At 61.1% G+C, this 57537-nt stretch carries 50 protein-coding genes (2 of these 50 only partly in view); 23 read left to right on the top strand and 27 right to left on the bottom strand.

Annotated elements, in window-relative coordinates; genetic code table 11:
• The 6 genes in view from GOX53_RS01795 to GOX53_RS01820 are tightly spaced (at most 3 nt apart) and all read left to right on the top strand, a layout consistent with a single transcriptional unit that may run on beyond the window.
• Positions 1–382, top strand: partial view of an IlvD/Edd family dehydratase gene (locus tag GOX53_RS01795; RefSeq protein ID WP_171173268.1) — the final stretch only. 1331 nt of this gene lie to the left of the window's left edge; 382 of the gene's 1713 nt are visible here — the last part of the coding sequence; its start codon lies off the left edge, out of view; the stop codon is at positions 380–382.
• Complete coding sequence (locus GOX53_RS01800; protein ID WP_171173269.1) at positions 382–1149, top strand: SDR family NAD(P)-dependent oxidoreductase; 768 nt, start codon at positions 382–384, stop codon at positions 1147–1149. The genes GOX53_RS01795 and GOX53_RS01800 overlap by 1 nt, the downstream gene beginning before the upstream one ends.
• Before the next feature lie 3 nt (positions 1150–1152).
• Positions 1153–2046, top strand: coding sequence for a 2-dehydro-3-deoxygalactonokinase (locus GOX53_RS01805; protein ID WP_171173270.1), 894 nt, complete (start codon positions 1153–1155; stop codon positions 2044–2046).
• 3 nt (positions 2047–2049) lie between these two features.
• A complete protein-coding gene (locus GOX53_RS01810) occupies positions 2050–2655 on the top strand; it encodes a 2-dehydro-3-deoxy-6-phosphogalactonate aldolase (protein WP_171173271.1) in 606 nt (201 codons plus the stop codon).
• Positions 2652–3512: an SMP-30/gluconolactonase/LRE family protein gene (locus GOX53_RS01815; protein WP_171173272.1), complete on the top strand. Its 861-nt coding sequence runs from the start codon at positions 2652–2654 to the stop codon at positions 3510–3512. The genes GOX53_RS01810 and GOX53_RS01815 overlap by 4 nt, the downstream gene beginning before the upstream one ends.
• Positions 3509–5431 carry a beta-galactosidase gene (locus GOX53_RS01820; RefSeq protein WP_171173273.1) on the top strand — a complete coding sequence of 641 codons (1923 nt, stop codon included), beginning with the start codon at positions 3509–3511 and terminating at the stop codon, positions 5429–5431. The genes GOX53_RS01815 and GOX53_RS01820 overlap by 4 nt, the downstream gene beginning before the upstream one ends.
• Positions 5432–5480: 49 nt before the next feature.
• Here GOX53_RS01820 and GOX53_RS01825 read toward each other — a convergent pair whose 3' ends face one another.
• Together GOX53_RS01825 and GOX53_RS01830 are read right to left on the bottom strand one after the other, a co-directional pair.
• Positions 5481–6794, bottom strand: a complete 1314-nt coding sequence (locus tag GOX53_RS01825) for a hypothetical protein (RefSeq protein ID WP_171173274.1) — start codon at positions 6792–6794, stop codon at positions 5481–5483.
• Positions 6794–8416: an AMP-binding protein gene (locus tag GOX53_RS01830; protein ID WP_171173275.1), complete on the bottom strand. Its 1623-nt coding sequence runs from the start codon at positions 8414–8416 to the stop codon at positions 6794–6796. Before GOX53_RS01830 ends, GOX53_RS01825 begins: the two co-directional genes overlap by 1 nt.
• Positions 8417–8567: 151 nt before the next feature.
• Here GOX53_RS01830 and GOX53_RS01835 point away from each other — a divergent pair, with 151 nt between their 5' ends.
• On the top strand, positions 8568–9371 hold the full coding sequence (locus GOX53_RS01835; protein WP_171173276.1) for a DUF6502 family protein: 804 nt from the start codon (positions 8568–8570) through the stop codon (positions 9369–9371).
• On the top strand, positions 9368–10270 hold the full coding sequence (locus GOX53_RS01840; protein ID WP_171173277.1) for a DUF5666 domain-containing protein: 903 nt from the start codon (positions 9368–9370) through the stop codon (positions 10268–10270). The genes GOX53_RS01835 and GOX53_RS01840 overlap by 4 nt, the downstream gene beginning before the upstream one ends.
• 111 nt (positions 10271–10381) lie before the next feature.
• Here the strand turns inward: GOX53_RS01840 and GOX53_RS01845 are convergent, their stop codons facing one another.
• Genes GOX53_RS01845 through GOX53_RS01855 form a run of 3 tightly spaced genes read right to left on the bottom strand, consistent with a single transcriptional unit; the run spans position 10382 to position 13612 of the window.
• On the bottom strand, positions 10382–10822 hold the full coding sequence (locus GOX53_RS01845; protein ID WP_171173278.1) for an Hsp20/alpha crystallin family protein: 441 nt from the start codon (positions 10820–10822) through the stop codon (positions 10382–10384).
• A gap of 3 nt (positions 10823–10825) precedes the next feature.
• Positions 10826–12478, bottom strand: coding sequence for a BCCT family transporter (locus GOX53_RS01850; protein ID WP_171173279.1), 1653 nt, complete (start codon positions 12476–12478; stop codon positions 10826–10828).
• Between the two features lie 21 nt (positions 12479–12499).
• Positions 12500–13612, bottom strand: coding sequence for an extracellular solute-binding protein (locus tag GOX53_RS01855; protein ID WP_171173280.1), 1113 nt, complete (start codon positions 13610–13612; stop codon positions 12500–12502).
• Between the two features lie 269 nt (positions 13613–13881).
• On the opposite strand from GOX53_RS01855, the gene GOX53_RS01860 reads away from it, so the two are divergent.
• Positions 13882–14880 (top strand): LacI family DNA-binding transcriptional regulator, encoded by a 999-nt coding sequence (locus GOX53_RS01860; RefSeq protein WP_171173281.1) that lies wholly within the window; start codon positions 13882–13884, stop codon positions 14878–14880.
• Positions 14881–14887: 7 nt separating this feature from the next.
• Here GOX53_RS01860 and GOX53_RS01865 read toward each other — a convergent pair whose 3' ends face one another.
• From GOX53_RS01865 to GOX53_RS01875, 3 genes are read right to left on the bottom strand one after another with little or no spacing between them, the layout of a single operon-like run.
• Entirely contained in the window at positions 14888–16045 is a 1158-nt protein-coding gene (locus GOX53_RS01865; protein WP_171173282.1) for a Gfo/Idh/MocA family protein, read from the bottom strand.
• A gap of 12 nt (positions 16046–16057) precedes the next feature.
• Complete coding sequence (locus GOX53_RS01870; RefSeq protein WP_171173283.1) at positions 16058–16951, bottom strand: TIM barrel protein; 894 nt, start codon at positions 16949–16951, stop codon at positions 16058–16060.
• Positions 16952–16993: 42 nt separating this feature from the next.
• Positions 16994–18097 (bottom strand): Gfo/Idh/MocA family protein, encoded by a 1104-nt coding sequence (locus GOX53_RS01875; protein WP_171173284.1) that lies wholly within the window; start codon positions 18095–18097, stop codon positions 16994–16996.
• A 121-nt stretch (positions 18098–18218) separates the two neighbouring features.
• On the opposite strand from GOX53_RS01875, the gene iolD reads away from it, so the two are divergent.
• The 4 genes from iolD to GOX53_RS01895 are packed head-to-tail and all read left to right on the top strand — an operon-like array spanning position 18219 to position 22748.
• Positions 18219–20084, top strand: a complete 1866-nt coding sequence (iolD, locus tag GOX53_RS01880; RefSeq protein ID WP_171173285.1) for a 3D-(3,5/4)-trihydroxycyclohexane-1,2-dione acylhydrolase (decyclizing) — start codon at positions 18219–18221, stop codon at positions 20082–20084.
• Positions 20084–21064, top strand: coding sequence for a 5-dehydro-2-deoxygluconokinase (iolC, locus tag GOX53_RS01885; RefSeq protein WP_171173286.1), 981 nt, complete (start codon positions 20084–20086; stop codon positions 21062–21064). The genes iolD and iolC overlap by 1 nt, the downstream gene beginning before the upstream one ends.
• A 14-nt stretch (positions 21065–21078) precedes the next feature.
• A complete protein-coding gene (locus GOX53_RS01890; protein ID WP_171173287.1) occupies positions 21079–21921 on the top strand; it encodes a 5-deoxy-glucuronate isomerase in 843 nt (280 codons plus the stop codon).
• Positions 21918–22748: a class II fructose-bisphosphate aldolase gene (locus GOX53_RS01895; protein ID WP_171173288.1), complete on the top strand. Its 831-nt coding sequence runs from the start codon at positions 21918–21920 to the stop codon at positions 22746–22748. Before GOX53_RS01890 ends, GOX53_RS01895 begins: the two co-directional genes overlap by 4 nt.
• Before the next feature lie 3 nt (positions 22749–22751).
• Here GOX53_RS01895 and GOX53_RS01900 read toward each other — a convergent pair whose 3' ends face one another.
• From GOX53_RS01900 to GOX53_RS01910, 3 genes are all read right to left on the bottom strand, one after another.
• Positions 22752–23423, bottom strand: coding sequence for a hypothetical protein (locus tag GOX53_RS01900; RefSeq protein ID WP_171173289.1), 672 nt, complete (start codon positions 23421–23423; stop codon positions 22752–22754).
• Entirely contained in the window at positions 23424–24824 is a 1401-nt protein-coding gene (locus tag GOX53_RS01905) for a selenium-binding protein SBP56-related protein (protein WP_171173290.1), read from the bottom strand. It abuts the gene before it with no gap.
• Positions 24825–24902: 78 nt separating this feature from the next.
• Positions 24903–25661 (bottom strand): IclR family transcriptional regulator, encoded by a 759-nt coding sequence (locus GOX53_RS01910; RefSeq protein ID WP_171173291.1) that lies wholly within the window; start codon positions 25659–25661, stop codon positions 24903–24905.
• A 276-nt stretch (positions 25662–25937) separates the two neighbouring features.
• Here GOX53_RS01910 and nhaC point away from each other — a divergent pair, with 276 nt between their 5' ends.
• The 3 genes from nhaC (at position 25938) to GOX53_RS01925 (ending at position 29670) form a co-directional block, all read left to right on the top strand.
• A complete protein-coding gene (nhaC, locus tag GOX53_RS01915) occupies positions 25938–27410 on the top strand; it encodes a Na+/H+ antiporter NhaC (protein ID WP_171173292.1) in 1473 nt (490 codons plus the stop codon).
• Between the two features lie 79 nt (positions 27411–27489).
• Positions 27490–28521, top strand: coding sequence for a GlxA family transcriptional regulator (locus tag GOX53_RS01920; RefSeq protein WP_171173293.1), 1032 nt, complete (start codon positions 27490–27492; stop codon positions 28519–28521).
• A 186-nt stretch (positions 28522–28707) separates the two neighbouring features.
• Positions 28708–29670 carry a LysR family transcriptional regulator gene (locus tag GOX53_RS01925; RefSeq protein WP_171173294.1) on the top strand — a complete coding sequence of 321 codons (963 nt, stop codon included), beginning with the start codon at positions 28708–28710 and terminating at the stop codon, positions 29668–29670.
• Positions 29671–29677: 7 nt separating this feature from the next.
• On the opposite strand, the gene GOX53_RS01930 is transcribed toward GOX53_RS01925, so the two are convergent.
• The gene (locus tag GOX53_RS01930) at positions 29678–31204 is read right to left on the bottom strand and encodes a trimethylamine methyltransferase family protein (RefSeq protein WP_171173295.1); all 1527 of its coding nucleotides are present in this window, start codon (positions 31202–31204) and stop codon (positions 29678–29680) included.
• Positions 31205–31389: 185 nt separating this feature from the next.
• Between GOX53_RS01930 and GOX53_RS01935 the strand changes: the two genes are divergently transcribed.
• Positions 31390–33825: an FAD-dependent oxidoreductase gene (locus GOX53_RS01935; protein WP_171173296.1), complete on the top strand. Its 2436-nt coding sequence runs from the start codon at positions 31390–31392 to the stop codon at positions 33823–33825.
• A gap of 33 nt (positions 33826–33858) precedes the next feature.
• Positions 33859–35148 (top strand): histidinol dehydrogenase, encoded by a 1290-nt coding sequence (gene hisD, locus GOX53_RS01940; RefSeq protein ID WP_171173297.1) that lies wholly within the window; start codon positions 33859–33861, stop codon positions 35146–35148.
• Positions 35149–35197: 49 nt separating this feature from the next.
• Here hisD and GOX53_RS01945 read toward each other — a convergent pair whose 3' ends face one another.
• The 3 genes from GOX53_RS01945 to GOX53_RS01955 all read right to left on the bottom strand — a co-directional run bounded on the left by GOX53_RS01945 (position 35198) and on the right by GOX53_RS01955 (position 38376).
• Positions 35198–36466 carry an ABC transporter permease subunit gene (locus GOX53_RS01945; protein ID WP_171173298.1) on the bottom strand — a complete coding sequence of 423 codons (1269 nt, stop codon included), beginning with the start codon at positions 36464–36466 and terminating at the stop codon, positions 35198–35200.
• Positions 36463–37269: a taurine ABC transporter ATP-binding protein gene (locus GOX53_RS01950; protein ID WP_171173299.1), complete on the bottom strand. Its 807-nt coding sequence runs from the start codon at positions 37267–37269 to the stop codon at positions 36463–36465. Before GOX53_RS01950 ends, GOX53_RS01945 begins: the two co-directional genes overlap by 4 nt.
• A gap of 105 nt (positions 37270–37374) precedes the next feature.
• Positions 37375–38376 (bottom strand): ABC transporter substrate-binding protein, encoded by a 1002-nt coding sequence (locus GOX53_RS01955; protein ID WP_171173300.1) that lies wholly within the window; start codon positions 38374–38376, stop codon positions 37375–37377.
• Between the two features lie 273 nt (positions 38377–38649).
• Between GOX53_RS01955 and GOX53_RS01960 the strand changes: the two genes are divergently transcribed.
• Both GOX53_RS01960 and GOX53_RS01965 read left to right on the top strand, forming a co-directional pair.
• Complete coding sequence (locus GOX53_RS01960) at positions 38650–39438, top strand: IclR family transcriptional regulator (protein WP_171173301.1); 789 nt, start codon at positions 38650–38652, stop codon at positions 39436–39438.
• Between the two features lie 48 nt (positions 39439–39486).
• Positions 39487–40794, top strand: coding sequence for an FAD-binding oxidoreductase (locus tag GOX53_RS01965; RefSeq protein WP_171173302.1), 1308 nt, complete (start codon positions 39487–39489; stop codon positions 40792–40794).
• Positions 40795–40891: 97 nt separating this feature from the next.
• Here the strand turns inward: GOX53_RS01965 and GOX53_RS01970 are convergent, their stop codons facing one another.
• The 6 genes from GOX53_RS01970 to GOX53_RS01995 form a co-directional block, all read right to left on the bottom strand.
• Positions 40892–42511 carry an ABC transporter ATP-binding protein gene (locus tag GOX53_RS01970; RefSeq protein WP_171173303.1) on the bottom strand — a complete coding sequence of 540 codons (1620 nt, stop codon included), beginning with the start codon at positions 42509–42511 and terminating at the stop codon, positions 40892–40894.
• A gap of 13 nt (positions 42512–42524) precedes the next feature.
• Entirely contained in the window at positions 42525–43655 is a 1131-nt protein-coding gene (locus GOX53_RS01975) for an ABC transporter permease (RefSeq protein ID WP_171173304.1), read from the bottom strand.
• Positions 43648–44565, bottom strand: a complete 918-nt coding sequence (oppB, locus tag GOX53_RS01980) for an oligopeptide ABC transporter permease OppB (protein ID WP_171173305.1) — start codon at positions 44563–44565, stop codon at positions 43648–43650. The genes GOX53_RS01975 and oppB overlap by 8 nt, the downstream gene beginning before the upstream one ends.
• 67 nt (positions 44566–44632) lie before the next feature.
• Positions 44633–46219 (bottom strand): peptide ABC transporter substrate-binding protein, encoded by a 1587-nt coding sequence (locus GOX53_RS01985; RefSeq protein ID WP_171173306.1) that lies wholly within the window; start codon positions 46217–46219, stop codon positions 44633–44635.
• Between the two features lie 268 nt (positions 46220–46487).
• The gene (locus GOX53_RS01990; RefSeq protein ID WP_171173307.1) at positions 46488–47516 is read right to left on the bottom strand and encodes an aromatic ring-hydroxylating dioxygenase subunit alpha; all 1029 of its coding nucleotides are present in this window, start codon (positions 47514–47516) and stop codon (positions 46488–46490) included.
• Positions 47517–47612: 96 nt separating this feature from the next.
• Positions 47613–48575 (bottom strand): LysR substrate-binding domain-containing protein, encoded by a 963-nt coding sequence (locus GOX53_RS01995; RefSeq protein WP_254446420.1) that lies wholly within the window; start codon positions 48573–48575, stop codon positions 47613–47615.
• Positions 48576–48642: 67 nt separating this feature from the next.
• On the opposite strand from GOX53_RS01995, the gene GOX53_RS02000 reads away from it, so the two are divergent.
• The 3 genes from GOX53_RS02000 to GOX53_RS02010 all read left to right on the top strand — a co-directional run bounded on the left by GOX53_RS02000 (position 48643) and on the right by GOX53_RS02010 (position 51167).
• Positions 48643–49731, top strand: a complete 1089-nt coding sequence (locus GOX53_RS02000) for a hypothetical protein (protein WP_171173308.1) — start codon at positions 48643–48645, stop codon at positions 49729–49731.
• Between the two features lie 162 nt (positions 49732–49893).
• Positions 49894–50847: a fatty acid desaturase family protein gene (locus tag GOX53_RS02005; protein ID WP_171173309.1), complete on the top strand. Its 954-nt coding sequence runs from the start codon at positions 49894–49896 to the stop codon at positions 50845–50847.
• A complete protein-coding gene (locus tag GOX53_RS02010; RefSeq protein ID WP_217351625.1) occupies positions 50844–51167 on the top strand; it encodes a non-heme iron oxygenase ferredoxin subunit in 324 nt (107 codons plus the stop codon). The genes GOX53_RS02005 and GOX53_RS02010 overlap by 4 nt, the downstream gene beginning before the upstream one ends.
• A 15-nt stretch (positions 51168–51182) precedes the next feature.
• On the opposite strand, the gene GOX53_RS02015 is transcribed toward GOX53_RS02010, so the two are convergent.
• The 6 genes from GOX53_RS02015 to GOX53_RS02040 all read right to left on the bottom strand — a co-directional run.
• The gene (locus tag GOX53_RS02015; RefSeq protein WP_171173310.1) at positions 51183–52112 is read right to left on the bottom strand and encodes an AEC family transporter; all 930 of its coding nucleotides are present in this window, start codon (positions 52110–52112) and stop codon (positions 51183–51185) included.
• A gap of 168 nt (positions 52113–52280) precedes the next feature.
• Complete coding sequence (locus GOX53_RS02020; RefSeq protein WP_171173311.1) at positions 52281–52676, bottom strand: RidA family protein; 396 nt, start codon at positions 52674–52676, stop codon at positions 52281–52283.
• Positions 52677–52690: 14 nt separating this feature from the next.
• Complete coding sequence (locus tag GOX53_RS02025) at positions 52691–53188, bottom strand: sarcosine oxidase subunit gamma (protein ID WP_171173312.1); 498 nt, start codon at positions 53186–53188, stop codon at positions 52691–52693.
• 1 nt (position 53189) lies between these two features.
• A complete protein-coding gene (locus GOX53_RS02030; protein ID WP_171173313.1) occupies positions 53190–56105 on the bottom strand; it encodes a sarcosine oxidase subunit alpha family protein in 2916 nt (971 codons plus the stop codon).
• The gene (locus GOX53_RS02035) at positions 56095–56352 is read right to left on the bottom strand and encodes a sarcosine oxidase subunit delta (RefSeq protein ID WP_171173314.1); all 258 of its coding nucleotides are present in this window, start codon (positions 56350–56352) and stop codon (positions 56095–56097) included. The genes GOX53_RS02030 and GOX53_RS02035 overlap by 11 nt, the downstream gene beginning before the upstream one ends.
• A 12-nt stretch (positions 56353–56364) precedes the next feature.
• Positions 56365–57537, bottom strand: partial view of an FAD-dependent oxidoreductase gene (locus tag GOX53_RS02040; RefSeq protein ID WP_171173315.1) — the 3' portion only. 78 nt of this gene lie beyond the right edge of the window; only the last 1173 of its 1251 coding nucleotides appear in the window; its start codon lies off the right edge, out of view; the stop codon is at positions 56365–56367.

The following is a 57537-nucleotide window of genomic DNA, read 5'->3' on the forward strand; positions in this document are numbered from 1 at the left end:
GGTCGGCAACATGCCGATCCCGAGGCGGCTGGTGAAGGAAGGCGTGCGGGACATGATCCGCATCTCGGACGCGCGCATGTCGGGCACTGCCTTCGGCACCGTGATCCTGCATGTCAGCCCCGAAGCTCAGGCCGGCGGCCCGCTGGCGCTGGTCAAGACCGGCGACCGCATCCGCGTCTCGGCCAGTCAGGGCGTACTGGAACTGCTGGTGGACGAGGCCGAGCTTGAGGTCCGCCGCGCCGCGTGGCAACCGGATCCGCCGCACTACACACGCGGCTATGCCAAGCTTTATGTCGACCACGTGCTGCAGGCGGATCAGGGGGCCGATCTGGACTTCCTCACCGGCAAGGACACGCGGCTGGTCACACGGGAGAGCCACTGATGGAACAGATCGCAACCTTCCCGGACCTGAACGGGGCCTCGATCTATATCACCGGCGGCGGCTCGGGCGTCGGCGCATCACTTACGGATGGGTTCATGGCCCAAGGCGCCAATGTTGGTTTTATCGGGCGTTCCGATGCAAGTGCCTTCGTGGCGGAGATGGAGGCCAAGCACGGACGCGCCCCGCTGTTTATGCAAGGCGACATCACCGACACCGATCAACTGCGCGCCACGATGATGCAAGCCGCCGAGGCGCACGGGCCGCTCAAGGTGCTGGTCAACAACGCCGCCAACGACCAACGGCATACACTGGAGGAGGCAACGCCCGACTTCTGGGACTGGATGCAGGCGGTCAACCTCAAGGCCTATTTCTTCGCCTGTCAGGAGGCCGCCCGGCAGATGGCTGAGAATGGCGGCTCGATCATCAATTTCAGCTCGATCAGCTACATGATGGGCAATGCGGGTTACCCGGCCTACACCACCGCAAATGCGGGCATCACCGGCATGACCCGGTCGCTCGCCCGTGAGCTGGGCCCGCAGAACATCCGCGTGAACGCGCTGGCGCCGGGCTGGGTTTTGACGCAAAAGCAGCTCGACCAATGGGCGACGCCCGAGGACCTTGCCGCGCATCTCGGGCGGCAATGCCTCAAGGAACATCTGGCGCCCGAGGACATGATTGCGCCGACCCTGTTTCTGGCCTCCGAAGCCAGCCGCATGATGACCGGGCAATGCATGGTGGTCGATGGTGGCGTTGTGACGACAGGATAAGGGATGAGCGTGAACGCGGAATGGATTGCGGTAGATTGGGGCACGTCCTGCCTGCGGGCCTGGGCGATGCGGGGCGAAACTGCCGTGGCCGAAGCTGTATCCGGGAACGGCATGTCCCGATTGGGTCGCGACGGGTTCGAGCCAGCCTTGCTGGAGCTTGTCGGTGACTGGATCGGCGATGGCCCCGTTGACGTGATCGCCTGTGGCATGGTGGGTGCCCGGCAGGGTTGGGTCGAGGCGCCGTACAGTGCCGTACCCGCCGCGCCGCTTCCAGTGCCGCCGGTGCGAGTGCCGGACACAGGTCCGCGCTTGCGGGCGTATGTCGTGCCCGGCCTCAAACAGGTCAAACCGGCGGACGTGATGCGTGGGGAAGAGACCCAGATCGCCGGGTTGCTCGCCCTAAACCAGAACTGGGACGGGGTGATCTGTCTGCCCGGCACTCACACCAAATGGGCGCAGATCAGCGCAGGTGAGGTGGTAAGCTTCCGCACCTTCATGACCGGTGAGCTGTTCGAGCTGCTGGGAAGCCAGTCGGTTCTGCGCCACTCGGTTGGCGATGGTTGGGATGCGGATGCTTTTGTCGAGAGTGTGGATGACATGCTGTCGAAACCCGAAAATCTTGCATCCCGCCTCTTTGGTCTGCGTGCGCAGGATCTGCTTGAGGGGCAGGATCCCAACTTGGCGCGCGCGCGCTTGTCCGGGCTCTTGATCGGTGCTGAACTTGCGGCTGCACGGCCCTATTGGCTGGGCCAGCAACTGGCCGTGATCGGTGCGCCTGGTATTGCCGAGACCTACGCCACTGCGTTGCGACAACAGGGGGCATTTGTCACTCTGGCCGACGCGCAGGACATGACGCTCGCCGGGCTGTCCGCGGCCCGCAATCTGCTGGAGAGCTGAGATATGAGCCGACCTATCATTGCCATTTTACGCGGCCTGCGCCCGGACGAGGCCGTGCCGATGGCCGAGGCGCTGATCGCCGCCGGGATCGACCGGATCGAGGTGCCGCTGAATTCGCCCGAGCCGTTGCAGAGCATCGCCGCCATGGCACAGACCTGTGGCGACCGCGCCCTGATCGGCGCCGGAACGGTTCTGACCGTTAACGAGGTCGAGGCTGTGGCCGAAGCAGGCGGCAAGCTGATCGTCTCCCCAAGTTGCGACACCGATGTCATCGCGCGCAGCCGGGCGCTGGGGCTGGAAAGCTGGCCGGGGGTATTCACCCCGACCGAGGCTTTTGCGGCGCTCAAGGCGGGCGCCTCGGGCCTGAAACTGTTTCCCGGCGCGGTGGCAGGGACATCGGGCCTGTCCGCCCTGCGCGCCGTGCTGCCAAAGGGCACGCAGGTTTACGCCGTGGGAGGTGCGGGGCCGGAGAATTTCGGTGAGTGGATCGCGGCCAGCGCGGATGGGTTCGGTATCGGGTCGGCGCTCTACAAGCCGGGTATGTCGGTGTCCGAGGTGGCCACTCAGGCCGCAAGGATCGTGGCGGCATATGACGAGGCGACCGCATGACCACGGTTTTCGACGACCGCGCCTGTGAGTTGGGCGAGGGGCCTCTGTGGCATCCCGAGCGGCAGCAGCTGTTCTGGTTCGACATCATGGGCAAACAACTCTTGACCCGGAGGGGCGACCAGCAGGAAAGCTGGACCTTTGGTGAGCATGTCTCGGCCGCGGGCTGGGTGGATCACGACAGGCTGCTGATCGCCTCGGAAACCGGGCTGTGGCGGTTTGATATCGCCGACGGCTCGCGCGAGTTGGTTGTGGCGCTTGAGGCCGACAATCCTGTGATCCGCTCGAATGATGGGCGTGCCGATCCATGGGGCGGGTTCTGGATCGGCACCATGGGCAAGAACGCCGAAAAGGCGGCGGGTGCCATCTATCGCTATTACCGGGGAGAGTTACGGCAGCTAGTGCCGGGTATCACCATCTCCAATGCGATCTGTTTCGCGCCCGACCGGTCCTGCGCCTACTACACGGACACCACAACGCGCCGCATCATGCGATGGGCGTTGGAGGCCGAAACCGGCTGGCCTGTGAGTGAGGCTGAGACGTTCCTCGACCTGAACGATGCTGGATTGAACCCGGACGGCGCGGTTGTGGATGCCGAAGGCAGTGTTTGGGTTGCGCAATGGGGTGCAAGCCGCATTGCCGCATATACACCAGACGGGCAGTTTCTTCGGGCATGTGAGTTTCCGGCGCAGCACACGTCCTGCCCCGCCTTTGGTGGGCCGGACCTGTCGACGCTCTATTGCACGACGGCAAGAGAGGGGCTGGATGCGCAGGCATTGGAGGCTGAACCGCGCAATGGCATGACCTTTGCCAGCGAACGAGCGGGCAAGGGTCAGGCGGAGCACAGGGTCATTCTATGAAACCGGAACTGGGTGTCTGTTACTACCCCGAGCACTGGCCCGAGGCCCGCTGGGCCGAAGACGCGCGGCTGATGATCGAGACCGGCCTGCGCTGGGTTAGGATCGGCGAGTTCGCGTGGAGCCGGATGGAGCCCGTGCCTGGCGAGTTGCAGCTGGACTGGCTGGATCGGTCCATCGAGACGCTGGGCGCGGCGGGGCTGAAGGTGGTGCTGGGTACACCCACCGCAACGCCACCGCGCTGGATGCTGGATCGTCACCCAGACATGCTTGCGGCGGATGCAGATGACCGCCCGCGCAAGTTCGGCTCGCGGCGGCATTATTGCTTCAGCCATCAGGGATACCGCGAGGAATGTGCACGGATCGTGGACATTCTGGGCGCGCGCTATGGGGCCAGCCCCCATGTGACCGCGTGGCAGGTCGATAATGAATATGGCTGTCACGACACGACCGTTAGCTACTCCGACGCGGCGGCTACGGCCTTCCGGCTCTGGCTGGCGGATCGCTACGGCTCGGTAGAGAAACTGAACGAGGCCTGGGGCAATGTGTTCTGGTCCATGGAGTATCAGTCCTTCGACCAGATCGACCCGCCGAACCTAACGGTGACCGAGGCGAACCCGGCCCATGTGCTGGCCTTCCGTCGGTTCAGTTCGGATCAGGTGGTGGCGTTCAATCGGGTGCAGACGGATGTGCTGGGTCGGCATACCGAGGCGCCATTGATCCACAACTATATGGGCCGTGTTCTCGACTTTGATCATTTCGAGGTCGGGGCGGATCTGGATATTGCCAGCTGGGACAGCTACCCGATCGGGTTTCTCTCGGACCGACTCGAGGCAGAGGATGCGCACAAGCAGGCGTTCCTGCAACAGGGCGATCCGGACATGCAGGCTTTTCACCATGATCTCTACCGCGCCGTGGGGCGCGGGCGCTGGTGGGTGATGGAGCAACAGCCGGGCCCGGTGAACTGGGCGCCGCACAACCCGGCTCCGCTACCGGGCATGGTGCGGCTGTGGTCGCTCGAGGCGGTGGCGCATGGGGCCGAGGTGGTCAGCTATTTCCGCTGGCGGCAGGCACCGTTCGGGCAAGAGCAGATGCATGCCGGGTTGTTGCAGCCAGACGGGCGGTTCGCGCCGGGGCTGGCCGAGGCGCAGGAGGTCGCTGCGGTTCTGGAGCAACTGCCGGATCTGGCAACGGCCAGGGCGCAGGTGGCGATCCTGTTCGATTACCCGTCCGACTGGGCGTGGGCAACGCAACCGCAAGGGGCGGGGTTCGACTATTTCCGGCTGGTCTTCTCGGCCTACCGCGCCCTGCGCCGTGCGGGACTGTCGGTGGATATCCTGCCCAGCTCTTGTCGGGATTTCGAAGGCTATTCCCTGATCCTCGCCCCAGGTCTGGCTGAACTCGACAATTCGTTGGCGCAGGCGCTCAAGGATACATCCGGCCTTACGGTCATAGGACCCCGTAGCGGTGCAATCACCTCCGAGTTCAGCATCCCAGACGCGGGCCGTCCGGGCATTGAAGAGTTCGACTGCCATGTGGATCTGATGGAAAGCCTGCCGCCCGCAGTCGCCAGGCCGGTGGTCGGAGGTGGCACGGTGCGGCATTGGTACGAGCGGGTGTCAGGTTCGGCGGAAGTTCCGTTCCGGTTCGAGGATGGTGCGCCGATGGCACTGGCAAAGCCGGGCCTGTGGTATCTCGCCGGATTTCCGGACGATGCCCTGTGGGACCGGATCGTGGCAGAGGCGGCAGAGCAGATGGGATTGACGGTGACCCGACTGCCCGAGGGTCTGCGCCGAAGGTCTCTGGGCGATCATTCCTTCGTGTTCAACTACGCCAACAGCACCGTTGAGTGGGAGGGGCACAGCTACGCACCTTGCGAAGTGGCCATCTGGCACAAGGGGCAAAGGCTGAACCTAAGCTAAAATGCAGGAGCGGGTCGTATCGATCCGCTCCCACAGTGGTCAAACGGCTCTAGCTGTCCCAGATCGCGCCATAAGCCGGAATGCCGAGGCTTTCCATGTCATGCACGACCTTGCGCGTCAGCTTCTGGTTCGAGATCACGATCACCGCCTCGGCGTCGCTTTCACGCACCGCCTGCAAGGCCAGTGCCGACAGGTTGGGCTTGCCCTGCGCGTCAGTGTCCCAAATCAGGGGGGCTTCGGTATGCGCCTCGATCTCATCCACCAGCGCGTCACCATAAGTCTTGCGGGGAGCCCGGGTGGACCAGATCAGCCGATTGGGCACATCGCCCGCCAGCAGATGCGGCAGGATCGGACCTATACCCGAGCCAGTGCCGACATAGACCACCTTGCGGAACAGCACCTCGATCCGTGCCACGCCTGACGTGGTGATTCCCTTGACCCAGACCTTGTCCGGAGGATTGTCGATGAAGTGCCCCGTCCAGTCCCCTGCGCGGCTGATAGCCAGACGATAGCCAGGCCGGTCCGGGGACGGGATGTTGGCAAAGGAATGATACTCGCCAAAGGGGGTGTGGCTGATCGCGTTCGAACTGCCGGGAAAGGGCGTGTCGCCATAGTCAAACCGCGCCAGCACGGCGTGGTTTGAGGGTTTCGCGATTTCCACATCCACCCGTTTCAGCGTCAGCCAAGGCGAGACGATGGACAGGGTAATCAGGCACAACATCCAGAAGGCCGGGGTCTGCATCAACTCTCCGCCCGTATCGCGCGTGATTGAGACAGTCTGCGCCCAGAACAACCCCAGCACCGTCCAACCGACAAAGCGGTGGATCTTTTCGAACGTGTTGTGGAACCGCGCCCGGATGGGCCCGAGCGCCGAGACGATCATGAGCGTCATCAGCACCACCATCACCACACTCAAACCCAGCGTCAGGTCCGAGGGCAGCGCGGCACCCGCCGCCCGGTTCGCCATCATCGCAAACAGCAGGAACCCGAACCAGACTGTTCCGGCAACCGTGCCGCCGGAATGCAGCCCGCCGAAATGGAACACCTTGCCCGCGCCCCAGCGTATCCATAGCGGCCATGAGACCGGCACCCGGGTCGCCAGCCAGAAGAGCGCGTTCACCACCCGTTGCTGCCGGATCAGGATACCCATGCTGAGATTGATCAGCGCCATGTCCGCGATGGCACCCAGCGCATAGCCGTCCGCCGTGAACCAGCGCCCGTTGCGCAGGCCCAGGACAAACACGGTCAGGTTCACCATCGCCACCAGGAAGGCCAGACGGCGATACTCCATGAAAGCGGGATGCCGGGTGACCCGCCGCCAGTTGAGGGGGCGGGTTTCGAGATTGGTCGTCTGCGCGGTCATCAGTTCAGCTCCACGCCTTGCGCCGCGATATGGTCTTGCGCCAGTTTCAGCAACAACCGCTTGTCCAGCTTGCCGCGCGGGGTGCGGGGCAAGGCGTCCATCGGCAGCACCACCGTGGGGCTGCAATAATAAGGCAGCCGGTTCGCCACCGATTGCGCCGCCCGTTTCGGGCAGGCGGTCGCGGGCGAGATGAAGCTCACCAGATTACGGTTGTCATATTTCAGCGTGACCGCCTGTTGGCAGCATTCAGACATCTCGAGCGCGTTCGTCACACCATCCAGCTCGACGCGGAAACCGCGCACTTTCACCAGATCGTCCACGCGCCCGAAATGCTCCAACTCGCCGTTCTCGGTCCAGCGGCCCAGATCGCGGGTGCGGAACATCATGTGGTCGGGGCAGAACGGGTCTGGCTTGTAGCGCTCGCCGGTCAACTCGGGGTTCGCCAGATATCCGGCGGTGACACAATCGCCCCCCGCCCACATCTCGCCCTTATGGCCGATGGGCAGCGGGCGCAGGTTCTCGTCCAGAATGTAGACGGTGTTGTTGGGCGTCGGGCGCCCGATCGACAGCACCGGCTTGTCCGGAAAATGCGGCTCGGCGGTGTTGATGATTGTGGTCTCGGTCGGCCCGCACGAGTTGTAGAAAGTGCAGAAACTGCCCCACAAATCGGCCAGCGGACGGGGGCAGGGCTCACCCGCGACGGCAGCCACCTTGACTTGCTGGCAGCGGCTGGCATCCAGCGAGTTCAGGATCGAGGGCGTCGCGATCAGCACATCGACCTGCTCAGCCGTTTCCTGAATCGACTTGCCGCGAATGACCAGCGTGGCGCCGTTGCTGAGGGCGCCCAGAGTCTCCCATGCGGCCATGTCGAAAGCGATGGACAGGATCTGACCCACCCGCATCCCGGGCCGCATTCCGAGATCGCCCGGTGCGGTCAACAGGATGTTGCAGAGGTTCTTGTGCGTGACCTGCACGCCGTTCGGCACGCCGGTGGTGCCGGAGGTGAACAGGATCATCGCCAGATCGTCGGGCTGCGCGGCGAATTTCTCGCGTGGCGGGGCGTCATCATTCAGCGCAGGATCGAACATGACGGTGTCGATGGTGACGAGGCTCTGATCGCTGGCCACGGGCACCTGATCAGACAGTTCCTGCAGCGATAGGATGACCCGTGCGCCGGTCACCCTGGCGATGTGGCGCAAGGTGTCTTTGGGCGCCACTCCGACATGCTGGGGTACATAGGCCGCACCAACCCGTATTGTGGCAACGATGCCAACCAGCATGGGAAGTGAGCGGTGAAGATACAGGCACACGGCGTCGCCGCGCTGCACGCCATGTGCACGCAACACCGAGGCTACGCGGTTTGCTGCGGCATCAAGCTCGGCATAGGTCAACGTGCACCTGTTGTGCTCGGCCGCGATCGCTTCTGGCTGGGTCTTTGCCTGATGATCGATGGCTTCAACGATTGTCGGGAACCTGGGGGCCTGTTCGATCCCCCAGCCAAAGGCGAGGAACCGGTCCCGGTCCGCGACGCTGAGATGAGCCAGCGGGTCAGAGGTCAGTTGCGAGCGAGTGAGGTCAATGTTTGAAAAGGCTGATGTAAAGCCTGAGGCAAGATCTTGCATGATGGGCTCCTGAAAAATAATCAAGCGTGAACACGCTAATGGGAAAAAATCCCATTTCATGTTCACAATGGATCAACTTCCCATCACAGACCTGTTCAGTGCGGAAATATGCCGATACTGCTATGCGGAATTTCGCCGAAAGCTCAAATGCATGAACGATATTCCCGAGGATCCGTTTGCCACGACGCTGGCCGATTTGCTTGAACCCTTGGCACAGGCGATGGTTGCGCGGGGAGTGACCGTTCAGGCGGCGACCGAGGCGCTGAAACAAGCCTTGGTGAATGCGGCCATGCATGTCGAGGGCAGCGACACCACCGACAGCCGGATCAGCCTGCGTACCGGATTGCACCGTAAGGACGTCAAGCGACTGCGTCAGGATGGGGAAAAAGCACCCTCCGTCAGATCGGCAAACGCGGTTGCCATGACTGTCAGCTATTGGGCCACGGCCCCCGAGTACCAGGATGCAGATGGCACACCCCTGGATTTACCGCGAGAAGGTGATGTCGGGATATACGACATCATCCGCAGGACTCGGGCCGATATGGCGCCTGGAACTGTCCTTGCCACGATGCTGGACCAAGAGGTCGTTGAGGCGCTGGACAACAACAGGTTTCGCCTACAAACCCGGGCTTTCCTGCCAGATGCCGGCGGGGAGGCCCTTGTTGCGGCTTATCAGGCGACTTTGTCCGCGCATCTTGCGGCTGCCACTCACAATCTGCTCGCGCCCAAGGGCGCCACAAGACATTTCGACAGGGTGGTCAGATACTCTCATCTGTCGCCGGAAGCCGTGGATCTATTGTCGGCGGCCGCAGCGGAGAAGGCGCAGATTTTGCTTGAGGAGATCAACGCTTTGGCGCGGGAGCTTCAGGAACGCGACGCGGGTAGTGACCATACCGGTCGCTTTGCGTTTGGAGGATATGTCTTGCCCACACCGGATACGGAGGATGGCGAATGAACCCGGTGGCACGCATAGCGGTCTGGCTGTTCGTTTTTGCCTTTGGTGCATTGGCCGCGGCGGCGCAGGAAGGTGAGGAACGCGAGGGTGGTATCATCGGTACCGGCATCGTGGGGACGGTCACCGAGATCGGCAGCATCTACGTGAATGGTCAGCACATCATGTTCGATCCTGACTTGGTGGTCAGTGACTCGCTGGACGTTGTCACCGCTGGAGACCTGAGGCCCGGTCATACGGTGGCCGTTATTGCCCAGCCGGAAGACGAAATCTGGCGGGCGACCTATATTCGTCAGGTCCTTCCGTTGGTCGGGCCGGTCGATGAAATTGAGGGTCAGCACATGACGATCCTTGGCACCGAAATTCGGGCTGCAGGCCGGATCGAAAGCGTGTCTGTGGGTGACTGGATCGCGGTCAGTGGCCTTTGGCACGATGACGATGTTCGTGCCACCAAACTGTCAGCGGTTCCCGAAGACAAGCGGCAGGCTCAGATCAGCGGCACATTTCTTGGCCGGGACAACCAGGGGCGGGTGGTGATCGGCAATACCGCTGTGTTCGGAATGGACCTCTTGCACCTCGCACCTGGGGACGTTGTCCGCGCCACTGGCGTCGTTGCGCCGGGCGGCATACAGGCCTTACGGTTTGAGACCGGGCTGTTCACGCAACCGGTCCGGATCATGCAGGTCGAGGGCTATCTGTCCGTGCCGCTGCCGGACGGGCTCTATACGATCCTGGGCAGCGGCCTTGTTGCATATACGCGGCGCCCCGGGATGATCAGTACCTCACAAAAGGTGGTTCAGTGCGGCGCGGGCGGCGCCCTGGGTGAGGTGCCGGGTGAGGCATTGCAGGACAGCGAAACCCGACAGGCGGCCGAAAAGCTGAATTGCGGCTTCCGGGACTGAACCCGGACAGCCTCAATAGTTCAGCAGTAACGTAGAAATAGACCAAGTGGCGGCGTGACAACGCCCCGCAACCGATAGGTCCTTTGGTTGTGATGTGCGCCTTGGCCCCTCTCAGCCGATCTCGATCTCGACGGCTTCGGCCTGGTCCTCGGACGGTTTTGAAATCGTCAGTTCGAGAATGCCGTCATTGTAGTCAGCCGAGATCGTGGACGGATCGACACTTCGGCCCAGATCGACACCGCGCACGTAACGCCCGACGCGGCGTTCGTGCATGATCCAGTGGCCGTCATCCCGTTGCAGCCCCTTGGCCTCGGCGCTGATCGAGAGAGTGCCGTCACTGTATTTGACATGGATGTCCTCTTTCCGGACGCCAGGCAAATCCATCAGCAGGATATAGGCGCTTGGCGTTTCATAGACGTCAACCGCCGGGACACGCGGATTGCGTGCCGGTCCCTCGGGCGCGTCTTCGCCGAAGACCCGTTCCAACACGTTTTCATGACGGTTCTCCGACAGGATTACCGTACCGAAAGGGGACGCAATACGTTGTGCCATGAGTTACTCTCCCGGTGTTGGTTTGGTTGACGAAATCGGAATTCGCACATCCGTCGGATCTTCCAGTTCGGCAGATGGGTAGTCTTCCTTGAGCCACTTGATCAAGGACATCACCATCAAGGTCAGCACCACCATCAGGGGCAGAGCCACCACGACTGACGCCGCCTGCAGAGCGCTGAGACTGTCCTTGCCGCCCGCGAACATCAGGGACAAAGATACCGCAGCCAGGGCAATCGCCCAGAAGAACCGATGCCAACGGGCAGGTTCAACCGCCTCGCCGGAGTCCTCGGTCGCCACGGTTGCCAGCGTATAGGCCGAACTATCCAGCGTGGTGGCTCCGAAGATGAAGGCCAGCACGACGAACACGATCAGCAGCGGAATGGCAAACGGGATGGATCGCCCGCCCAACTCCATGATTGTGGCCACGATGGCCTCGGGGGCCAGCCCGTCGGACACCATCTGGCTGAGGTCCAGCGTGCCTTCAAGTTGGAAGAACATCGAGCTGTTTCCGAGAACCGCGAAGAAGATCCAGCACCCCAGCGAACCGCCAAGGATTTCCACCGCGATCAGTTCCCGGATCGTCCGCCCGCGCGAGATGCGGGCGACGAACAGGCCCATGAAGGGTGCATAGGCGATCCACCAGGCCCAGTAGAAAATGGTCCACCATTCCGGGAAGGTACCTCCGGCGTCGACGTAGGATTTGCCGTCATTTGCCGCCTCGATGAACTTTTGACCCTTGTTGATCGGGTCGACGTAGAAACTCATCTCGACAAAGTTCTGGACCAGAAGACCGATGGAGTTTGTGAACGTGTCCAACATAAAGATGGTTGGGCCGAACAGGAACGAAAAGCCCAGCACGAACAGGATCAGCCACAGGTTGATGTCGGACAGAACCTTGATGCCTTTCTCCAACCCGGAATAGACCGAGAACCCGAAGATTGCGGACCAGATCGCGATCACAATCAGATCCAGCGTGAAATTGCGCTCAACGCCAAACAGCTCGGCCAGACCCGCCGACAGCATGGGTGTCCCCAGACCCAGCGACGTGCCCACACCGCCGATCAGACCGAACATGAACAACACGTCGATCATTTTGCCGACCGTGCCATTGGCATGTTTGCTTCCGATAACCCCTTCGCAGGCAGCAGACAGCCTCAGGATCGAACGACCCTTGTTCCAGTAGAGATACGCCAGCGGCAGCGTTGGGATGCAGTAGACGGCCCAAGCGGTGAACCCCCAGTGAAACAGGCCATACATCGCGGCCCACTCGGTGGCGGTCTGTGATTTGGGCTCGATACCAAAAGGTGGTCCCGAGTAGTAATAGGCCCATTCGATGGTGCCCCAGTACATCACGCTGGCGCCGATCCCGGCGCAAAACAACATCGCGACCCAACTGGGCAGCGAAAACTCGGGCCGCGCGTCAGGCCCGCCGAAACGGACTTTGCCGAACCGTCCCAGAGCGAAGTAAACCAGAATGCCGAACGCACCGATAGTGAACCATAGATAAGCCCAGCCCAGTGTCTTGGTTGACCACGACAGTGCCTTGCCCAAAACGGCCTTGCCATCGGCTGGAAACATCACCAGCGGGGCGGAAAAGCACACGATAACGACGAGCGCCGTGTAGAAGATGACTTTGTCAATCTTTGGTCCTTGCATCTCTTCCTCCGGGTTCGTGCTTCAGAAACGGCCAGCCTGAGCGCCCTCTTGCCCGAAGTCGGGCGAGGCGAAGGCTTCAAACCGCGGACGAATCTTGCCGATGTTCTGCGCCCACCATTGCGAGTCGTAGCGTAGGGCATTGGTCATGTTTGCTTCGCTTGTGGGCAAAAGCGGCTCCATTTCGGGCGACACTTTCGCAGCCGATGATTTCCGCGCCGGACCATACGAGATGAAGGTTGTCCATTCTGCCAGTTTGTCGGTGCTGGTGGCGTAGCGGACAAAGTCCAGCGCCGCCGGCAGATTGCGCGATCCTTTGGGGATGGCGAACAGGTCGTATTCCCAGACCTGCCCGTCCCAGACGATACGGATATCGCGCCGATCTTCGGTGATCGGACGGAATAGCCGTCCGTTCCACGCCATGCTCATCGACACGGCATCCTCCCCAAGCAGCTGCGCAGGTTGCGGCCCACGTTCCCACCACACAATGTCCGAGTGAATCCCGGCCAGCTTGTCAAAGGCGCGGTCCAGTCCCTGCGACGTGCCCAGTTGCGCATAGACGTCGCTGGCGGCGACGCCATCGGCCATCAGCGCCCATTCCAGAATGCCGCGTGGATCGCGGCGGATGCCGCGCTTGCCGGGAAAGGCCTCGACATCGAAGAAGTCGGCAATCGTCGTTGGCTCCGTAGCAAACTCATCGCCGTTGTAGGCGTAGACCGTAGACCAGATCAGATTTCCCACACCACATTCGTGCAAAGCGCCGCTCCGAAAATCCTCCGCCGCCGGCGTACCGTCCCCGCCCGGTGGCAGGCTGTCCAGATCAAACGTCTCAAGCAGGCCCTCGTCGCAGGCCTGAATGAGGTCGGAATACTCCATGTCAATCACGTCCCAGGTGACATTCGCGGAATCGACCTGGCGACGGATTTCCTCGATCCCACCATTGTATTCTTCCATGGTGGCGTAAGAGCCGGTTTCCTTTTCCCACGGTCTGAGCAGCGCCAACATTTGCGCGCGGGCGGCACTGCCGCCGAAATTCACCAGTGTCAGATCGGAATGTGCCTGAACCTGAAACGGTGCGAGGCAAAGGAGGGTGGCTGCCGTCAGCCGAGCCAAACCTTGTGCTACTGTTGGGGTCAATGCAGCCTCCTGTATCATGAGATGCCAACGGAGATTTCGTAATCTTGCAACTTGATAACGATTCAAGCAATAAGATCACAAATTATTTGTCTCTCACGAAATTATTTTGCCTCACAGCGGATCGCCGCCAATTCGCGAAGCCGGCACTCATGGGTCACTGCCGCCGCGTGCTGAGTGAAATCGGTTGCAGCGTCATTGCAAATTTCACCTGCACTTGCCGCCGATCTTGGGTAAAAGCCATGTATGTCGGTATGATGTTGAGGTATTGAATGGCGGTGACCCTCAAGGATGTTGCACAGCGCGCTGGCGTGTCGCGCTCGGCTGTGTCACGGGCGTTCACCGATGGCGCCTCGGTGTCTGAAAAGATGCGCAAAAAGGTGGAAAAGGCCGCGGCTGAACTCGGGTACAGCCCCAACGCCTTGGCTTCGAGTTTGACGACAGGCCGGACCAAGCTGATCGGACTTGTCTCCAACAACTTCCACAATCCGGTGTTTCTTGAGGTCTTCGACCTGTTCACACGAGGCCTTCAGGAAAAAGGCTTGCGGCCCTTGCTGGTCAACCTGACCGACGAAACAGATCCTGAAAACTCGGTCCGTATGCTGCGGCAATACTCCGTGGACGGTGTTGTTGTTGCCTCGTCAACCTTGTCTCCAGGATTTGCCGAAGCGTTTCGCGAGGCGGGTGTGCCGGTTGTGCATTCCTTTGGCCGTCAGACCAGTACGCCCGGCGTGCATGTTGTCGGCATTGACAACATCGAATGCGGGCGGATGGCCGCACGCGAACTGGTCGCGCGCGGATATCGCAGTGTTGCATTCCTTGGTGGGCCAAAGACCGCAACCTCGACGCAAGATCGTCACGAAGGTTTCATGGCCGAACTCAAGAAGCACCCGGATATCCGGGTCGGTCAGAGCTTTGCCAGTGCTTATTCCTTTGAAGCAGGCCGCCACGAGATGCAGCGTTTGTTGCAGGGCGAACTTGCCGAGGGGTATTTCTGCGGCGACGACGTGTTGTCCATTGGCGTCCTGAGCGCGTTGCAGGACGCGGGCCGCAAAGTGCCGCAGGATGTCGGGATTATCGGGCTGAACGACATGGAAATGGCCGGTTGGCAGAACATCAACCTGACCACGATCCGGCAGCCCATCCCCGAAATCATTCTGGCCTCGCTTGAGTTGATGGAGGCGATGCTCAGCAATCCGGACCGTCACCCGGAAGCGCGGATTTTCCCCTGCACGATTGTCGAGCGGGGCACGCTGCGGCCCCGCCCATAAGCGTCGCCTACCGGAACATCGGCGGGCGCGCATCCACCCAGGCGCCTTCACCCCTGCCGGATTCCGCGACGGCATAGACCGCGGCCATCGACCGCAGCCCATCCGCCGCGCGCGGATACAAGTCTGCCGCCGGGTCGATCGCGCGGCCCTCTTTTTCGGCCCGCAAGGCTTCGGCCAGATCGCTGTAGATATTAGCAAAGGCCAGCGGCATCCCTTCGGCATGGCCGATGGTGACGCGGGTGGTGCGGTCGGCCTCGGGCGACAGACCCGCCTCGCCGCGCTCGATCACCCGCAGACGGCCATTGAGTGGCATCCAGTAGAGCTGGTTTGGCTGCTCTTGCGCCCAGCGAAGCCCGCCTTTCTCGCCAAAGACCTGAAGGGTCAGCCCGTGCTGGCGGCCAATGGCCACCGATGACGTCCAGAGACGACCAACGGCGCCACCGTCCATGCGGAAATTCACCATCGCGTCGTCTTCGAGCACGCGGCTGGAGATGCAGGAGACGGTATCCGCGGACAGGCGCGCGATCTCTTGCCCGGTCACGAACGAGGCCATGTGCAGCGCGTGAATACCGCAATCGGCGAACTGGGCAGACACGCCAGCCTGCGCTGGATCATAGCGCCAACGCACCCGGGGATTGTCGGCGTCGGCAGCATCGGCGTGGTGACCATGGGCAAATTCCGCGACAACCAGCCGGATAGTGCCCAAGTCGCCACGTGCAACCATCGCCTTCATGTGCCGCACCAGCGAATAGCCCGAATACCCGTAGTTCACCGCACAGATCTTGCCGGTGGCGTGGCTGATCCTGACGATCTCTTCCGCCTCATCGACGGTCATGGTCATCGGTTTTTCGCAAAGAACATGAAAGCCGTTCTCCATGAACGCCTTGGTGATCTCGAAATGCGTGGCATTTGGGGTGGCTACGGTAACCAGATCGATCCTGTCCTCGCGATCCTTTTCCCCCTCCAGCATCTCGCGCCAATCGCCGTAGGAGCGGTCGGCGGCCAGCCCCAGGGTCTGGCCATAGGCGCGCCCGGCCTCGGGCCGGTGGTCCAACGCACCGGCGGCGAACTCGAAATGCCCGTCGAGCCCCGCGCCTAGACGATGGGCCGGGCCGATCTGGCTGCCTTCTCCGCCACCGATCATGCCCCATTTCAGTTTTGCCATGGCTGTAACTCCTTACGCAAAGCCGATGGATTCAAGATATTCGCGGTTTGCCCGCGCGTCGTCCATTGGGCGCACATCCAGCGTCGGGTCGCAATCCTGCTCGACCGTGCACCAACCCGAGAAACCGGCCTCGGTTAACACTTGGTGGACTGCGGGAAAGTCCACATCGCCGTCGCCGAGGTTGCAAAAGATTCCTTGTCCGCAAGCCTCGTAGAAATCCGTGCGGTTGGCTACCACGTTGACCTTAACTTTCGGGTTTATATCTTTGAAATGCATGTAGGAAATGCGATCGATATGCCGCTTCATGAAGGCCACTGGATCGAAACCGGCATAGGAGTGATGACCGGTGTCGAAACAGATCTTCAGGATCTTTTTGTCCACTTCATCCAGCAGGCGCTCAAGCTCGGGCTCGAAATCCATGAAACCGGCGGCATGGGCGTGAATGCCCACCGTCAGGCCATATTCTTCGGCACCGATGCGGGCACTTTCCGCGATGCGGTCGCGATAGGCGGTCCATTCGGCCTTGTCCATCTGCTTGGCCTCGGAGGCGCGCCCGGCGGTTGCGGCCCGGCGGGGCGAGATCGAGTCGATCAGCACCAGATGCTGCGCCCCGTGCGCCGCCAGCGCCTTGCAAGTGCGCACCGTGCCGTCCAGCACGTCGTCCCACTGATCCGGATCGTGAAAGGGGCGGAAAACCACGCCGCCGATCAGTTCCAGATCATGCTCGGCCAGCCCGTCGGCCAGCACTGCCGGGTCCTCGGGCATAAAGCCGACCGGGCCCAGCTCGATCCCCGTGTACCCGGCCTCGGCACATTCTTTCAGAACGGTTTGCCAAGTCGGGTTGCGGGGATCGTCTGCAAATTCCACACCCCAAGAACAGGGCGCGTTGCCAATGCGGATTGTCATCTGTTCAAACCTCTTATCCGGAGGGGTTGCTTTTCAGAAGGGTCAGGAGGCCACGACGTCGAGCCAGCTTTTCGAGTTGGACGAGGCAATGGCGGTTTCAACGATGCGGACAACCTCCAGCCCGTCCCTGAAAGTGGGCCAGACCGGGGTTCTGGTTTCGAGGGCGCGCAGGAAATCGCGCGCCTCGATGATGATCTGGTCCTGATAGCCGGTGCCGTGGCCCGGGCCCTGACAGAACGGCAGGTAATCGGGGTGCGCGGGGCCAGTCAGGATCTTGCGAAAGCCCCGCTCGGCTTCGGGACCCTCGGCACGATAGAGCCAGATGGCGTTCTGATCCTCCTGATCGAAGCGGATCGCGCCCTTGGTTCCGGTGATCTCGTAGGCGTAACCCATCTTACGGCCCGTCGCGATCCGGCTGGCGTGCAACTGGCCCATCGCGCCATTTGCAAAGCGGCACATCATCTGTACCTGATCGTCATTAGTAACGGTGCCGCCGGGGCGTTTGGTGTGAACGGTTTCGATCTCGGCCACCAACCGGTCGATAGGGCCGATCAGGGCCAGTGCGGCATTGAAGATATGCGGCGCCAGATCTCCAATCGTACCGTTGGCCTGCCCCTCGGTACGCCAAGTCGCGGGGGCCTTGGGGTCGGAATAGAAATCCTCGGTGTGTTCGCCGCGAAACCAGGTGACATCACCGATCTCGCCCTCGGCGATCAGCTTGCGGGCATACTGGCTAGCCGGAGTGCGGATGTAATTGTAGGCGACCATGTTCACCGCTCCGCTTGCCTCGGCTGCGTCAACCATGGCCTGCGCATCGGCTAGCGATGTGCCCATCGGTTTTTCGCACAGGACCGGTTTTTCCCGGGCAAAGGCAGCTTCGGCAATCTCGCGATGGGTGGATTGGGGAGAGGCGATCACGATGGCCTCGACCGCAGGGTCTTCGACCAGTGCCCGCCAGTCATCTGTCGCCCGGGCAAAGCCATAGGCCACGCGATAGCGTTCGGCAGAGGCCGTATTCGTGGCGCACACCATCTCAAGCCGGGGCCGCAGAGCAGTGTTGAACACCGCCCCGACGGCGGACATGGCCACCGCATGCGCCTTGCCCATATAGCCGCCGCCGACAATGCCGATGCCAATCTCAGCCATGATCCCATCCCGTTCGGAAAATCGGTTTGCAACCGGTTGCAAAATTTGTATCCTCAGATTCGAAAATCCGCAAGACGCAAAGCTCGGGGGCAGCCCGGCATCGGCGAAAAAAGGTACCACCATGAGCGACGCAACAATCCGCCTGACCACGGCGCAAGCCATCATCTGCTATCTGACCAACCAGCTCATCGAGATCGACGGGCAGGAGATGCGCGTGTGCGGTGGCGGCTTCGGCATCTTCGGGCATGGCAATGTGACCTGCCTGGGTGAGGCGCTGAACACCGTGCAGGATACACTGCCGCTCTATCGGGGTCAGAACGAGCAGAGCATGGGCTTTGCCGCCGCTGCCTATGCCAAGCAATGGTTGCGCCAGCGGTTCATGTTCTGCACCGCAAGCGCCGGCCCCGGCACGCTGAACCTGGTGACCAGCGCAGCGCTCGCCCATGCCAACCGCTTGCCGATGCTGATGCTGTGCGGCGACGGCTTCATCACCCGGTTGCCCGATCCGGTTTTGCAGCAGATGGAGAATTTCAACGACCCGACCTTCGGCGCCAATGACGCCTTCCGCTCGGTGACGCGGTACTGGGACCGGATCACGCATCCGGCGCAGGTGCTGCACTCGCTGCCTAACGCGCTGGCGACGTTGCTGGACCCGGCGGATTGCGGCCCAGCTTTTCTGGGCCTGCCGCAGGACGTGCAGGGTTGGACCTATGACTATCCTGAAGTGTTCTTTAAAAAGAGGGTCCACCGCATTCGCCGCAGCGCGCCTGATATGGCCGAGATTGCCGATGCGGCGGCGCTGTTGCGGACAGCCAAGCACCCGATGATCATTGCGGGCGGCGGCGTGCAATATTCGCGTGCAGTCAAGGAGTTGACGGCGTTTGCTGAAGCGCACCAGATCCCGGTGGTCGAGACCATCGCGGGCCGCGCCAACATGGTGGCCACCCATCCGCTGAATATCGGGCCCATCGGCGTGACCGGCTCGGACAGCGCCAATGCCATTGCCGAGCAGGCGGATGTCATTCTGGCAGTTGGCACGCGGTTGCAGGATTTCACGACCGGGTCATGGACGGCGTTCGCGAAGGGCGCCCGGTTCATCTCGATCAACGCAGGCCGGTACGATGCGGGCAAACACCGGTCTCTGCCGGTGGTGGGGGACGCGAAACTGTCCCTGTTGGCATTGGGAGAGGCTGCGGCCGGGTATCAGGCCCCCGGCGATTGGGTCGATGCCGCCAAGGCGCATCGTGCCGAGTGGGATGCCTATGTGGCGAAGAATGTAGAGCACGGTAACCGCCCGAACTCCTACGCGCAGGCGATTGGCGTGGTGAACGCGCTCTGTGACCCGCGTGACCGGATTGTTGCTGCGGCAGGCGGGCTGCCCGCCGAGGTCACTGCCAACTGGCGCACTCTGGATATCGGTACGGTGGATGTGGAGTTTGGGTTCTCGTGCATGGGCTATGAGATCGCTGGCGGGTGGGGCGCCCGGATCGCGCAATCCGAGCGGGAACCGGATCAGGATACCATCGTGTTCACGGGCGATGGCTCATATCTGTTGATGAACTCCGACATATACTCCTCTGTTCTGACTGGGAAAAAGCTGATCGCCTTCGTACTGGACAATGGTGGCTTTGCAGTGATCAACAAGCTGCAGAACAACACCGGCAATGACAGTTTCAACAACCTGATCAAGGACTGCCCAACTGTCAGCTCGCCCTTTGCAGTGGATTTCGAAAGTCACGCACGGGCTATGGGGGCCGAGGCCGAAACCGTCGCCAATCCGGCGGAACTGGGAGAGGCGTTCAAGCGCGCCAAGGCGAGCGACAAGACCTATGTCATCTGCATGCAGGTCGATCCTTATGAAGGCTGGACCGATCAGGGCCACGCCTGGTGGGAGGTCGGCACGCCGCACGTCACCGAGAACAGCTCGGTCCGCACCGCGCACCAGGATTGGGAAGCGGGCCGCGCGAAACAGCGCAGGGGCGTGTGATGGCCGATCTGAACCGGATCATCGGCAACAGCTTTGTCATTCTCGGGCGGGCAGGGATGGACCTCTACGCCGATCCGCCTGGGACGAAGGTCGAAGAGGCGCAAGGCTTCTATTCCTGCCTCGGTGGGTCGTCCGCGAATATCGGCGTGGCGATCACCAAACATGGCGGACGGGCGGCCCTGGTTACCTGTGTGTCGGACGATGCCATTGGCCGGTTCGCGCTGAACGAGCTGGATAAATACGGCATCGACCGGACCCATGTGCGGGCCGTGGGCGGCGAGTGCCGCAACTCTCTGGCTGTGGTGGAAACCCGGCTGGAGGACACGCAATCGGTAATCTACCGCAACGGAGCCGCCGATTTTGAGATGAGCATGGCGGATGTCGAGGCAGTGGATTACAGCGCCTATAGCGCCCTGATCACCACCGGCACGGTGCTGGCCGCCGAAACCTCGCGCTCTGCGGCATTCCGGGCGTTCGAACTGGCCAAGGCGGCCGGCTTGCCGCTGATCTTCGACGTGGATTACCGACCCTATAGCTGGCCCTCTGCCGAGGTCGCCTCTGACACCTATTCCCGCGCGGCGGAGCTGTGCGACGTCATCATCGGCAATGACGTGGAGTTTGGGTTCATGGCCGGGGCTTACGATCAGGGCCTGAGCAAGGCCCGGGCGCTCGCGCAGACCGGCAGCCGGATCATCGTCTACAAGATGGGTGAAAAGGGTGCGGTCACGATCAGTGGTGGGCAGGAGTTCCGTACCGGCATCTACGTGGTCGATGCGCTGAAGCCTACGGGGGCGGGCGACAGTTTCATGGGCGGTTTCATCGCCGCATTGGCCGCTGGTCACGATCTGGAACAGGCGGTTCTACGCGGGTCGGCCTGCGCCTCGATCGTGGTGTCTCGGGTCGGCTGCGCTCCGGCCATGCCGACACCCGATGAACTCGACGACTTCCTTGCCACGCATCCCGGACCCACGCAGGTTTGAAAAGGAGACACGCAATGCATATCGCGCCTTATGACAACAAGAATGCTCCGATCGTTGATGCAGACGACGCGCGGGTGCCGCTGAACTATTTCAATATCGTTAAGCTGAAGAAGGGCGAGGCATTCGAATATCAGGTGCCCGGCTATGAGACCTGCATCGTGCCCGCCACAGGCACCGTCCGGGTCGAGGTCGAGGGCGTGACCTTCGACAGCCTCGGCAATCGTGGTGTGGATGTGTGGGATGGCGAGCCCGAAGGGGTTTACATTCCGGTCGGGGCGAAGGTGATCATTTCGTGCTTGTCAGACGAGACAGAGACCTTCGTGGCAGGGGCGAAATACGACCAGGTGCTGGAGCCTTTCGACGTGCGCAGCGACGGGATCGATCTCGTGCAATATGGCTCGGACGACACCAAGACTCACCGCAAGATCAAGCACATTCTGGGGCAGAAACAGCATGACAAGGTGGGTCGCTTGTTGGTGAGCGAGCTGTTCACCGTGGGGCGGGGCGGCTGGTCTGGTTTCCCCAGCCACAAGCACGACACCAACCGTCTTCCGGACGAAACCCGCCATGACGAGACCTACAACTTCCGCTTCCGCCCCAATCATGGCAGCGGCCTGCAGATGCTGCAGCGCGAGGATGGCCAGCCGGGCGATGCCTATCATATCGTCGACGGTTCAACGATCTGCATCGACAATGGCTATCACCCCTGCGCAGTTCTGCCGGGGTACGAAATGTACTACTTCACCATTCTGGGCGGGCTCACCCAGCGCTCGCTGGTGCAGTATTTCCAGCCCAGCCATGCCTATCAGATCGAGACGATCCCGGGCATCAAAGACATGATCGCCAAGTTCAAATGACCCTCGCAACGCTCCGCGAGGTGCTGCAGCCCGCATTGCGCGACGGTTATGCCGTGGCCGGTTTCGTGACTCTCGGATGGGAGGATATGCGCGCCTATGTAGCTGCGGCCGAGGCCGAGGGGGTACCGGTAGTTCTGCAGGCCGGCCCGTCATGCCGGGCGCACACACCGCTGCCGGTGCTGGGCGCGATGTTCACCTGGCTGGCCGAACAGGCCAGCGTTCCGGTTGTGGCGCATCTGGATCATGGCCATTCGATCGAGGAATGCCGTGAGGCTTTGGAGTGCGGCTTTACCTCGGTCATGTTCGACGGCTCACGCCTGCCGCTGAACCAGAACATTGAGGAAACCGCAACGGTTGCGGAACTGGCGCACAGCGCGGGCATGTCCTGCGAGGGCGAGATTGGGTTCGTCGGTTATGCCGATGGTGAAAGCTCAGACGGAACCGATCCGCAGGAAGCAGGGCAGTTCGCACGGCAAACCCGGGTGGATGCGATGGCGGTGTCCGTTGGTAACGTTCACCTGCAACAACAAAAATCGGATGGCCTCGATCTCGACCGCATTCGCGCGATTGAAGCTGCAACTGAAGTCCCATTGGTGATCCATGGAGGGTCCGGCGTGCCGCTCTCTGAACGTTGGACGCTGTCAAAGACGACAAACATCTGCAAGTTCAATATTGGTACCGACATGAGGATGGTGTTTGGAGACGCCTTGCGTGCAGCAGTAAAGGCGGACCCGGACCAATTTGACCGTCTGCAAATCCTGAAAGAGACCCATGACCCAATGGTGGCCGCCGCGCGTGAAGCCTTGCGATCTTTGCGATCCGGGTAACACCTAGTGGCCGATCTGGGCGGAATAGATGCCGAATGCCCCGACCAGAATCAGGCTGAGCGCCCAGACGATATCCAGGTTGAACCAGGTCTTCGACAGGAACCTGAGCCCCAGCCAAAGATAGATAATCACTGCCAACACACCGCCGGCGAAGGTCATGGCCAGCGTGTGTGCTCCGGCCACGGTCAGCGCGGTCAGGATGTTTTGTCCCATCAGTTGCTGCGCTGCCTGATGTCCCGCATCAGCGACGTCAGTACCGCACAGGCCTAGGTAGATCGGCACCAGCATCAGGCCTGCCCCATGCGCCATCGCAGCCAGAAACGACCACAGCGCCAGCCGTGACGGGGGAACGCGGGCGAGAAATCTGGGATGTTTGCGGTTGATCAGCAGATAGATCCCCATCGCCACGACCAGAAGGCCGGCACCGATGCGTATCTCGGACTGCCAGTCCAACAGAAGCGTCATCATCGAAAACGGCAACAGGATTGCGGTCATCGCCGCCAGATGCCCGACGGCCAGCGCCGCCAAAGCCTTTGCCATCGCACCCCGCCGGGCCTCCATCAGACCGGCCGAAACCGCCAGAGGCCACCCCATGCCCGGATTGACCCCATGATAAACACCAGAAAAGAGGACGGCCCACCAAAGGGCCGCCGTCGAGGTCAGTTCAGCGCTCATTCAGACGTTGGGGTAGCAGAAACTGTCGGTCGAGCAGTCTCCGCCTTCAAGCCGGATCTGATGGCCGCGATAGCCCTCGGGGAAATCGATGTAGAAATCGGGGTCCAACTCAAGGCCTCCGTTATCGCCAACCCGCGCCATGACCATCTGCCCACCCTCATCATCGGGATAGAACTGATCGTCCCAGGTGGAATAGAGCGAGTTGGTCCAGTACACCCGCTTGCCGTCGCGGCTGACCTCGACCATCTGCGGACCAAACGCGAAGTCCTTGCCGTTGGGGTGTTTGGTGTCCTTGACGATGCCGCCAATCTCGACCTTGCCTACCAGCTTGGGCGCCATCGGGTCAGAGACATCATATTGATGCATCTCGCCGACGCCCCAGCAGGCGACATACAGGAACCGGTCGTCCAGGCTCAGGTCGATATCGGTCACAAGCGGCGGCACTGCGGAAAACCCTTTGAGCAATTCGGGCAGGTCGTCCGGGTCGGCGGGCTGCGGGTCGATGGTGATGGTTTTCTTGGCCTGCCACGTCCCGTCATCGTCACGCCACCAGGTGAAGATCGCTCCCTGCAGGTTGGTGGTGTCCACGACCACGCCACAGAACCCATAGGATTTCTTGGGATCATGCGCGGGCCGGATCTCAAGCGCCATCTGATGGTTCTCACCCAGGTCGATGGTCTGGACGTTCTTGCGGCGGCGCAGGTCCCAGAAGTGGATCGAGTGGCCATATTTGTTGCTCAGCAGATCCTCGGCCACCAGACCGCCCTCGAATTGCGGCGGCAGACCCCATTCCGAGCTGACCATGTAATCCTGTGGCAGGTTCCACCAGAAGTCGTAATGCTTGTCCTGCGGTCCGCGATCCATCTCGTACTGACCGATGATATCGAAGGTTTCGCAATCCATGATGAAGATCCCCGGTGGACCGTCGGTACCATCCGCGCCACCGCCGCCCAGGGTCGAGACATAAATGCCTTCGGGGCCGCAGTGGATGGTGTGGGGTCGTGAATATCCGGTTTTGGCAAAGACCTCCTCGGGTTCGATGATCTTGTGGATCTTGGCCTCCAGCGGTTCCTTGACATCAACGATATAGATCCGGGACGACCGGATGCCGGGCACGATTAGATAACGGCGCTCAAGAAAGGCGTGGCCAGTCAAGGGTGACAGGGCGGACGAACAGGCATTCCAGCCAAAATGATGAAACTCATCACCGGTGTTGGGCATGATCACCTGATGCACGATCTGGCCGTAGCTGTCCGAGCCGGGATCGAGGTCGACCACGGCGATGCCGTCAGGTTGCGCGCCATCGGGGCTGAGCATGACCGTAAAGCCGTAATTCTCGACCGGCGACTGCATGGCGAGCTGAGCGGTCGGGTGAAAGGTTGGGTCAGGTCTTAGGTTCATATGGTCCTCCCATTGGAATCCACGCCCGTCTGAGGCCTCTTGCCGAGCCAATCGGGGCGTTATCTGCTCATGTCCTCCTCATATTTCCGCGACATTGCACAACTGGATCGCACCACTGATCCTGTCGGCCAGAGCGGTCAGCTTCTTTCCGATCCCTGCGCGGTACTCCGCTCCGAACCGCCGGATGGGGCCAACTGCGCCCACGCTGAAGATCGCGCCGATATTACCGATCGAGACCGGTGCGGCGACGCTGGCGATGCCAATGTCGATCTCCTGATCACAATCTGCAAATCCACGTTTGGCGATCTGGGCAAACTCGGCGCGCAGCGCATCCGGTGTGGTCTTGGTGTGATCCGTGTACTGCTTCAGGCTGTTGTTCAGAATGCGCTCCTGAAACTCGGGCTCGGCAAAGGCGGCAATGGCCTTTGAGCACGAACAAGCATGCATCGGACGCACGCCCAGGCCCGGATGGATATAGGCGCGTCCCGGGTCTTCGGGTGTTTCGACATGGATGATCTCTACCTGAACCTCGCGAAACCGGGCCAGAAACACGGTTTCGTTGAATTGCACGGCAGCTGCCTTGAGCAGCGGGGCGGACGCCTTACGCACGTCGACATCCGATTTACCCAGCAAAGCGATGCGGACAATGCGATCGCCGATCACCACTTTGCCGTCCTGCGCAGGCGAGTCCAGCACCCGCTGCTCCTGCAAGCTTTGAACCAGGCGATAGATCGTGGGCTTGGGCAGACCAACGCCCCGCTGAATTTCACCGGCCGAGACCGGGCGTCCGGCAACCGCGACGACTTCCAGAATTGAAATCAGGCGATCAAGATGCATGACAGAGATCATGCTCCACGTAATGAGACATATTCTTATATTTTGAGATTTTATGCCCTCCAAGGCAACAAAAAATCCCCTGCGCAAGCTGGATAGGCAAACCCACGCCACCCCGTTGCGGCTAGAGAGGCCCATCCGGTTTCAGTCTCGATCGCCCTCCACTGTCGCAAAAGCGCAGCAATCCGGCGTGGGGACAGCGAGTCCGCGCCTCCAAAACCTGATGTTTGAGGGCACCTGCAAAGACATCACTAAGTCCAGCTTAAGGAGGAAACGCACGTGTCCGCCAACGAAGAAACCGTTACCAAGCCCAGCCTGAGGATCGCCCTGCTGCCGGTTGTCCTGACCCTGCTCGTATTGGGCATCCAGCTGTTTTATTTCGGAGATTTCACGCCGCACATTCCGCTGGCCATTGGCATCGCAATCACCGGTCTGGTTGGTCTGAGACTCGGACACCGATGGAACAATATCGAAGAGGGGGTATTCCACGTCATCAACATCTCACTGCCCTCGGTGTCGATCCTGATCACGGTTGGCATGATCGTCGGCATCTGGATCGCCAGCGGCACTGTGCCGACGCTGATCTATTATGGTCTCAAGATTCTGTCGCCAGAGATCTTTCTGGCTGCCGGAATGATCCTGTGCTCCATCGTGTCCGTGTCACTCGGCACCTCATGGGGCACGGTCGGCACCGTCGGTCTGGCCCTGATGGGTATCGGCGCGGGTTTTGGTATTCCCATGTACTGGACCGCCGGAGTTGTCGTGTCGGGTGCGTTCTTTGGCGACAAGATCTCACCCCTGTCGGACACGACCAATCTGGCGCCTGCGGTGACCGGAACCAATCTGTTCGACCACATCCGCAACATGCTTCCCACGACCGTTCCGTCGATGCTGATCGCGCTGGCCATCTATTTCGTGGTGGGTTTCACGCTGATCGACATCTCGCAAGTTTCGTTCGAACGCATTGACGCGATCACCTCGGCACTGGCCGCCGAGTTCTGGATTTCGCCTCTGATGCTCATCCCGGCCCTTCTGGTCATCGTTTTAGCGGTCAAGAAACAGCCGCCGATCCCGTCGCTGTTTGCCGGGGCCGTCGTTGGCGGCGTTTTGGCGATGATCTGTCAGGGGGCTGGTCTGCATGAGACATTCACCTTCGCCAACAGCGGCTATTCCATCGACACCGGGGTTTCCGAGATCGACACGCTGCTGAACCGGGGCGGTATCCAGTCGATGATGTGGACGATATCTCTGGTCCTGCTGGCCCTTGGGTTTGGTGGTGCGTTGGAACGGACCGGCTGTTTGCAGACGATCATCGAGGTGATCATCTCACGCGTGAAAACCTTTGCCGGTATCCAGACCTCGGCCATTTTGACCTCGGTCGCCACTAATACCGTTGCGGGCGACCCGTATCTGTCCATCGCGCTGCCCGGTCGCATGTACGCGCCGGTTTACCGAGCCATCGGTTACTCGCCGCTGAACCTGTCGCGCGCCATCGAAGAGGGCGGCACATTGGTCTCGCCCCTGATCCCGTGGAACGCGGGTGGCGCGTTCGTGATCAGCGCGCTGGCACTCGGTATAGGCGATGGGAATTTTGAGAACCTGCTCTATATCCCGCTGGCATTTGCCTGCTGGATGTCTCCGGTGATCGGCGTTTTCTATGCCATGACCGGGCTGTTTTCGCCCAAGGCCAGCGATGAAGAGCGACAGGCGTGGGAAGAAAGCGAGGAACCGGTTGCAGAGCTTGGTGTCTGAACGGGCGCCAGTGCCGGGGCGGGGCACGCCCCGGCGCATCCGAGTTCTAAAGCGCCTGCATCTTTGATAGGATATCGCCATGGAGCCCCGAAGCTTTGTTCCCAAAGGTGCGGCCAGTTTTCGCGTCGATTACGACGGACCCGCCAAGGACATCTACTTTCTGCTATTGCCCAAGCTGACGATGCTGGCGTTCAGTTCAGCTGTCGAGCCGCTGCGGGTCGCCAATCAGGTCGCCAACAAGGAACTCTATCGCTGGTTCCTGATTACTGAGGATGGCCAACCGGTCCGCTGCTCGAACGGGATCAAGATCACGCCGGATTTCGAGCTCAGGAATCTGCCCAGATCCAGCAGGATCTTTGCCTGTGCGGGGATCGAACCTTCTGACAGTGCCAGCTCCAGGGTGCTGGCCTGGATCAGCCGTCAGCGAACGTTCGGGTGCCATTTCGGAGGGATTTGCACCGGTGCTTTCGCCCTGGCAAAGGCCGGGTTGCTGCGGGATCGGACGTTCACATTGCACTGGGAAAACCAGCCCTCTTTTTCCGAGTTCTTTCCGGGGCTTGAGCCGACCTCAAACCTTTACGAAATTGACAGGGATCTGATGACCTGCGGCGGAGGAAACGCGGCCATAGACATGATGTTGGACATGATCGAAACCGACCATGGCAAGGATCTGGCCGTGATCGTGTCCGACATGTGCATTCACTTCCGCTCGAACAACCGCAAGGCGCCACAGAAATCCGCGTATTCGGTGGCGCTGAGCAGCCGAAATCAGCACCTCATCAACGCCATGCAATATATGGAGGAAACCATTGAAGAGCCGGTGGATATCACCGAGATCGCGGAACATGCACAAATCTCACGCCGTCAGCTTGAGCGGTTGTTCCAGCGCTATGTCGGCACATCGCCGGTCCAGTTCTATATCGAGCTGCGCGTTGCACGGGCGCATGCTCTACTCAACGAGACAGACATGTCCGTCGCCGAAATCGCCGCTGCAACGGGGTTCAGTAGTGCGACGCGGCTGACCGTTCGGTTCAAGCAACGCGTCGGGCAATCATCATCTGCCTTTCGTAAGAGTTGGGCGGACAAACCGGGCGGCAACGCAGGTGAATAATTCGGTCAAGTCCAAGCCTTTCGTTGTTTTACGGAGGAAAAGTTTCCGGCCCTTTATCTTCATGGTCTCAAAGCGTTACGCTGCTGCCAATTTGCATTCGCTAACCGGGGCTTGATAATTGAATCTCTCAAAAAAAAACTCTGTCCGCAGCGGCACATATGCGTTTGCTAGAAGTGGTTCTGACTGATGGCCCGAAAAGAGCTTAGCCTCAGATGGCTGGAGTTGTTCCAGACCTGCGCCGAAAAGGGCTCGCTGCACGCAGCGGCTGACGAAATGGGATTGTCGGTCAGCACAGTATCGCACCACCTGAGCAATCTCGAAGAGCATCTGGGTGTTGCACTTTTCGACCACGCGCGGCGGCCCATGGTGCTGACCCCGACGGGGCGGGTATTCCTGCGCAATATTGACGATGCGCTCTTTGCCATTCGAAAGGCCAAAGCCGAGGCTTCGGCCGGGAATGTTGCTGACGCCAGTTATTTGCGCATCGGAACAATCGAGGATTTCGACGGTGACATCATGCCGGAACTGGCGGTGCATCTGTCTGAAACCATGCCAAAATGCGACTTTCTCTACCATACGGATGCCAGCCTCAGCATTCTGGAGATGCTGCGCAACCGTCATCTGGATGTTGGCGTTGCCAGCGGCCCCCTGGACCGACTGCACGATCTGGAAGACCGCCCCCTGCTGCGCGATCCGTTTGTGCTGATCATGCCCGAGGGCGTCGATCTGGATGTGCAAGAGGTCATGCGGGGAAAGACCGAACTGCCATTCTTGCGTTTCTCTGGTCAGTTAATGATCGCGCGGCAGATCGAGTCGCAGCTGCGCCGGATGCGGATCAGACTGCCGACCCGGTTCGAATGCGCCAACAATCTGACCCTGATGGCGATGGTGGCCGCTGGGGCGGGGTGGACCATCTCGACCCCGCTGCTCTATTCCCGCGCCAGGCGCTTTCACCCGAGGCTCAGCATGCGTCGGTTTCCAGGCAAGAGCTTCGCCCGCACCCTGACGCTGGTGGCGACGCCCGATTGCTCGGGCTCGGTCCTTGATCTGGTCGATACCAAGCTGCGCGAGTTGGTCGCCGAACACGCGGTGCGGCCGTTTCACTCGGAGATCCTGTGGCTGAGGGACAGTTTTGGTCTGATCGACTGATACCTAGCTAGCGGATGTTGAACTGCTCCCGTATCCACCTATCCTGATCCCCACTCAAATAGACCGGGTGGTGCGTCCGCAAGATCTCCCGCGCCCGTTCGCGGGCCCGCGACCAGGCATCCGGCGCGCCTTTCTCGGCCCATGTGCGCGGCTCATCCCGGTCGGCGAGGCTGGGATAGAAATAGTCCCGCTCCATCGCCGCATGAGTGTGAGCGCCACCCAGAAAATGACCCACACCCAGCACCGCCTCGCAGATAGCGTCATAGCCCAAATTGTCCTCGCTGACCTCGATGCCGCGCAGGGCGCGGTAAGTGTGCGAATGCATCTCATCATCCAGCACGAGCGCCTCGAAACTCGCCCCCAGCAGCGAGGCGGTCATGCCCGAGCTTTCATAGATCAGGTTGCCGCCAGCTAGCGCCGCCGCCATCGACGTCAGGCCCTTTTCCATCCCGTATTGCGCGTCGATGGCCTTGGCGTCGGTCATTGAACAAGCCACTCCAGAAGGCAGCCCCAACCAATTCGAGAGCTGTGCTGAAGCTGCGTTCAGCACGGCCGTCTCGCCGCTGCCGCCGGAGAACGCCCCGGTGCGCAGGTCGATCACTAAAGGCCAATTCGAGAACACCATCGGAAAGCCGGGCCGGATCGCGTGCACCATCACCAGACTGGCCAGCGTCTCGGCGAGTGACTGTGCCAGAAATCCAGCAAGCGTCGCCGGGGCGGTCGCACCCGCCTGCGCCGCAGTGATGCAGGAGATGGGGATGTTGTGGCGGATGCATTCATAGACCACGTCTACGGCGTCCTCGCCATACCGCATGGGCGAGATCACCGGGCTGATATGTGCCTTGACGAAAGGACGTTTTGCAAAGGAGCCAAGGCCGCCTGCGGCTATGTCGAACATCTCGACCATTGGCGCCACGTGTTCGGCCAACGTGAACGCGGTTGCGGTCGGTTTGGTGGTGTTCTTCAGCAGCGCATAGGCCGTGTTCACGTCCAGATCGAAGGGGTCGGCCACATTGGTGGCAACACAGCAGCGGGTGAACCAGCTGACATTGGCTAGCGTGTCCTGCAGCCGGGTGAAATCATGCAGATCGGCCAGTGTCGAGGGGCGGTAGAGGCCGGTCTCCATGTCCAGCGTCTGCACCGCTGCACCGCCGGTTCCGAAATAGACCTTGTTGCCGCCAACCTCGATCGAACGACTCTCATCGCGCCCATGCAGCACGAACCGCTTCGCGGCCTTGTCGATGGCATCCTCGACCAGCGAGCGGGGAAACATCAGGCGGCCCGCGCCGGTGTCCCACGCCCCGGCCCGCAGCAGATCGCGGTGCAATCGGTCGGGCACCTCACCCATGCCCAGGTGTTCCAGCAACCGCAGGGCGGCATCGTAGATCTGCCGCAGATCGCTGTCGCTGAGAGGGCGATACGCACCACCGATCTGCCCGGGCGGGCAGGGGTCAAAGACAGGCTTGGCCGCGCGCTGTGCGTGACGTTCGCGGCGACCGCTCCGTTTTCCCTGTCGCGGGCGCAAATCGGCCATCTTTGGGTTCTCCACAGCGTTCTTTTCGCAACCCTAAATGAGTTTGAACCTATGGTGCCAAACCGAAGGCAAGTTTCCGAAAATCTGCTACTCTTCCTCCTAGTATCTCGAAAATAAGTGACGCCCGTTGATCTGCCGAAATAAGTTCCGACTGTATCGATCAGGAACCTTCTGGAGGCGCCTTCATGAAATCCCGTACCCGTGCCGTTGTCATTGGCGGTGGCATCGCCGGATGCTCGACGCTCTACCACCTGACTCAGGAGGGGTGGACCGACGTGGTTCTGGTCGAACGTAATGAGCTGACCGGCGGCACCACCTGGCATTCGGCGGCGCAGGTGACCAATTTCGGCATGAACCAGACGATGGTGGGGCTGAAGACGCATTCGATCAACCTCTACAAGGAGCTGGCCGAGGACCCGGACTATCCGATCAACTACCATCACGGCGACGGGGGCATTCGCCTTGCGAACACCGAGGCGCAGATGCAGGGCTACCGCCATTTCGCCTCGATGGCGCGCGGGATGAATGTACATTTTGAGGTGATAGATGCTGAGGAATGCGCGCGCCGCCACCCGCTGATCTCGACCGATAACCTGCTGGGCGGGCTGTGGGACCCGCTGGATGGCGATATCGACCCGGCGCAGCTATGTCAGGCACTGGCGCGGCGGGCGCGCAAGGCCGGGGCCGAGGTCTATCGTAACACGCCGGTGGTTGGGCTGACCCAGCACAAGGACGACACCTGGACGGTGCATACCGAGCAAGGTCACATCGATTGCGACGTTGTGGTTAATGCCTGCGGTTACCGGGTGAACGAGGTGGGGGCGATGATGGGGGTACATCATCCTGTCGCTTCGATGGAGCATCAGTATTTCCTGACCGAGGAAATCCCCGCGATCAAAAAGGCAGGCCACCGGATGCCGCTGATCCGCTGCCCGATCAGCGACTACTATTGCCGTCAGGAGAAAAACGGCCTGCTGGTCGGGTTCTACGAGCAAGACTGCAAGACCTGGGGCATGGATGGGATTGACCCGAATTTCGTCAACGCGCTGTGTCCGGACGACCTTGAGCGGATCACGGATGTGCTGGAAGGCGCCTTTGCCCGCATGCCCGCGCTGACCGAGGTGGGGATTCACACCGTAGTCAACGGCCCGATCACTTATACCATCGATGGCGCGCCTCTGGTGGGACCGATTCCGGGCAAGCGTAACGCTTACTGCATCATCGGTCTGCGCGCGGGGCTGGGCGAGGGCGGCGGCCATGGCTGGCTACTCGCACAGCAGATCGTGCATGGTGAGGCGTGTTATGACACCTGGGTATTGGACCCGCGCCGCTTCACCGGGCACGCCAACGTGGAACTGACCGCGCTGAAGGCCATCGAGGATTATCAGAACGAGTTCCGCTTTCACTTTCCCCACGAACACCGCCCGGCGGGACGGCCCGCCAAGACCACGCCGCTGACCCCGGTTCTGGCCGCCGAAGGGGCCGAGTTCACGGTGGTCAACGGCTGGGAGCGGGTGGACTACATCAAGCCGTCCTCCGAGTTCCATCCCGCACTCAGCTTCAACTTCGAAGAGGCCTTCGACGTGGTTGCCGCCGAAGTGAAGAACATTCAGGAAAATGTAGGCCTGTGCGAAGTCGACGGGTTCAACCGGTTCGAGATCACGGGGGTGGATCGCCACAGCTTCCTTGACCGGATGTTCTGCGGTCACGTGACCAAACGCAACGGGCGCGTCGGTCTGGGCTACCTGCTGAACCACCTTGGCATGGTCAAGGGCGAGGCAACCATCGCCAACTTGCCTGCCTCGGACCGGGGTCCTGAACGAGTCTGGTACGGGTCTGCGGCGGCCAGCGAATATCACGACATGGACTGGCTGACCCAGCATCTGCGCGACGACGAGGACGTGCAGATCCGCAGCCTGACCAACGACCAGACGATCCTGGTGCTGGCCGGGCCAAAGGCGCGCGATGTACTCGCGGCCTGCGCACGCGGCGACTGGTCGCGCGAAGCTTTCCCTTGGCTCAGCGTCCGCGAGTGTTTCATCGGTTTTGCCCCGGCCACGGTGATGGGTGTGAGCTTTTCGGGCGAACTGGCCTATGAAGTCCACCTCCCCAACGCCTCGCTCTACGCCGCATATCTGGCGCTGCGCGAGGCGGGCAGGGCGCATGGGTTACGGCTCTTCGGTGCTCGCGCTGTCGAGTCCATGCGGATGGAGAAAGGGTTTCTCCACTGGAAAGCTGACCTGATTACCGAATTCGACCCGTTCGAGACCGGGCTGGGCCGGTTTGTCCGCATGGAGAAGGGCGATTTCATCGGCAAAGCCGCGTTGGGGCGCCGGATGGCTGACGGGCCGCGGCGCAAGCTGGTCACGCTCAAGGTCGATTGTACCCACGCTCCGGCCCACGCCGGGGCGTCCCTGATGCAGGACGGGAAGGTGATCGGCACCGTCACGTCGGGCGAGTGGGGGCACCGCACGGGGATGAACCTGGCCTATGCCTTTGTGGACTTGGAACATTCCGCCGAGGGCTGCACGTCGAAGCTGGACCTCTGCGGCGACCCGATTGATGCGACGGTCATTCCCTTCTGCCCCTACGATCCGGATCATACGCGTATCCGGTCATGACAGGCGAGACCCGCGACAAGAGCGAGAGATGACATGGCGGTCACATATCTGAAACAGGCCGAGCCGCATCCGACCATCGAAAGCGCCGATATCCGCGACACGATGGCGATCATGCTGGCAGCCATCGAGCGCGATGGCGAAAGGGCCGTCAGGCGCTACGCCGAAACGCTGGACAAGTGGACTGGCCCGATCGTTCCGTCCGATGGGGAAAGACAGGCTGCCTGCGCCCGTGTTCCCGAGCAACTCAAAGACGATATCCGCTTTGCCCATGACAACATCCGCCGCTTTGCCGAGGCGCAAAAGGCGACGATGGGTGAATGCGAGATAGAGCATATGCCAGGGCTGGCGGCCGGTCAGAAACAGATCCCTGTGACCAGTGTCGGATGCTATGTGCCGGGCGGGCGCTACAGCCATGTGGCCAGCGCGCTTATGACGATCACCACCGCGAAAGTGGCCGAGGTATCTCACATCACCGCCGTTTCGCCGCCCAGACCTGAAACGGGCATTCCCGACGCTATCGTCTATGCCATGGACCTTTGCGGTGCGGATCTGATCCTGAACCTCGGCGGGGTGCAGGGCATCGCTGCCATGGCCCAAGGCCTGTTCGGTGCTTATCCGGCAGACATCCTTGTGGGGCCGGGCAACAGCTATGTGGCCGAGGCCAAGCGGATGCTGTTCGGCAAGGTCGGTATCGACATGTTCGCGGGTCCCACGGATTCCCTGGCGATCGCCGATCACACGGCGGATCCCGAAACCGTGGCCTGGGACCTGATCGGCCAGGCCGAGCATGGTGTGGACAGCCCGGTCTGGCTTGTCACCACCGATCGCGCGCTGGCCAAGCGGGTGCTGGCGCGGGCGTCTGAGCTTTGTCACGCTTTGCCCGAACCAAACGCCTCGGTCGCGCAGACCTCGTGGCGGGAGCGGGCCGAGGTCATCCTGTGCAACGGCCGAGGCGAGGTGGTGGAGGTTGTCAATCGCTATGCCCCGGAACATCTGCAGGTACAGGCCGAGGATTTGGACTGGTGGCTGGCGAACCTGACCACCTATGGCTCTCTGTTTCTGGGCGAAGAGACGACCGTGTCCTTTGGCGACAAGACCTCAGGACCGAATCATGTGCTGCCGACCAGCCGGGCAGCACGTTACACGGGCGGGCTGTCGGTGCACAAATTCACCAAGACCGTCACCTGGCAGCGATGCACGCGCGAAGCCCCAAACGAGTTGGCGCTGCGGACCGCAAGGATCAGCCGGGTGGAAGGGATGGAGGGGCACGCCCGCTTGGCCGAGATGCGGTTGGACCGCACTGTCACGGCCGCAGGTGAATAAAATCATCCCAACCGCGACGCAACGCGATTGGGATGGTGTCAGAAATGGATCAGCTCCGGCCTTTCCACGGCACCAGAACACGTTCGGCCCACCGCATCAGGATGTCGATGCCAAAGCCGATGACGCCGATCAGAATGATCCCCATGATCACGATATCGGTGTTCTGGAAACGCGACGCCACCATGATCATCATGCCCGCGCCTTTTTCAGCCGCCACAAGCTCGGCGGCCACAACCGTGCCCCAGCAGACACCCATGGCCACGCGTGCACCGGTGAAGATCTCGGGCAAGCTGTTGGGGATGATGACATGCCGCATCAGCTGCCATTTCGAGGCGCCCAGCGAGTAGGCCGCGTGCACCTTTGAGATATTCACGCCGGACACACCCGATCGTGCGGCAATGGCCATGATCCAGAGTGCTGCAAGGAACAGCAGGATGATCTTGCCGCCTTCGCCGATGCCGGCCCAGATGATCACCAGCGGGATCAGGGCAAGCGGCGGGACAGGGCGCATGAACTCGACAATCGGGTCAAACCAGCCACGGAACCAGTTGGACAGACCCATGGCATAGCCAAGCGGAATGCCAACTAACGACCCAAGAACAAAACCGGCGATCACCCGGAACAGTGAGAACCCCAGATGTTCCCACAGTGTGTAATTGCGGAAGCCATCGGTGATGATCTCGGCCAGGCGGCTCCCTACGTTTTCCGGTGCCGGTAGCCAGATCGGCTCCATCTGCCAGCCTTTGTCCGGCTCGATGTTGAGCGTACCGCGCTGCGACATCGCGACCCGCGCGAAATCGGTTTGTACGACGCCGCCAGGCTCGATGGACTCGCCGTTCACCGCGACGATCCGGGCCCCTTCGCCGCGACCAATCTCGTCGTTCTTGTCCAGCCGCGCCAACTGACTACGATAGGCGGCAATCGCCACGCTGTCATCCTTGGCAAAGCCGTCGCCGGGCGCCACCTCGGGTGCGTCTGCTGGCGCGTCCGCAGGATGTACCACAACGGTGACCGTTGCGTCGTCGCGCTCACCATCCGACGTTTCTACCGTATAGGTAAAAGTCCCCTCGCCGACAAACGGGCCGGGTGCGTGCAGAAAACCGGGCAAAAGCGCCGATCCGGTGAACGCCCCCCACAGCGCGAAGATAGCAACGATCGAGATGATCGAGGCCTTGCGATCGGACACAACCGCGCTTTCGTCCCCGAACGTCACGGTCTTGAGAGATGTGAAATCGTGGCGCTGCGTTCCGGCAGTGACAAGCTTTACCGCGAAAAAGGCGGCGATGAAAATGGCAACGTAGATCAGTATCGGGATCATTGTGCTGCCTCCGTGCGCCCCATGATTTCCTCTTCCATATCCCAGATCATGCCCAGGATTTCTTCGCGATTGGTGGCGAATTCGGGGTGTTTCTTGACGTCACGCAAATCCTGCCCAACGCCCATATCCGCAAAGGGCAGGCGGTATTCCTTATGAATCCGGCCCGGTCGCGGCGCCATGACCAGCAGCCGTTCGCCCAGCAGCAGCGCCTCCTCCACCGAGTGGGTGATCAGGATGATGGTCTTGCCAGTCTCTTTCCAGAGCTTCAGCACCAGCGACTGCATCTTTTCGCGCGTCAGCGCGTCGAGCGCCCCCAGAGGTTCGTCCATGAGAATGACATCAGGATCATTGGCAAGACAACGCGCTAGCGCCACCCGCTGCTGCATGCCGCCCGACAATTCATAGATTGCCTTTTCCTTGAAGTCCTGCAGGCCCACGATATCGAGCAGATGATCGACCTCGGCGCCGTATTGCGCCTCGCGCTGGCCTTTCATGCGAGGGCCGAAACTGACGTTTTCCCGCACGCTCATCCATTCGAACAGCGCGCCCCTTTGGAACACCATGCCGCGCTCGGCGTCCGGGCCCGAGACCGTGTGACCATTCATCACGATCTGCCCCTCGGTCGGGGCGAGGAACCCGGCCACGATGTTCAACAGCGTGGTCTTGCCGCAGCCCGACGGCCCCAGGACGCTCATCAACTCACCTTCCTTGAGGTGCAGCGAAACGTCCTTGAGCGCTTGCACCGACGTGCCGTTCGGCAGGTCGAAACGCATGGAGATTTTTTCGATTGATAATCCTGTCATGTCCCTCTTTCTGCATGAGGGGCGTCATCCACCATCGGGGATGCGCACGCGCATTTTATGAGTGTGGTGGGCAGGCCTGACTGAAATCGGGCCTGCCTGATCAGATTAGCTGCCGCCAGCGATCTGCATCGGCTCGACATTGACCGAGTTTTCATAGCTGCCCAGAGCGGCGTCGATGCTGCCCGCCGAAACGAAGACATCCGCCACACCTTTCATGAAGGTCTGAACGTTGCCACCCAACCACTTCTCGGACAGTTGCTCGCCTATGCTCGGGAAACCCATCGTGCCGATGGCGCCGCGTGCGGCTTCCAGATCCATGCCCGATTCCTTGGCGATCACACCCAGCATCTCATCGCCTCCGGCGCCCGAGTTCCAGCGTTCGTTAGCTGCGGCTGTCACGCTAAGAAACTTGGCGACGAGATCGGGGTTTTCCGAAACGAACGCTTCGGGTGACGAGGTGACGTCGAAGACCAAAATGCCCAGTTCTTCCTTTTCGGCGCCGGTCAGCAGCACGTTGCCATGCTCTTTCATCCGGCTCAGGCCGCCGCCATAGCCGCAGGCGAAATCAACCGCGCCCTGGGACAGTGCCGCTGCACCCTCGGGCGGAGCCATGTCGACCACTTCTAGGCTTGCAAGGTCGACGCCGAAGTGATCCATCTGCCGCAGAAAGCCATAGTGCGCCGCGGTACCCAGCGGTACCGCCACTTTCTTGCCGGCCAACTCGCTCGCGGTCTCTTTGTCGATTTCCAGATCCGACCGCACAACGCAGTTGTCGTTCTCGGAATAGGTCACGGCCACATCGACCACCTGAATTGCCTGCCCGGCTGAGGCCGCGACAACGAAGGGCGGGATGCCCTGGCTGACGGCGATCTGCACGTCGCCCGAGGCCATGGCAGCACTCATCGCGGTGCCGGTCTCGAAACTCACCCAGTTCACCTTGAGCCCCAGTGCCTCGTCATAGGCGCCATTGGCCTTGGATTCCAGCATGGGCAGGGGCCATTCCAGGAAATAGGCGACGGTGATTTCATCCAGATCCTGGGCCAGCGCGGCATGGCTGGACAGGGCCAGCACACTGGTGGCCGCAATGGTTGCGAGAACTTTTTTCATGATTTCCTCCGGTTGGATTCGTTTGTTCTTATGAGCTACCCGTTCGGGTTGCGGTTTTGTTGGTGCGCGCCAGAACGCGCCTTTGGTCGTCAGGGACAGCTTCGATCTATCGCTTTACAGAACTAGTGTTCTGAAATAGGAGAGTATTAAGCAGCTTTGCTTTGCGTCAACAGTTTTCTCGGTATGACCAGGCCGACTCAGCTCGTCCCACTGCTTTGATTGCGAGTTTCGGGTGACCCGGTTTGCATTGCAAGAACAAGAGGAAAGGCACACATGGGTCGGTCCAGCGAGAGTTCGATTGTGACGAAATGCGCGTTGGTCATGGATGTTCTGACGCATTCACGACAACCGCTGGCCTTCTCGGAAATCGTTGCGCAGACAGGGTTTGTCAAAAGCTCGTGCCATCGGATTCTTGCAGTCCTGCAGAGCGAAGGGATGGTGGACTACGAAAAGGAAAGCCGCAGGTACCGCACCGGCCCCCGGTTCTTTGAGTGGGCGCGTGCGGCCTGGCACCGGACCGATTTGCAACAGGCAGCAGCCGACCCGATGATACGGTTGAGCGATGAGACCGGCATGAACGTGGTTCTGTCGGTGCTTGACGGCAGCACCGTTCTGTATCTGCGGACATCCGACTATGTCTCCATCCGTTTCGCGGCCCGCGCCGGGGATCACGCGCCACTCTACTGTACCGCCGCAGGCAAGGTTTTTCTGGCACATATGAGTAGAACGCAAAGGGACGCGGTGCTGTCCTCGGTTCGATTTGAGAAATTCACCGAGTTCACCAAGACCTCACAGGAAGAGCTTGAGGAACAATTCCTCGAGATTCTGGAAGGGGGATATGCGACCGCGATCGAAGAGGAAATTTCGGGCGTCGTCGGGATCGCGTCTCCAATCTGGAACGAGCAGAACAAGGTCGCCGCGTGCCTGTCAGTCTGGGCGTTGGCCGAGCGCGCGGGCAAGGACAAGGTGCTGGCGATGGTCCCTCGTCTTCAGGGCGCCACACGCCATATTTCGACATTGATCGGAGGCGCGGTGCCAAGTGAATCCGGGTTGACGATGTGACGTTGTGTCTTGCATGATGATAGAGCAGTTCTGCAATGCGAGACTGTCATGGATATTTCTGACAAAGCCGCCCCTGACTGGCCCAGGTCCTTATGGGCAGACGCCGTTGAAAACACGGATGTAAACGCGCCACTTGATGGGGATCTTCAGACCGACGTGGCGATCATAGGGGCTGGTTTCACCGGCCTTCGCGCAGCCTTGCACCTGGCCGAGGCTGGCACGTCCGTCGCGGTTATCGATACCGGCGATGTCGGCTGGGGTGCATCTGGCCGGAACGGTGGTCAGGTCAATCCGATGCTGCCCTTCAACTCGCCGGCAAAACTGCGCCGGTTGCTGGGTGCAACATATTTCGAGCGATTGACCGAAGCCTCACTGAAGTCGGCAGACGAGTTGTTTTCCCTGATCGACACCTATCAGATTGAGTGCCAGGCACGGCAAAACGGATGGCTGAGGGTGCTGCACAACGAACGCGCTCTGCGCAAGGCAGAGGCGGATGTGAAGGAATGGAACAGCTTTGGTGCCGGGATGACCGTTGCGCGCGGCGAAGACGTGCATCGCGTTTCCGGCACCAAGTCCTACGAATACGGGGTGATCACGCCGCGTGGCGGAGCGGTGCATCCATTGATGCTGGCGCAGGGCCTGGCCAAGGCGGCAGCGCAACGAGGGGCAAGGATCTTTGGCCGCACCACAGCACACTCTTTGAAACAGGTGGACAATCAGTGGCAGGTGCAGACGGACCGAGGCTCGATCAGGTCAGGGAACGTGATCGTGGCAACCAACGGATACTCGGGACCGCTTGTGCCCAAACTGGACCGCAGCATCATCCCGTTGACCCCGATCCAGATGGCAACCGCATCTCTGCCTAATGATGTGATCGACAGTATACTGCCGGATGGTCACACAATTTCGGACAGCCGCCGGGTGATAATGTATGCCCGGCGCGAGCCGGATAATCGCATTGTGTATGGCGGGCTGGGCAAGCGCCTTGGAAATGGTGAGCTGGGCGGGTTCGATTGGCTGAGGCGAGACGCCGAGCGGGTGTTTCCGCAACTCAGGGGTGCAGCCTGGACCCACCGCTGGGGCGGTCAGATCGCCATTACCGACGATCATTTGCCACACCTTCACGAACCGCAAAAAGGTCTGGTCATCGGCCTTGGGTACAACGGCCGTGGCGTGGCTATGTCCAATGTGATGGGACGAGTGTTGGCCGAACGGGTGCTGGGTGCGGCACAGGACACGCTGCCGTTCCCGACTGCGCCGATCAAGGCAATTCCCTATCGCCCCTTCAAGTTGATGGGCTTGGGGTCGGCAGTCTGGTTCATGCGACTTCTGGATGCGATTGAAACCAGATCATGAGCTGGTGCGCCTGAAAAACTCCCTGTTCCCCAGACTGGACCAACCCAAGTCTGAGGTGGACGGGCCCTCCATTTTGGACCCATCCAGATATGCAGCTTCAAGCCAGCCGTTCGCGCAGAATACCTCGCAGATCGAAAGCGGCGCGCATCAGGTCGCGGGTGTATTCCTGCTGTGGGGCGTCGAACACCTGACCTGTGGCGCCCTCTTCGACCACCACACCCTCTTTCATCACCATCACGTAATCCGACAGTGCCCGCACCACGGCCAGATCGTGGCTGATAAACAGGTAGGACAGAGAATGCTCTGTCTGAAGACGCCGCAACAGCTCGATCACCTGTTTTTGCACCGAGCGGTCCAGCGCTGAGGTCGGCTCATCCAACACGATCACCTTGGGCCGCAGCACCACGGCGCGGGCGATGGCGATGCGCTGGCGCTGGCCGCCCGAGAACTCGTGCGGGAAGCGGTTGCGCATGGACCGGTCGAGGCCCACATCCTCAAGCGCCTGCGCAGCGCGTTCGGCATATTCCTTGCGCGACAGGCCCGGTTCGTGCACCTGCAATCCTTCGGCGATGATCTCGCTAACCGTCATACGGGGCGAAAGTGAGCCGTATGGGTCCTGAAACACCATCTGCAGCCCATCGCGGTAGGGCCGCATCCCGGCGCGGTCCAATCCGGCGATGTTCTGGCCCAGATAAACCACCCGGCCCTCGGACGGCAGCAGTTGCAGAAGCGCACGGCCCAGCGTGGATTTGCCCGAGCCGCTTTCACCGACGATCCCGATGGTCTGTTCGCGCCGCAGTGCCACGTCGATGCCCTTGACGGCGGTGAATTGCGTGTCCTTGCGCAGGAACCCGGCGGGCTGGCCGAACGTGACCTTGACGCCGTAGCCCTCCAGCATCACCTCGGCGCCCTTCGCAGGTGCGGGTTTTTCGCCCGAAGGTTCGGCGTCGAGCAGCATCCGGGTGTAATCGGTTGCCGGAGTGTCGAAAATCTTGGCGGTCTTGCCCTCTTCCTCCAGCTTGCCCTGCCGCATCACGTAAACCCGGTCGGCAAAGGCCTCAACGATGCCCAGATCGTGAGTGATGAACAGGATCGACATGCCCAGCCGCTTTTGCAGATCGGCCAGCAGGTGCAGGATCTCGGCCTGAATGGTCACATCCAGCGCGGTGGTCGGCTCGTCCGCGATCAACAGATCGGGGTCGTTGGCCAACGCCATAGCGATCATCACCCGCTGACGCTGCCCGCCGGACAACTCATAAGGGTAGGATTTCATCCGCCGCTCAGGTTCGGGGATCTTGACCAGCTTGAGCAGTTCCAGCACCCGCGCCTTTGCCTCGGACCGCGATTTGCCGCCGTGCACGATCAACGGCTCAGAGAGCTGATCCTCGATGGTGTAAAGCGGGTCGAGCGAGGTCATCGGCTCTTGAAAGATCATGGTGATCTTGGCGCCGCGGATATTGTTGAGCTTCTTGACCGGCAGATTCAGGATTTCCTGCCCGCGATACCGGACCGAGCCGGTTGCCTGCCCGTTCGAGGCCAACAGCCCCATCGCCGACATCATGATCTGGCTCTTGCCCGAGCCGCTTTCGCCGACCACGGCCACGGTCTCGCCCCGGGCCACATGGATCGACACACCCTTGACCGCCTCAATCGCCCCGTCGGGAGTATCGAAGGTGACGCGGATGTCGTCGATCTCAAGTACGCGTTCGCTGGTCATTTCGTCCTCCATCTCAGCGGTCCTTGGGGTCGAGCGCATCGCGCAGACCATCGCCCAGGAAGTTCAGGGCAAACAGCAGAACGGTCATCGTGGCCGCCGGATAGAACAGCATGAACGGCGCGTTCCGCATGTTCTTGGCGCCTTCCGAAATCAGCACACCCAGCGAGGTCAGCGGTTCCTGCACGCCGAGGCCGAGGAAGCTGAGGAAGCTTTCCAGCAGGATCACCCGCGGGATCAAAAGGGTCATGTAGATGATCACGATACCGGCGGTGTTGGGGATGATGTGCCGCCGCACGATGGCGCGGCCCGAGACCCCCATCGCCTCGGCGGCCTGCACGAATTCGCGGCGCCGCAGGCTGAGGGTCTGGCCGCGCACGATACGGGCCATATCCAGCCATTCCACCGCACCCACTGCCAGGAACATCAGCACCAGGTTGCGGCCAAAGAACACCATCAGCAGGATCACGAAGAACACGAAGGGCAGCGAGTACATCACATCGACGAACCGCATCATCACATTGTCGACGCGGCCTCCGACGAACCCGGCGGTGGCGCCATAGAGCACACCGATGACCAGGGCGACAGCAGTGGCCAGCGCGCCGATGAGCAGCGAGATCCTGAGCGAGATCAGGATGCGCGAGAACAGGTCGCGCCCGTTCGCATCCGTGCCCATCAGGAAATAGAGTTGCTGGACCGAGGCCTCCATCACACCTTTCTTGGGATCATTTGCGTCAATGGACATCTCGGCATTCGAGAACACATCCGAGCGTTCCAGATAGCGCGAGATGCGCGGGTCCAGATCGCGGCGCTCGCTTGAGACCGGGATGCGGACCTTGCCGCCCTCGACCTCGATCTCACCCAGATCGACGCGGGCGCGTCTCAGCGCCGATTCCGCGGCTGGAATGATCTGCGCTTCCTGCGGATAGGGGCTGAGCGAGGGTTTGACCTTGACGAATTCGGGATAAACCTCGGAATAAGAGTGCGGTGCCACCAGCGGGCCGATTGCACCCGCAATCGCCATTACGATCAGCACCACGATTGAGGCCATAGCGGCCTTGTTGCGTCTGAGCCGCAGCATGGCGGTGGCCCAGAGCGAGCGGCTTTCCCCGGAAACCGGGGCGGTATCTACGGAGATATCAGTCATAGCGCACCCTCGGATCGAGAACGGCGTAGAGAAGGTCGACGATCAGGTTGAAGATCACCACGAACAGGGCGACGATCACCACCGTGCCCATCACCAGCGTATAGTCGCGGTTGAGCGCGCCGATCACGAAATAGCGGCCAATCCCGGGCAGGTTGAACACCTGCTCGACCACGATCGAGCCCGTCAGCAGCGCTGCGGCTGCAGGGCCTAGATAGCTGACCGCAGGCAGGATCGCGGCGCGCAGCGCGTGTTTGACCACCACCATGCGGTTCGGCAGGCCATAGGCGCGGGCGGTGCGCACATGGTCGGACCTGAGCGCCTCGATCATCGAGCCGCGGATCAACCGGGTGACCACCGCGACCTGTGGCAGCGCAAGCGCGATCACCGGCAGGATCATCTGGTTCCATTGCCCCCAGCCTTGCGCGGGTAGCCAACTGAGCATCACCGCAAAGACCAGCGACAGCACCGGCGCGACTACGAAGTTCGGAACCGTGATGCCGAACGTGGCAATCGCGATCACGCCGAAATCGGTTCGCGTGTTCTGGCGCAGTGCCGCAAGCGATCCCAGCGCGGCGCCAATGACCAGCGCCAGAAACAGCGCGGTTGCGCCCAGTTGCATCGAGATCGGCAGACCTTCCGCCAGGATTTCATGCACCCGTTTGTCCCGGTAGATGAAGGACGGGCCCATATCGCCCTGGAACAGGTTGCCAAGATAGATCGCGTATTGCTGCCAGAGCGGCTTATCGAGGCCGAAAGTGGCATTGAGGTTCGCCATCACCGTCGCCTCAAGCGTGCGCTCCTGATCGAACGGGCCGCCGGGGGCGACGCGCATCATGAAAAACGCAGCGGTGACGATGATAAACAGCGTGGGAATGGCGGAGAGAAGCCGCCGCAGTGCGTAGCTGAGCATCGGATTGGCCGAGGGGTCAGAGGAAAGAAATGGCGCCGGGAGTTTGGCCCGGCGCCGGATCAGGCGCTTATTCCGAGATGCTCAGATAGCGCGAGGCGTGTACGTTCTGGATGTTGTCCTCCCAGCCTTGCAGCTTGGGCGACACCAGCGACCGCGACGAGTAGTACAGCAGCGGGATGAACGGCAGATCACGCATGAACAGACCTTCGGCCTGTTTCAGGATCTCGGCGCGCGCTTCGAGATCGGTCTCGGCAGCGGCATCGTCCATCAGCTTGTCATATTCGGCGTTGTCGTAATTGGCATAGTTGAAGCCATCATTGTCCGACTCGACCATGAACAGGAAGTTTTGCGGGTCGGAATAGTCGCCGATCCAGCCTGCACGGGCCACGTCGAAATCACCCTTGTCGCGCAGATGTGCGTAGTGGGCCGAGGCGTCACGCACATTGAATTCGACATTCACACCCAGATTGGCCCACATATCCGCAATCGCGGTTGCGGCATTCTTGTGGTTTTCCGAGGTGTTATACATCAGCTCGATGGTGACCGGGCTGTCGGGTGAGATGCCCTTGGCGGCCAGAATCTCGGCGGCCTTGTCCTCGCGATCCAGCATCGACATGCCGAAATACTCGGTCTCGGGCGAGCCGCCGGTGTAGTTGCCGATCCCGGGCGGCACGAAGCTTTGTGCCGGAACCATGGTGCTCTGGAAGATCTCTTCGGCCAGGAACTCACGGTCGATGGCCATCGACAGGGCCTGACGCACTTCGGGGTCTGCCAGCACTTCGTCCTGGTGGTTCAGCGCGTAGTAATAAGTGCCCAGATACGGGGCCACGCGCACCGCATCGCCATGCTCGTCCTTCAGACGTGCGATGTCTTCGGCGGGCAGGTCCGAGCAGCTGTGCACTTCGCCCGCTTCCCAGGCGCGCACGCAGGTGGCGCGATCCTCAAAAGGCAGGTAGTTCACCTCGTCCAGCGCCACGTTGTCAGCGCCGTGGAAGTTCGGGTTCTTTTCCAGAACGATCTTGTCGTTCAGGATGTTCGATTTCAGCGTGAATGCGCCGTTCGACACCATGTTGCCGGGCTGCACGAAATCGGCGCCATGCGCCTCGACCGAGGCCGGATGCACCGGCAGGCCGGTCTGGTGGGTCAGCAGTTCGATGAAGAACGGGGTGGCCTGTGCCAGCGTGATTTCCAGCGTCTTGTCGTCGATTGCCTTCACGCCCATCTCGGAGGCATCGGCCTCACCCTTGTTGACGGCTTCGGCATTCTGGATCGGGTATAGGATATTGGCGTATTTCGCGCCAGTCTCGGGCTTCATGATCCGCTGCAGCGAATAGACGAAGTCCTGCGCGGTTACCGGATCGCCATTGGACCAGTTCGCATCCTGACGCAGCTTGAAAGTGTAGACCAGACCGTCATCGGTCACTTCCCATTCTTCGGCAACGCCGGGCGTCACCTCGGCGGCAGGTGTGTAGACCACCAGCCCCTCGTAGAGATCACGCAGAATGTTGGCTTCTGCGACGGTTGAGGTCTTGTGCTGGTCAAGCGTTTCGGGGTTACCGTCATTGCCCCGCATGTATGTGGCCGCAGAGGCAGCTGTTCCCAATCCGGCGACAATCGTCGCGGACAGGAGCATCGATTTTATGGATGTCATCATGAGATCTCCCTCCCTGGAAGCGAGTTGATGCACAACCGTACAGCCGCCAATTCGCGAACTTCAAGCGGCTTCGTCAGGTCAAGTCGAATTGGCGGATTATGTCGGTTTATCGCGTAGAATTGACATTTTAGAAGGTTGCGCCCGTCAGTTTGAGTAATTTTCGCGACAGTCCGATTGGTCCGCAGCTGCCCGCCGCCCAAGACGGCCGCTCTCGCTCAGATTGCAAGGCGATTCGAATTTCGGCAGATCGTGTGCCGGAGGCATTGTTTCACGTATCCGCATTTTCCGCCGTGATCGTACGGTCCAGGATCAGGCGAAATTGTTTGGCACCTGCGTCCAACCCGAGGTCGATATGCGGCGTTTTTGCGTGCTTCATGCCCAGATGCACCTTTTCCAGAACCTCCCGGTCCTCGTTGAACGCCATATACGCACCTTCGTTCATGAACTCGGAGATTTCGCGATTGTCCGGATCGGAATTCCGATGCTGGAACCAGAAGTAACGGGTCCGATCCTCATCAATCGGCGTCATGAAGTTGTACGAGATGTTGATGAAGGTCTCTTCCACCGGCGCCTTGTCGTACCCGCCGGTGCCGACCGGCGTATAGACCGACTTGTTCAGCCCAATTGCGGGCAAGGACATTTCGTAGTGCTGTAGGCGGTCGCAATCGCCATCAAAGCGCACCAGCTTGGAGTAGTAGGGCGAGGGCGGCTTGTTCTCAATCCAGCGCGACACCACAACGCCTCGATCGGTCTTTGCGACATTGAGCGGTTCGTCATCGGTGCCTGCCCCGGCAAAGGAACTGACATGCACCCAGGCGACATGGCTGGGGTCCAATAAGTTGTCGCAGATCCACAGATAATGGCAGTCGATATCCAGCACGCCACCATCGGTCAGGCCCCAGCTTGGGTCGTCGAAATTCTCGATGGGGAATATCGTGTCGGGATCGGCCAGCTCGGGATCGCCCATCCAGATCCAGAGCAGCCGGTAGCGATCCACAACCGGGTACGAGCGGACCACCGCCCGGCGTGGAACGGCGGCCTGCTGGGTCGGCGCGGCGACGCAGGCCCCCGAACAGTCGAAGGTCAGCCCGTGATAGCCGCATTCCACATGATCGCCCTTCAGGTTGCCGTCCGACAGGGGCAGTTTTCGGTGCGGACAGGCATCCTCAAGCGCGACCGGAGTTCCATCCTCCTGACGGTAAAGCACGATGTTGTCGCCCAGAAAGGTCTCGGCCTTCAGGCTGCGGCCGATGTCTTTACTCCACGCAGCGACGTACCAGCAATTTTTCAGAAACATCTGCGCCCTCTCCCATTTGTCCGGTGGCTGGACGCAGTATTGGGCAGGGGCAAGGGGTGATCCATGCCAGAATGATTATACTGTGCATTAGCAGTGCTAATTCAAAACACACGCTGGGTCCGGAATGTCGGGTTGAGCCTGAACTTCGGAGTGAATCCAGGACAGAAATTCTGCGACCTTGCCGCTATCATCCGTTTCACGCCGGCGCACAAGCCAATAGGACAAAGGTGACTTTGTGACCTCGGGGAAAGGCCGAACCAGCCGTCCATCACAGAGCGCGTCAATGACCAAAGGTTCCCGGCCAAGTGCGACACCCAACCCTTCGATGGCGGCCTGAACCACCATGTTCGACTGACCCAACCGCCGGGTTCGCAGATTGGGAGGCAGGGTCGCGCCAACCTCACGCGCCCAAAAATCCCACGTCGGATTGGACATGCCGAAATCCAGGTTTTCATCTTGCAAAAGCGTGTAATTGGCCAGGTCTGCAACGCTACGCAGCGCATTTGCCCCCTCAAGCATCGAGGGGGCGCAGACCGGGAACAGTCGTTCTTCCATCAATCGCTCGACATGGTATCCGGGGTTGTTGCCCAGGCCGTAGCGGATACCGATATCGGCGTTCAGGCCCGAAAAAGGGCGCTGACCGGTATCGGTCGCAATTGAAATCGACAGATGTGGATGGGCGAGGTCGAACCGCAAAAGACGGGGGAAAAGCCAGGTAAAGGCAAAGCCCGGCAGGCAACTGATCGTCACCGTCTGGGCATCCCGATGCCGATCCCGGATCGCCTCGCAGACATTCGATATTCGCCCCAAACCTTCGGAAATTGCCTGTGCCAGCTGCTCGCCCTCGCGTGTCGGCATGGACTGGCGGGCCCCCCGCATCAGCAAGTCCTGCCCCAACCATTCTTCTAAAGCCTTCACGTGTTGGCTGACGGCGCTCTGACTGACGCCCAACTCGGCAGCGGCGGTGGAAAAACTGGTGTGGCGCACAACCGCCTCGAATGCGCGCAGGGCAGAGTAGGGCAGATTGATGATCATATAAGTGACGCTAATGTCAAACATTATGACTTTCAACTGGTTCCATTGATGTCGTCAGCGATAATTGCTTTGCAATTTCGCTGGAAAAAAAATGTCTGACATCACGCCCGAGCGCGGTGCGCGCAATCTGCTTTTGAACTGTGCCAAGGCGCAGCCGGGCGATCGCCTGCTGATCGCTTATGAGCCGCCCGAATACGGGTATTTCGACAGCGACGCTGTGGACTGCGTGGCGTGTCAGGCCCGCGAGCTGGGGCTGCATGTCGAAACCGTTGATGTAGGGTTTGACCCGCACACTCCACATTTGACCCCAACCCTGCTGCACCAGTTCGAGGCGGCCGACATCATCCTGTTTCTAGCCCGCCTCGGCGATCAGCTGCGGTTTTCCGACATGCCTCAAGGCAAGAAGATCATTGTCAGTTTCGCGGTAAATCGCGCCCTGTTCGGGTCCGGTTTCTCCAACGGGCATCACGATGCCTTCATGGAGATCAAGCATGCCATCAACACTGTTCTGAACGAGGCCGAGGCGGTCCACCTGACCTGTCCGGCGGGCACCGATGTGACAGGGCGGCCCGAGATGAACCTGCGGCCCGAGGGCGATACTTCGATCCTGCGTTTTCCGATGTCGGTCTTCACGCCGGTCCCGGCACATAGCTTTTCGGGGAGGGTCGCGCTGTCGGGGTTCCTGACCGGCACCGGGTCGAAATACTACGACGATTACACCATCCAATTCGACGGTCCCGTCCACGCCCTAATGCAGTCGGGTCGCCTGACCGGTTTTGAGGGTTCCGCGAAAGATGTGGCGAGGGCCAATGCCCATTACGATCGGGTGGCGTCGCTGTTCGGTATCGACCGGAACTTCGTGCACTCCTGGCACGCGGGCATCCACCCAGGCTGTGGCTATCCGTGGGACATGCGTGAGAATTTCGAGCGTTGGGGCGGCTCGGCCTTTGGTAATCCGCGCATCCTGCACTTTCACACATGCGGCGCTTATGCGCCGGGTGAGATCAGCTGGAACGTCATCGACCCGACCATCGTGATCGACGGGGTGACCTATTGGGAACGCGGCGTGTTCCATGCCGAACGGCTGCCGGACGGTCCCGAAATTCTGGGCAAATACCCCTGCGCCGCCGCGTTGTTCGAACACCCGGACTGGGATATCGGGTTTCGCGCCGTCGGCTAGGCCCGCGCAGTCGCACGCTTGATCGAATCGCGCAAGGGCGACAAAATCCTTGATTAATGGGGCCGAGACGAACCGGCCCCATGGTGCGGAGCACTCCCGTCTCCGGCGCCGGTGCCGCAAGATCGACAATGACTCGCACCGGCATGAAATACGAGAAATCACATGACAGACGCAATCGTCACGCCGCTGACTCAGGCTTTGGCCGAGGGAAAGCTATCGCGCGAGGAGCTGAAGACATTCATGCAGCGCTCGGACGGACCGGCGCTGCGCAAGCTGGTGCTATGGGTACTGGTTCTGGCCGCAACCACCACGCTGATCACACTGGCCTGGGAAAGCTGGCTGATCTGGCCCGCCATGTTCCTTCAGGGGGCCGTGCTGGTGCATCACTTTTCCCTGCAGCACGAATGCGTGCACTACACGGTGTTCCGGACCCGCAAGCTGAATGACATCGTGGGCCAGATTTGCGGCCTTATCATCATGCTGCCGCACCGGTTCTTTCGCTACGAGCATTGCGACCACCATACCTATACGCAGCTGACTGGCGACGACCCCGAACTGATCCCGTTGCCCAAAAGCCTTGGCGAATACCTGCTCTATCTCTCGGCGCTGCCTTACTGGAAAGGCAAGTTCACCGAAGTGTTCCGTCATGCAAGGGGCCAACTTTCCGAGGCAGAGTTGCGGTTCATTCCCAAGGTCGAACATGCAGCTGTCTATCGTGACTCGCGGATGATGCTGGCGATCTATGCCGCGCTGCTCATTGGGATGGCGGTGACCGGCTGGTGGGGTCTGATTTGGTACTGGATCATCCCAATGATCCTGGGCGAACCGGTGATGCGCTTCGTACGCATGACCGAACATGTCGGGCGTCCGACGGTGCCGCAGATGCACGAGAACACCCGCACCAATCTGGTCTCGGCGCCATGGCGGTTTCTGTGCTGGAACATGAATTACCACGCCGAGCATCACTATGTTGCTTCGGTGCCCTATCACGCGCTGCCCCGGCTGCACAAAAAGCTGCGCGATCACATCTATGTAGAGCCGCGCGGCTATCTGGGTGCGCATCTGGATATTCTGCGTCAGATCCTCGGTCGCTCTGCAAAGAGGGCAGAGGCATGAACATCGCGGCAGAGAAACCCTGGCGGGATGTGATCGGTCTGTCCGAATTGGAGCAGAACTGGGTGACCCGGGTGCAGATCGGCGCGCGCAAACTGGCCATCTATGACACGCCCAGCGGGATCTACGCCTCGCTGGCGCTGTGCAACCATGGCGGGGCCGATCTGTGCGACGGTTATTTCGACGGCCACGTGATCGAGTGCCCTTTGCATCAGGGCGCGTTCGACGTGCGCGACGGCAAGCCGGTCTCGGCCCCTGCAACGCGGGCGATGCGGGTGTTTCCTACGCGGGTCGAAAACGGCATGGTGCAGGTCAGGATTTGACGCGGCCTGCCGTTGTCAGATCAGCGGCAGCAGGATGTAAAGCGACAGCGGGATCGTGAGTAGGGCGGCGAGGGTCTGAAGCGTGACAATCGCCGCCATCAGCGGCGCATCCCCACCCAGTTGGCGCGCATAGGTATAGGCTGTGACACCGGTCGGCACCAAAGAATAGACCAATGCGATCTCAAGGGTATCTTCGGGCAGGCCCAGGGTCAGGCCGATGGCCAAAGTGACCGCCGGGTAAACCAGCAGCTTGCCGATAAAGGCCAATGCCAGCGGAGTAACACTGGCAGCCATCGCCCGCACCCGCAGATTGGCACCAACAGCAAGCAGCGTTATCGGAAGCGCCGCGGCCCCCAGAATTCCGGTCATCTCGTGCAATACCGGAACCTCCTGATCGACGAACCGGTTGGCGAGCAGGGCAAGCGAGATCGAGATGATATGCGGATTGCGCGCAAGGTCCCGCAGGATTGCCAGAGGCAAGCTGCCGCGCCTGCCGGGTTGCAAGGCGGTCACCATCAAGACGACGATGGTGACGTTGGTAACCGGGATCAGGATGGCCGAGGCGAGAATTGCGGTTTCAAACCCCTGCGGACCGAACAGGTTTGCCGCCAATGCCAACCCGATGAACGAATTGTGGCGCGCCGCCCCTTGCAGCACCGAGGTCGCTCTGGCAGGCGGGTATCCCATAACACGGCTGGCAATCAGCGCAAAGATCACCGCTGCCGCGAGCCCGCCCAACAACGTAAGAGCATAATCGCTGAGCGCTGCACTGCTCAACGACGCCACCGAGATCTTGTTGAACATCAGGCAGGGCATCAGCACCCAGTAGACCAGTTTGTCGTTGAGGTTCCAGAACTCGGTGCTGGGAATGCCGCCCCGGCGCAGCAGATGGCCAAGCGCGATGATCAAAAAGATCGGCAAGATCGAGGTGAGGATGGCGAACATGGGCGGTCTCGGTCAGAGATGTGGTTCCGATTGCCATAGGACGATCTGGTGGGATTGGCGAGGCTCTATAGCACTTCGCAAAATACTTGAATCACCAAACGCTGCCTGAAATCAAAGATTTTAAAGCGTTAGGTGATGTTGGTTGTGTGGAGTTTTTTGCGAAGTGCTCTAGTCGTCGATCACCGCCATGGCGTCGATTTCGACCAGCAGGGCGGGATCGGCCAGCGCGCTGACTACGACGCCGGTCGAGCAATGATGCACGCCCTCGAACCAGCGGTTGATCGCCTCGTAAACCGGACCGCGATAAGAGATGTCGGTGACATAAACGGTCAGCTTGACCACATCCTTCAGACTGCCACCTGCCTCGCGCATCCAACGGTCGATGTTTTGGCAAGCCTGATCTGCCTGTTTGCCGGGATCGCCTTTACCCACCACAGTGCCGTCCAGCAGGGTACCTACCTGTCCCTGCATCACCACCAGATCGCCCCGCGCGCGGATAGCTTTGGAGTAGGTTGCCCGAGCGTGATAGCGGGTTTCGTATTTGTGGATATGGGTGCGGGACATACGCTCTCCTCCTGTCAGGCCATGGCGCGGGCGAGATAGTCGGCGATCATGTCGCCGAAACTCTGCTCTACCCCGCAATCGAACCCGCCCTCGCAACGCATGACAAGCGCCTTGAGGCCGAAGAACTCGGTGAAACTCACGGCATCGGGCCCGAAGGTTGAGATATGCAGGTCAAGCGGGCAGCCGATGGACATGACCTGATCTGCGTCAGGGCCAGTGATGCGAAAAAAATTGTGCGTGTCCGAAACGGTCACGAGGCTGATCTCGGGCGGAGATTGGGCTGGCTTCAACGCGGCCTGCAGCGCGGCCTCATCTTCGATGTCAGCGCGTAAGATCCAGTGATCGGGGCCGATGAAACAAAGCGTCCTGCCGTCTGTGTGGCTTAGGCTGTTGGGGTGTTCTGGAAAGGCGGGCAGGGTGCCTTTGGTCCACTCGGCCAGCGCCTTGCGTTTGCCTTTCAGGTCGAAAAGAGCCGAAAGGGGCAGCCTGTCGATTGCAGCGTCATATGCCATGTCAGGATCTCAACCTTTCGCCGTCGGGATCGTAGAAGATGGGTGCGGCGACTTCCGCCGGGATAGTGCCGTCGGTCAGCCGGACATGCACTGTTTCGCCATGGCGCGACGCCCCGCGTTCCAGCAGCGCAAGCCCCACCCACCGGTTCAGAACCACGCTCCAGACGCAGGCGGTGACCAACCCCTCGGTCGGTCTGCGCTCGCCGCCCGGAGTCAGCGGCGCGCCCTCGGGGATCTGGCGGTTGGGGTCGGTCGGAAGCACTCCCACCAGCTCGCGCCTCACCGTATCGCCCGCGCGGCGCAGGGCGACCGAGCGTTTACCCAGATAGTCGGGTTTCTTCTTCGACATGACCCAACCCATGCCAAGGTCATGCGGGTCGACAGTGCCGTCCACCTCGTGCCCAAGCGAGAGAAACCCTTTCTCGACGCGCAGCACATGATTGGCCTCGGACCCGATGGGCTCGATTCCAAAGGGTGCCCCGGCCTCCATGATCGCGTCCCACAGCGCGCGCATGTGACGGGGGGCGACGTTGACCTCAAAGGACAGCTCGCCGGTGAAGCTCACCCGCACCACGCGAGCGGGCAATCCGGCGACGGTGCCCTCGGCAAAACTCATGAACGGCAGCGCTTCGGGAGAGAGGTCGATATCGCCCTCAAGTGCCGCCATCACCTCGCGCGCTTTTGGCCCGCAGATGGTGGCATTGTTCCATTGGCTGGTGACGGTGGTGACGAACACGTTCCAGTCGGGGAACTGCGTCTGCAACAGCTCCTCCATATGCGAATTCACTGCATCCGCATGACCGGTCGAGGTCGAGACGATCCAGCGGTGCTCATCCAGCCTCAGCGCCACACCGTCATCCAGAATGAGCCCGTCATCGGTCAGCATCAGGCCGTATCGACCTCGACCGGGTTTCAGCGTCGACATGATGTTGGTGTAGAGATGGTCGAGGAACCGGCCCACATCGCGGCCCTTCAACTCGAACGTGCCTAAGGGAGAGCCGTCATAGACACCGACGCCCTCACGTACCGTCCGGCATTCGCGGTTGACGGTGTCCTGAAAGCTTTCGCCGGGACGCGGGAAATAGCCCGGGCGCCGCCAGCGCGCGCCCGCCTCGTACATGAAGGCTCCTCGGGCGAGGTTCCATTCGGTGATCGGGGTGTGGCGATAGGGCAGGACAACGCTGTCCTCGCGTATCCCGCCAATGGCTCCAAAGGAGACCGGGGTATAGGGTGATCGGAAAGTGGTCGTGCCAACTTCGTCCAGCGGCAGACCCTGCTGTAGGGCAACGGTGCCGATGATGTTGATGTTGCCGGTCTTGCCCTGATCGATCCCCATGCCGCCGGTGGTATAGCGTTTGACATGTTCGACATTGTCATAGCCCTCGCGCAGGGCGAGATGAACGTCATCGACTGAGACGTCGTTCTGGATGTCCAGAAACGCCTTGCCGCGCGCCGGCTCGACACGCCAGAGGGGTTCAATCGCGTAAGGCAGGTCGTTGGCATCGGGGCATTTCGGAACCGGCACACCGGCGACTTTCGCGCCGGCCTCAGCCCCCGAACGCAGCGCCTCGGCTAAAGTCATCTCGCCCGCCGCGCCACCGGCACAGATAGTATTCTGCGCAGGCTGATCGGGCAGGAAACTGGCCAGTGTCTCGTCATAGTGCAGCGTGCCGCGCGATTGGGAGAAGAGGTGAACCGCCGGGTTCCAACCCCCGGAATGTGCCAACAGATCGCAGGATATGCGGCGGGTGGCGCCTCCGCCGATGGGGGCAATTTCGGCCGCACGCACATGGCGGTGCCCGACGGCTGTGGTCACGACATGGCCCGACAGAATCTCGGTGTCCGGCACCAGCGCGCGCGCCGCATCCGGCACGTCGCGTCGGCTGTCGATGACGGCGGCAACCTTCACACCGGCGGCGCGCAGATCGGCGGCGGCGGCATAGGCGCTGTTGTTGTTAGTAAAGACAACCGCCCGCTTGCCGGGCCGGACCGCAAACCGGTTGACATAGGTCTGCGCCGCACCTGCCAGCATCACGCCAGGGCGGTCGTTGTTGCCGAAGACCAGACTGCGCTCGATGGCGCCGGTGGCGGTGATGACATGGCGCGCACGTACCCGCCAGTTACGCTCCAGCAGGCTGGGGTTCTCCGGCACGCGTTCGTTCACCATCAGGTAGTTGTGTTCGCGATAAGCCCAGACCGTCGCGTTCCGCAGATGGGTGACATTGGGCATTGCGGCCAGTTCGGTGACGGTGTCGCTTACCCAGGTGATCGCGTCCTGACCGCCGATGGTGAGCTTGCGTGACAGTAGGTTGCCTCCGGCCTCGATGCCCTCATCGGCCAGCATGACACGCAGACCCGCCCGGCCCGCGACCAGTGCTGCCATCAGACCGGCAGGCCCGGCGCCCGCGATCAGCAGATCGGCGTGGGCGAAACGGCTCTCGAAATGACCCTGAGTGGGCGGCTCCGCGGGAGCGCTCGCCAGCCCGGCAGCCTTGCGGATCGAGGGCTCATAAAGATGCCAGTTCGGCCATTTGAACGTCTTGTAATAGAACCCAGCCGGCAGGAAACGGGCAAAAAGCTGGTTGATCCCGCCCAGATCGAAGCCGGGTGAGGGCCAGCAGTTCACTGACCGCGCGCTGAGCCCGTCGCGCAACCGAACCGTGGTCGCCGGTTGATTAGCCGATGCATCCGCGCCTTTAAGTTCCACCAGTGTTGATGGCTCCTCGGGGCCCGCTCCAACGATCCCGCGCGGGCGGTGGTACTTGAAACTGCGCGCGGTCAGCTTGACCCCGTTGGCCAGAAGGGCCGAGGCCAGCGTATCGCCTTCGAATCCCGAAAGGCGCCGCCCGTTGAAGGTGAAGGGGAGAGGCCGGGATCGGTCGATCCGGCCGCCTTGAGGCAATCGGTCAACCTGCATCGGCGGGGCCCTCCACGATGTCATGGGTGCGCGTGTCGCGCCAGATGGTCAGCCAGGTGCCGCAGCCGCGGACATGCCACCACCGCTCCTGCACCGGGCCGAGCGGGTTGGGCACTTGTGTTAAATGGGCCACCCAATCGGCGTCTGAGGTCGCATTGGGATCGGGGCGGTCGGGTTTGACCGGGCCGCCAAAGGCGAACTCGCTTTCGTTGCGCGGGCCGCAAAAAGGGCAGGGGATCAACAGCATGCGGTGCTTTCCTTACCTGGCGGTGGTGGTGCCCGTTTCCATCACGTAGTCGAGATGACGGAAGCGGCTGAGCGTAAATGGTGCCATCAGCGGATGCGGGCGCCCGGTTGCGACCAGATGCGCCAGGGTCAGGCCGCCTGCGGGAATGGCCTTGTAGCCACCCCACCATCCGGCGGTGATGAACAACCCCGGCACATCGGTCTGGTCCATGATGGGAGAGGCGTCATGGGCGATATCCAGATGCCCGCCCCATTGCCGCATCAGCTTGAGCCTCTTGAACGAAGGAAACAGTGACAGCATCGCAGTCACAGTATCCTCGAACACATGCTGCTTGATGTCCCGGCGAAAGCTCTGGCCCATGTCGGGCGCGCCGCCGATCACCATTTCCCCCTTGTCGGACTGGCTGAAGTAGAAACCTGAATCGGGGCAGTTCACGATGACATCAACCAGCGGTTTGACTGGCTCGGAGACGAAGGCCGTCAGGTTCATCGTGCGCAGGGGCAGTTTCAGCCCCGCCGTTTCGGTCAGTGTCGTGGTATGGCCCGATACGGCTACCACAACCTTATCCGCACGAACGGTGCCGCGAGCGGTCTCAACCCCCTCGATGGAGCCGTCCTGCGCCCGGATCAACTGCGTAACGGCGGTTTGCTGGTGGATATCCACTCCCATCGCGTCAATCGCACGCGCATAGCCCCAGGCCACGGCGTCATGCCGGTTCACGCCCGCATCCGTATGCACCATCCCACCGATCACCGGCAGCCGCGCATCCGGCCCGCCTCCGGTCAGCGCGGGGACACGACGGCGCAGTTCGGCCTCGCTGATCTGCCGATAGGTCGAGCCGTAGATGTCCATCGTCAACTGCCGCCGCCGCAGCTCGCGCATCTTGGGATAGGTCTGCACCACGTCGATCATGGTGCGTTTCGAGTGCATCAGGTTGAAGTTCAGCTCATCCGTGAGCCCTTCGAACATCTCGACCGACTTGACGTAGAACGGGATCGAGGCATCGCGCATGTAGTTCGACCGCACGGTGACCGTGTTGCGGGCGATGTTGCCGCCGCCCAGCCAGCCGCGTTCGAGCACGGCAACATTGGTGATGCCGTGCTCCTTGGCCAGATAGTATGCGGTCGCGAGCCCATGTCCGCCCGCGCCGATCACGATGACTTCGTAGCGGTCTTTCAGTGGCGG

Source organism: Ruegeria sp. HKCCD8929 (assembly GCF_013031405.1).
In the GTDB taxonomy this organism is placed as follows: domain Bacteria; phylum Pseudomonadota; class Alphaproteobacteria; order Rhodobacterales; family Rhodobacteraceae; genus Ruegeria.

Bases quoted from the DNA above. Each gene is read 5' to 3' on its own strand.
- GOX53_RS01905 (WP_171173290.1), bottom strand. From the start codon at position 24,824: ATGAACCTAAGACCTGACCCAACCTTTCACCCGACCGCTCAGCTCGCC.
- GOX53_RS01870 (WP_171173283.1), bottom strand. From the start codon at position 16,951: ATGACAATCCGCATTGGCAACGCGCCCTGTTCTTGGGGTGTGGAATTT.
- GOX53_RS02035 (WP_171173314.1), bottom strand. From the start codon at position 56,352: ATGCTGTTGATCCCCTGCCCTTTTTGCGGCCCGCGCAACGAAAGCGAG.
- GOX53_RS01815 (WP_171173272.1), top strand. From the start codon at position 2,652: ATGACCACGGTTTTCGACGACCGCGCCTGTGAGTTGGGCGAGGGGCCT.
- iolC (WP_171173286.1), top strand. From the start codon at position 20,084: ATGGCCGATCTGAACCGGATCATCGGCAACAGCTTTGTCATTCTCGGG.
- GOX53_RS01835 (WP_171173276.1), top strand. From the start codon at position 8,568: ATGAACGATATTCCCGAGGATCCGTTTGCCACGACGCTGGCCGATTTG.
- GOX53_RS01975 (WP_171173304.1), bottom strand. From the start codon at position 43,655: ATGACTGATATCTCCGTAGATACCGCCCCGGTTTCCGGGGAAAGCCGC.
- GOX53_RS01925 (WP_171173294.1), top strand. From the start codon at position 28,708: ATGGCCCGAAAAGAGCTTAGCCTCAGATGGCTGGAGTTGTTCCAGACC.
- GOX53_RS01930 (WP_171173295.1), bottom strand. From the start codon at position 31,204: ATGGCCGATTTGCGCCCGCGACAGGGAAAACGGAGCGGTCGCCGCGAA.
- GOX53_RS01970 (WP_171173303.1), bottom strand. From the start codon at position 42,511: ATGACCAGCGAACGCGTACTTGAGATCGACGACATCCGCGTCACCTTC.
- GOX53_RS01945 (WP_171173298.1), bottom strand. From the start codon at position 36,466: ATGATCCCGATACTGATCTACGTTGCCATTTTCATCGCCGCCTTTTTC.
- GOX53_RS01965 (WP_171173302.1), top strand. From the start codon at position 39,487: ATGGATATTTCTGACAAAGCCGCCCCTGACTGGCCCAGGTCCTTATGG.
- GOX53_RS01875 (WP_171173284.1), bottom strand. From the start codon at position 18,097: ATGGCTGAGATTGGCATCGGCATTGTCGGCGGCGGCTATATGGGCAAG.
- GOX53_RS01845 (WP_171173278.1), bottom strand. From the start codon at position 10,822: ATGGCACAACGTATTGCGTCCCCTTTCGGTACGGTAATCCTGTCGGAG.
- oppB (WP_171173305.1), bottom strand. From the start codon at position 44,565: ATGCTCAGCTACGCACTGCGGCGGCTTCTCTCCGCCATTCCCACGCTG.
- GOX53_RS02010 (WP_217351625.1), top strand. From the start codon at position 50,844: ATGAACATCGCGGCAGAGAAACCCTGGCGGGATGTGATCGGTCTGTCC.
- GOX53_RS01810 (WP_171173271.1), top strand. From the start codon at position 2,050: ATGAGCCGACCTATCATTGCCATTTTACGCGGCCTGCGCCCGGACGAG.
- GOX53_RS01900 (WP_171173289.1), bottom strand. From the start codon at position 23,423: ATGAGCGCTGAACTGACCTCGACGGCGGCCCTTTGGTGGGCCGTCCTC.
- GOX53_RS01955 (WP_171173300.1), bottom strand. From the start codon at position 38,376: ATGAAAAAAGTTCTCGCAACCATTGCGGCCACCAGTGTGCTGGCCCTG.
- GOX53_RS01995 (WP_254446420.1), bottom strand. From the start codon at position 48,575: ATGTTTGACATTAGCGTCACTTATATGATCATCAATCTGCCCTACTCT.
- GOX53_RS01960 (WP_171173301.1), top strand. From the start codon at position 38,650: ATGGGTCGGTCCAGCGAGAGTTCGATTGTGACGAAATGCGCGTTGGTC.
- GOX53_RS01895 (WP_171173288.1), top strand. From the start codon at position 21,918: ATGACCCTCGCAACGCTCCGCGAGGTGCTGCAGCCCGCATTGCGCGAC.
- GOX53_RS01920 (WP_171173293.1), top strand. From the start codon at position 27,490: ATGGAGCCCCGAAGCTTTGTTCCCAAAGGTGCGGCCAGTTTTCGCGTC.
- hisD (WP_171173297.1), top strand. From the start codon at position 33,859: ATGGCGGTCACATATCTGAAACAGGCCGAGCCGCATCCGACCATCGAA.
- GOX53_RS01805 (WP_171173270.1), top strand. From the start codon at position 1,153: ATGAGCGTGAACGCGGAATGGATTGCGGTAGATTGGGGCACGTCCTGC.
- GOX53_RS02005 (WP_171173309.1), top strand. From the start codon at position 49,894: ATGACAGACGCAATCGTCACGCCGCTGACTCAGGCTTTGGCCGAGGGA.
- GOX53_RS01825 (WP_171173274.1), bottom strand. From the start codon at position 6,794: ATGACCGCGCAGACGACCAATCTCGAAACCCGCCCCCTCAACTGGCGG.
- GOX53_RS01990 (WP_171173307.1), bottom strand. From the start codon at position 47,516: ATGTTTCTGAAAAATTGCTGGTACGTCGCTGCGTGGAGTAAAGACATC.
- GOX53_RS02020 (WP_171173311.1), bottom strand. From the start codon at position 52,676: ATGTCCCGCACCCATATCCACAAATACGAAACCCGCTATCACGCTCGG.
- GOX53_RS02025 (WP_171173312.1), bottom strand. From the start codon at position 53,188: ATGGCATATGACGCTGCAATCGACAGGCTGCCCCTTTCGGCTCTTTTC.
- GOX53_RS02030 (WP_171173313.1), bottom strand. From the start codon at position 56,105: ATGCAGGTTGACCGATTGCCTCAAGGCGGCCGGATCGACCGATCCCGG.
- GOX53_RS01865 (WP_171173282.1), bottom strand. From the start codon at position 16,045: ATGGCAAAACTGAAATGGGGCATGATCGGTGGCGGAGAAGGCAGCCAG.
- GOX53_RS01890 (WP_171173287.1), top strand. From the start codon at position 21,079: ATGCATATCGCGCCTTATGACAACAAGAATGCTCCGATCGTTGATGCA.
- GOX53_RS01950 (WP_171173299.1), bottom strand. From the start codon at position 37,269: ATGACAGGATTATCAATCGAAAAAATCTCCATGCGTTTCGACCTGCCG.
- GOX53_RS01840 (WP_171173277.1), top strand. From the start codon at position 9,368: ATGAACCCGGTGGCACGCATAGCGGTCTGGCTGTTCGTTTTTGCCTTT.
- GOX53_RS01800 (WP_171173269.1), top strand. From the start codon at position 382: ATGGAACAGATCGCAACCTTCCCGGACCTGAACGGGGCCTCGATCTAT.
- GOX53_RS01910 (WP_171173291.1), bottom strand. From the start codon at position 25,661: ATGCATCTTGATCGCCTGATTTCAATTCTGGAAGTCGTCGCGGTTGCC.
- GOX53_RS01935 (WP_171173296.1), top strand. From the start codon at position 31,390: ATGAAATCCCGTACCCGTGCCGTTGTCATTGGCGGTGGCATCGCCGGA.
- GOX53_RS01860 (WP_171173281.1), top strand. From the start codon at position 13,882: ATGGCGGTGACCCTCAAGGATGTTGCACAGCGCGCTGGCGTGTCGCGC.
- GOX53_RS01830 (WP_171173275.1), bottom strand. From the start codon at position 8,416: ATGCAAGATCTTGCCTCAGGCTTTACATCAGCCTTTTCAAACATTGAC.
- iolD (WP_171173285.1), top strand. From the start codon at position 18,219: ATGAGCGACGCAACAATCCGCCTGACCACGGCGCAAGCCATCATCTGC.
- GOX53_RS01850 (WP_171173279.1), bottom strand. From the start codon at position 12,478: ATGCAAGGACCAAAGATTGACAAAGTCATCTTCTACACGGCGCTCGTC.
- GOX53_RS01820 (WP_171173273.1), top strand. From the start codon at position 3,509: ATGAAACCGGAACTGGGTGTCTGTTACTACCCCGAGCACTGGCCCGAG.
- GOX53_RS02015 (WP_171173310.1), bottom strand. From the start codon at position 52,112: ATGTTCGCCATCCTCACCTCGATCTTGCCGATCTTTTTGATCATCGCG.
- GOX53_RS01985 (WP_171173306.1), bottom strand. From the start codon at position 46,219: ATGATGACATCCATAAAATCGATGCTCCTGTCCGCGACGATTGTCGCC.
- GOX53_RS02000 (WP_171173308.1), top strand. From the start codon at position 48,643: ATGTCTGACATCACGCCCGAGCGCGGTGCGCGCAATCTGCTTTTGAAC.